We start from the raw sequence: 57,671 nt of genomic DNA on the forward strand, positions 1-57,671 counted from the left end.
TGTATAATAAATTTATGGATGGAATTTGTGATTTAACCCCCAAATTAGCTTCTATAAAATATCCTTTAAATGGTTGTAAGGTTAATCTATTATTGATATAGTATGAGTTGTTAAATTGATTTCCGGTTAGGGCTTCTCCTTGAGAAGTTAAAACGATACCCTTATTCCAATTAAAGGTTAAATTTCCAGCTACTCCAATTCTATCATCCTTAATCTTTTCAGGAATAGTTGTTGTTGCTGGATCCATTAAACGATCAAAATTAAACTCTAAATGCTCATATTTTACTCCCGCTTCTAAATGCAATCGATCGCTTAAATCTAAGACTGCCATCGTTTGATTTGAAAATTTCCTAAATTCTTTAGTGTTATAATGTTCTGCTAGATTACTGCCTCCATACATATTTTCTACTGATGAATAATATGTATTTAATGTTTTTAGTTCTTCATAGGTATAATGCATGGTCTCATATGAAAAAATATTTTTAATTGAGGCCACGTAGGTATTTTCTTTTGACGGCACAAGTCCGAATTGTTGGGCTAAATAAAATCTTCTTTGCTCATATTTAGAGTATGCATCTGTTAAATTCACTTGTAATCGATTTCTACTTGTAAATCTTGAATCTCCATCTTCAAAATTTTTAGGATTTTGTATACCTCCATTTTCTTCGTTATTAGCGTTTGTTATTAAATAATGTGCCCAAAACTTATATCTTAGATTTTTAGTATGATAATTTGTGGTAACTAAAAAAGTATTGTTGGAGGCTAATTGGTCTAAATACTTACCCTCTGACCGAAGTCCTTTATATTGTATGGAATAGTTAAATTGTGAATTTATATTATGTGTAAACATGGTGGATAATGAATGTCCTTGTTTGTACCCGTTGTTATATTGAAATTCTGTCATTGGGGTTTTAACATCGTAATATCTAACCTGGTCAACATCTAATAGATTGTATGATTTCCCTTGGGGTATAAGTGAAATGGAAGAATTAATATTTGTGTTGTATAATAAGGGATTAAATGCTTCTCCTATATTAGAAAAGGGAATGGTTCCAAAATCATCTTTATGATTATACATTCTATTTTTATAATACTTATCTATAGTTAAAACTGTATCAAATATAGATTTAGGAGTATCCTCTGTCCAGTATTGATAGGAATATATAGTTGGGTTTAAATTTTTAAGTGTATCAATTTTCGCTGGATCTGAACTTTTATTTGTTGAAATATCTATTGCCTGTTCTTCTCTTTGAGAATATATTAAACTCGTTATCAGCAAACTTGCTACTAGTAATAATAATTTTATTTTTATCATTTATGGGTATATGCTCTTTGCAAATATAAAAATAAAAAGCTGGCAACTAAGCCAGCTAAAACTATCGATCGTATTTAATTATTAAAAATAAATTTTAGTTCTTTTATTGCACAATTATTTTCTTTGTTTCATTGTTTTTTCCATCGTTTATTCTAACAAAATAAATTCCAGAAGATAAACTCGATGTATCAATTTTATTTTCGCCCTCAATTAAAGTTCCTGTTAAATATAAGTTGCCTGATGTACCGTAAACTTTATACGTTGAATTTTTCATTACATATATGTAAACATAGTCCTTAGATGGTATAGGATAAACCTTAGTTTCTTGCAATTTAAATTCTTCTTCTACTGTTTCAACTGTTTCCATTGATGGCCCGGTGACAATTAATGTATAATCTTGACTATTATTAGTTAAATTTCCTTTATGCGAAATAGTTATTAAGTACTCTCCATTAGGATTTGGAATATCGACTCTTTCAAAATTATCTACATCATTAGTCCCGTCATTTTTTGCAGGTAAATTGGGTTGAAACTTATTAAGCCTCCAAGGATAATAAGTTGCTATTACTTGACCTTCATTATTTATTTGTGTGACTTTTACATCTAAATCATTGACTAAATTTAACTGATCTGGATCTTTTACTCCTGCTATAAATTTCCCTGTGGACAATCCTAAAATATCTCCATTATAATTTTTATTTTCAGGATCAGTCCATGAAATGGAAATTTGTAATGGAATTGCTCCGGAAGCTTTTATTTTTTTTATATATGTCGATCTATTATTTAGTTGGTTTTCTTCTAAAATTGATTTTTTGTTTTTATCGGTTATTATTTGTGCAGCAGCACCTATATCTGCCAATCCCCAACCATAAATATAATCGGGACCATCATAAGATCCTGCTTCTTTAGCACTGTGTTGCAATAGACCCCTTATAGAAGCTGATGTCAAATATTTAGAATTCAATTTATGATTATATTGTTGAAGTAGTAGTATGGAACCTGTAATTGATGGAGTTGCCATTGATGTTCCATTTAAAAAGATGTAACTATTATCGGATAAGTTTCCTGTGGAATAAACGGAAACTCCTTTGGCTACTATATTGGGTTTTATACGTCCATCATCGGTTGGACCAAAATTGCTAAAAGTAGAGATCTTTACATTTTTTGGATCGTTGTAATTGATTATTTCTTCTACTGCACCAATGGTTAACACATTTTTTGCAACTCCGTAATTTAAAATTAGTTCGTATCCATCTTTTTCAGGATTAATTTTTAAATAGTTTTCTCGGTCATTACCAGCTGCAATGACCATTTGATAATATTTGTTTAAATACGCCAACTGATCTAACTTATAACTCGTAAAATCATATGCTCCAAAAACCCAAGAGTTTAATTCAAATACTGGTCTACCCTTAGCATTTAATGCCGAAATTCCGTAGGAATGATTGGATACTAGATAACCTTTTTGTGCAAACTCTGTCATTTCAGACAAATCATTTGAATAATCAAAACTTTTAACGTGCGCATTGGGAGCCATACCTTTGGAATATCCTTGAGGTAAATTATCAGCAGCTGGTGAATACCCTCCGCCTATAATTGTCCCTGTAACATGAGTTGAATGTTTTGAAACTTTTTGGACATTATCGCTTCCCTTTTCAATTCTTACTTCACCCTGTGCATTTTTAAAGTCTTGATGTGTTGTTCTCGGTAAAGCTTCGTCCCACACCCCAGCATACATATTCTTACCATCCACCGCTAATTCACTAATAAGTGTTCTTTCATTAATTGTCTTTGCAGATCCTTCGTTAAATGTTTTTAAATAAATAATTTCTCCATTGTCATTAATAGATATTGGTAACCCAGTTTCTTCTAATGAGTCTGACATCACTCTACGTGAATTTTTGTTTAAATATTTATCTAGTATTTCTTGTCTAATTTGTTCCTTTCTTTTCAGTTCACTTTTAACCTTTTCAATTTCTTTTTGGTCGTAAGAATTAGTTATACTCGACCTATCTTTTTCTGTCTGAGAAAAAGAATATGTATAAACGAAAAGCAATGTAAATAGTAATATGTATTTATTCATGAACTATTTTGGTTAATTAATTATTAAACAAAAGTAATGAAATTCTATTTTATATGATTAATATCCAGGATATTGTTTAATATTAGGGTTCGTTTGAATCTCTATCTGTGGTAAAGGATATACGAATAATTTATCTGAAGCTGAAACTTCACAGTTCAATTTACAATTTGTTTTTTTTACAATTGGTAATCTATTTCTTTTCAAATCAAAAAATTGATGTCCTTCTCCTACAAATTCTAATCTTCTTTCTTTTAAAATATCTTTAAGTAATTGGTTATCTTTACTATTGTATTGGTAATCCCCTCTAGTTGAGACAAAACTATTCAATTGTTTTAAAGCTTCTTCTTGGTTTCCTAAGTGGTAAAGCGCTTCTATTTTGTTTAATTTTGATTCCGACATTCTTAAAATTTTAACATTTGAATCAAGGTTCATTGTTACTGGATATTTTAATGTATAATATCCTTCCTCTCCCGTTGGATTATTTCCTTTGTTAGTAACATCTAGTTTTAATAAATTCTTTCTTATGTCTGAATCTTCGTATAAATTATACAAGTCTTTTCGAAACTCATTTTGAAAATAAGTTCCTGTAATGGAGTAAAAACTTGATAAACTATTGATTCCTATTGAGTTTGATTGATTATAGCTAATCTCGAAAACTGTTTCTGGTGCTGAGTTTAATGAAAAATAATCCACATAATTTTCTTTTTGGATAAAGTCAAAACTCCCTCCTGATTGAGATTCTACTTGTTGTGCATATTCATATGCAAGAGCCCACTTCTGTTGATATAAATAAACCCTTGAAAGCAATAACTTTACTGCTGTAGGGCCTAAGTGCGTTTTTGTTGAGGATTCGCTTTGAAAAAGTTCTAATGATTGTAATAAATCGTTTTCTATTTGAGTATAAACCTCAGGTATTGTGGCTCTAGAGTGCTTTATCTGAGGATTATAGCTTTTATTATATATAGGCATTCCAAACTCTTGATTGTATCCTAAAGCTACACTTGGTGAATAAATATTAACTATAAAAAACATAGCTAAAGCTCTGGCTGCATAAGCTTCTGCCTTGGCTTGTTTAATTTCATCATTTAGTGATATTGGTGCATTTATTACAGTAGATGCTAATGCATAGGCATCGTAAAGCCTATTTAAGGGTGGTCCTTCTCCTTCAATACCATCAAAATTTAATTCTGGGTTGTAGGACATATTGTTTAAATTTAAGAATCGTCCCGTATTTGATGTGTTTACAAATGAATTATCTGAGATAAGATCTCCCAATAAAACAACATTACATCCTAGTCCACCTGGACGCGCTAGATAATAATATATTCCATTTTTAGCATTTATTAATCCTTCTTCCGTTTTTATAATTACATCTAATGGAACTTCAGTGCTAGGTTCTGTATTCAGTTTGTCTTCTGAACAACTCATTAAAACAAGAAAAAAAGAAATAAAGATTATTTTTACCTTCATATTTAAAAATTTACTGATATCCCAAATGAATAAATTCTCAGTATTGGTGATGTGAAATCATAATAACCTCTCCCATAAAAATCTGGGTATCCTTCATTTAACGCATTTGTTGAATAGATATCTGGATCAGATTTAAGCTTTTTATCAAATGCCCAAGTGAATAAATTAGTTCCTCTAATATATAATGTTAAGGATTCAACACCTATGCTTTTTATCATATTTTGTGTAAATGTATAAGATAATTTAACTTCTTTTAACCTTATATGATCTGCTCTTCGTAGAAATCTTGAAGACATTGAATTGGTTGATGTAAGATCACCTATTTGTAAAGGATTTTTAGCATTTGGATTTTGTGGAGTCCAACTATCTAATAAATCACTTTCTTGATTTCTATTTCCTACATAGGCTCCATCGCTCATCCATACATTAGTAAATGCATCCATAACTTTATAATCGAACGAACCTGTTAAAAGAATTGAGAAAGTAAATCCTTTATAAGATAATTGATTATATAATGAGGCTTGCCAAATAGGTAAAGCTGTAGAGCCTTGAAATTCTTTTTTTGCAATAGATTTATCCGTAGTCACTAATTTACCTTTACTATCATAATATAGTTTACCATCATTTACAAAGGCTTGCTCACTAGCTGTCAATTTCCCCTCTTTAAACCTAGTTTCTAATTCTATATCATTCACATACCACATTCCGTATCCTGTGTTTGAATCAACTCCTGCCCATGTCCATGTATAGTATTCACCGGCTTGTTTTCCTACTTTTAATGCTTTTGAATAACCTTCAAGATTTATACCGTCTGAAGTTTCTATATTTAATCTTAAAATTTTAGATTTATTGTATGAAGCTGAAGCTTCAATATTCCAAATGAGTTTATTTTTATTTATTACTTCTGATTTTAAAACTAATTCAAAACCTCTATTTCTAATACTTCCTACATTAGCATAGTAAGCATTTGCTCCTCCTACAGTATACGGCAATGGAACAATGGATATTAAATCATTAGTTTTTTTATTGTAATAATCAAATGAACCTGTTATTTTATTGTTAAAAATTCCAAAATATAAACCTATTCCTAACTGATGAGATTCCTCCCATTTTAAATTATCATTGCCGGCTGATTGAAAATATAAAGCTGATTCTCCTGATCCGTAACTTTCTGCTTTTAATAGAGTTTTATAATAATATAATTTACCCCATTCCGTCATAGGTGTATTACCTGCGATACCATAATTGAATCGAAGTTTTAAATCATTAATTTTAGTTTTTTCAACATTTATAAAATTTTCATTACTTAGATTCCATACAAATCCTGTATCCCAAAAATTACCCCATTTATTATTTTTTCCAAATGTAGAATTCCCGTCTCTTCTTATACCTGCTATAAATGTGTATTTTTTATCAATGGTATAATTAATTCTTCCAATGTAAGAAATTTGTCTCCACGTCTCATCACTACCTAAAGATTGTAGTATATTAGTACCGTTTGACAAATTTGGCTTTGAATATTCAGGATAATCAAACTTTGAAGTATATTGATCATCTCTTTTATGTTCTTCAAAACTAATTCCAATATCTACAGATAAATTGTGTTTATCAAATAGATACTTTTTATAATTCATAAAATTTGTCCAAGAATAATCAATGACTCTATTTTTATTTTGTTGGAATAATCCGTTTCTCGATTTACCATTCCCTGAATTTTGATTCCACCATGATTTTTCTAATAGGTTTTGATATTGCATACCAAAATCTGATGATATTTTAATTTCTTTGTTTAATTTATACATAACACTCATTGAACTTCTCCATGTTGTATTATCACCTTCTAAATAATCTGAATTTAATAATTCTACTGGGTTATACCATTGATTCCCTCCTAGATTTTGTATATTGAATGATCCATCCGGGTTATAAACAGGATAAATTGGAAGCAAAGTCCAACTTGAACTCCAAGGACTCGAGAAAGATCCCCCTTGTGTATAGGTATGGGTATTTAGATTCGTAATACTTCCATTATAATTTAAATTAATTTTCTCTGTCAACCGATAACCCAAACCCAGATTAAATGAATATCTTTGAAATGTGCTACCTTTTACTAAAGGCTCATTGTTATAATATGATCCTCCTAAATAAAATAAAAAATTTTTTTCTCCTCCAGTGATATTAAGTGAGTATTGTTTTACAACAGATTTATTTCTTTGAACTTCTTTCATCCAATTGGTACTTGTTTCTCCATCCCACCCATTTTTTTTCATGTTTTCTATAAATTGTTGTTTATAGCTTGCTAAATTTAAGAATGCGTCTGTTCTACCTCCTATATATTCTTTACCTGCATAAACCATTGCCCCCCAATCCATATATTGTTCAGAGTTCATCCATTGGTGTTTATCAAAAGCAATATCTTGAAAACCTATTTCTGAAATAAAATTAAATTTTGTTTTTTGATTGTACTTTCCTTTTTTTGTTTTTATTAAGATAACTCCATTAGCACCTGCTGCCCCATACATTGATGCAGCTGCAATATCCTTTAAAACAACTATACTTTCTATTGAATTAGGATTTAAATTTGAAATTGGACTAAAAGAAGAATAGTTATCTAACAATGAAGAAGAATCTAATCCTTTTCCTATAGGCACTCCATCAATTACATACAAAGGGTTGGAAGACCCCGTAAACGAGCTCACTCCTCTAATTATTACACTTGTTGCAGATCCGGGTTGCCCTCCACTACCACTATAGCTAACTCCCGGTATTACCCCAAGCTTATCGTCTATAGAAGCTTGAGGCATTGATTCTAATTCATTATCCCTGATTATTGAATAGGCTCCTTTATATGGTGTATTAATAAAACCTAAGACTACTATCTTATCAAGTTTTGTACGCTCTAAACTTATATTTATTAGAGTATCTGTTTCTTGTAAGATAATTTGTTTTATTCCTCTTGCTATGACAAGCGTATCACCTTTATCTGACTTAGTAAAGGAAAAGTAACCATGATTGTCTGTTTGGGTTATTTGATTTTTATTTAATAATTCAACTTCAACATTTTTAGCAAAACTATCATCCTCCCATTTTATAATACCTTTAATTTGCCCAAATACCGATTGATATAATAATAAACACAAAACTAAAATTATCTTATTATAGGCTTTTATCATGCATGAATACAGATTAAATAATTGAGATTAAAACATTATCTATTTTATTTAAAAATAAAGATTATTGACAAATGTAAAATAAAAAAGCTATATGAAAATTCATATAGCCCTTATTTATTTTTAAAATTATTTTAAATTTTTAATTTCTTTTTTACTTCAATTTCCTCAAACACTTCTAACAAATCTCCTATTTGAATATCGTTATAGTTTTTAATATTTAATCCACATTCATATCCTTTTGTAACTTCCTTGACATCATCTTTAAATCTTTTCAAACTTTCTAATTCTCCTGTATGTATAACGATTCCTTCTCTAATTATTCTTATTTTGGATCCTCTGTTTATTTTACCATCCAATACCATACATCCGGCAATTGTACCCACTTTTGATATTTTAAAGGTTTCTCTAATTTCTACATTACCAATAATTTGCTCTTTTATCTCTGGGGAAAGCATTCCTTCCATCGCTTCTTTAATATCATTGATTACATCGTAGATAATCGAGTATGATCTGATTTCAATTTCTTCTTTTTCAGCTAAATCTCTTGCACTAATATTAGGGCGAACATTAAATCCTATCAAAATAGCATCTGAAGCAGCAGCTAGTAGAACATCTGATTCTGTAATTTGTCCAACCGCTTTATGAATTATATTGATTTGAATTTGATCATTAGATAATTTTTGTAATGAGTCTGTCAATGCTTCTACGGATCCATCAACATCTCCTTTTAAAATAACGTTTAATTCTTTAAAATCCCCTAATGCAATTCTTCGACCTATTTCATCTAGAGTTATATGTTTTTGAGTTCTGATCGATTGCTCTCTCATTAACTGTTCACGCTTATTAGCTATTTGTTTCGCTTCTCTCTCATCTTCAAATACTTTAAATTTATCTCCAGCAGTAGGCGCTCCATCCAAACCTAATATCGTCACAGGGGTTGACGGTCCTGCTTCTTTCATAGGTTTTCCTCTTTCGTCAAGCATTGCTCTTACCTTACCATGATTTTTTCCAGCCAATAAATAATCTCCTACACGTAATGTTCCTTTTTGAACTAGAATGGTTGATACATATCCTCTTCCTTTATCTAGAGCTGCCTCTATAACAACACCATTTGCTACTCGATTTGGGTTAGCCTTTAAATCTAATATTTCAGCTTCTAATAAAACTTTTTCTAGTAATACATCTACATTATTTCCAAATTTAGCAGATATTTCCTGAGACTGAATATTACCTCCCCAATCCTCAACTAAGAGATTCATTTGAGATAACTCTTCTTTAATCTTATCTGGATTGGAACTGGGTTTATCTATTTTATTAATAGCAAATATCATAGGAACTCCTGCTGCTTGTGCATGGCTTATGGCTTCTTTAGTTTGAGGCATTACATTATCATCTGCTGCTACAACAATAATTGCTAGATCTGTTACTTGAGCTCCACGAGCCCTCATCGCAGTAAATGCCTCATGCCCTGGTGTATCTAAAAATGTTATTTTTTGTCCGTTGGATAATTTTACATTATAGGCGCCGATATGTTGAGTTATTCCTCCAGATTCACCTGCTATAACATTGGTCTTTCTTATATAATCTAGTAATGATGTTTTCCCATGATCCACATGACCCATTACAGTTACAATAGGTGCTCTTGCCTCTAATGTTTCTTCTAAATCTATATCTTCTTCTACAGCTACAGCGTCAATTTCTGTATCTGTAAATTCAATTTTATAACCAAATTCATCTGCAACTAAAACCAAAGTATCAGCATCCAACCTCTGATTCATAGTTACCATAACCCCTAAAGAAAAGCAAGCGGAAATAACCTCTGTGGGAGATACATTCATTAAACTAGCTAATTCATTAACGGTTATAAACTCCGTAACTTTTAAGGTGTTATCTCTTTGTTCTTTCTCCTGCAATTCTGCTTCATACTCTCTTCTTTGAATTCTTTTATCTCTTCTAAATTTAGAACTTTTAGATTTACCTCCTTTAGATGTTAATTTTTCAAGAGTTTCTTTGATTTGATTTTTAACTTGTTCATCTGTTAATTCAACCGGACGAGTGTTTACATTTCTGTTACCAAACTTTTTATTCTGACCATTATTAACACCAGGTTTTCTATTATTAAAGCTTTTATTTTTATCCTGAGAGGCGGCTTTTTTATCTGTATTAATTGTTTTAGCAACGGCATTAACATCAACCTTTGAGTCTTTAACTATTCTTTTTCTTTTCTTCTTATCTGCATTATTATCCTTAGATACAGGAGCCTTCTTAGGTTTTTGAAATTGACTTAAATCTATAATTTGACCAGTCATCTTAGGCCCGTCTAATTTTTGATATTGTGTTTCTAATTTTTCTGGCTCATCAGTCTCCTCTTTTTTCTCAACTACAACTTCTTCTTTGGGAACTATGATCTCTTTTTTTTCTTCGATTTTATCTACCTTTTCAAGCTTTTCAGCTTTGGCTTCTTTTTCTTTTGCTTTTTTGGCAGGATATGTAGATTCTTGTGCCTTTTTTAAATCGTCAACAGATAGTTTTCCTATTATCTTAATTCCTTTGCTTTTAGCTTTTTCCTCAACTACTTCAGATTCCTGAATTGAACTATCCTGAATATCTTCACGGGTCTCAATTTTTTCACTTGTCTCTTCTACTGGCTTACTATATTTCGTCCTTTGTCCTTCTAAATCTATTTTACCTAAAGTTTTTGGTTTGGATATTTCTTTTGCCTTTGCTTTTACTACTTCAGTAACTACAGGTTTCTCTTCCTTTTTTTTCTCAGGAATTTTATTTATGACCACATCTAAAGAGGCATCTTTTTTAAGCTTATCTTCCGAAAACTCAGTTACTAATAATTGATGCGCTTTTTGATCTAACTTTACATTAGGGTTCCTCTCGATCTCAACACTTTGGGATGATAAATACTCCACTGCTCTGTCAAGAGAGATATTAAGGTCTTTTAATACTTTACTTAATCGAATACCCGACATATTAATATTTTGTTCTTATTCTTTTTTACAAATATGATAATTTAATTGCAAAATCATACTATGATTATTTTGCAAATTCTTCTTTTAAAATGCGAACTACATCTAAAATAGTTTCTTCCTCTAAATCTGTTATTTTTAAAAGATCTTCCAAATCTTTTTCTAATACAGACCTTGCTGTATCTAAACCAATCTTTCTTAGTTCATCAATCACCCACGAATCAATTTCATCTGAAAACTCTACTAATTCAATATCTTCTTCAGGCTCATCTCTGCGTACATCTATTTCATATCCTGTGAGCCAACTTGCTAACTTTATGTTTTGCCCCCCCTTTCCTATTGCTTTTGAAACTTCTTCTGATCTTAAATATACAACAACATTTTTATTTTCTTCATCAATGTCCATAGAAGAAATTTTAGCAGGACTTAATGCTCTTTGTATAAATAACTGCTGATTGGTTGTATAATTTATTACATCTATATTCTCATTTTTCAATTCTCTAACTACGGAGTGTATTCTAGAGCCTTTCATCCCTACACATGCTCCCACCGGATCTATTCTGTCATCGTAAGATTCAACTGCAATTTTTGCTTTTTCTCCTGGTATTCTAACCGTTTTTTTGATGGTTATTAATCCATCATAAATTTCTGGTATTTCAAACTCAAACAATTTTTCCAAAAATTTAGGGGAGGTTCTTGAAAGAACTATTTGTGGCTTTCCTCCTTTCAAACCAACCTCTTGAACTACTGCACGAACAGTTTCTCCTTTTCTAAAAAAGTCAGAAGGAATTTGATTTTCTTTTGGCAAAATCATGTCATTTTGATCTTCATCCATTAAGATAACTTGTCTATGTCGTATATGATGTACTTCTCCACTGACAATTTCTCCCTCTATAGATCTAAACTTTTCATATAAATTGGAATTATCGTATTCGGCTATTTTTGTGTTTAAAACCTGTTTAAAGGCTAAAATATTTCTTCTTCCTAACTCATTTAGCTCTATCTTTTGTGTATATTCCTCACCAACTTCAAAGCTTGGATCTATTTTTCTAACTTCGCTGATTTCGATCTCTAATAAATCATCTTCAGACATTTCATCCTCAACAATTTTCCTATTCAAGTATATCTCTAAATCTCCTTTATCCGGATTTACAATAACATCAAAATGCTCATCAGAACCATACCTTTTTCTTAAAACGGTTTTCATTGATTCTTCAACAATAGCCATTAAAGTAATTCTATCTATATTTTTTTCGTCTTTAAAATCCCCAAACGATTCTATTAACTCTATACTATCCATTAGTCCTACTTATTTAAATTTTTATATTTATTGTTGCTTTTTGTATATTTTGGATCTCTATTTCTTCCTTTAACTCTACTGTTACTTTCCCCTTTCCTTTTTCTTTAGGTATTCTTTCTTTCCAAGTTAAAGTTATTTTATCATCCTTTACTTGTTCTAAAATCCCATTTATTTCTTTACCACCTTCTAAAAATACTTTGAGCTCTCTGCCTAAATTTTTTTTATATTGTCTAGGAAGTATAAGTGGATTAGTTACCCCTGCTGAATAGACAGACAAAGCAAAATCTTCTTCCTCTCTATCTAAATTATTTTCAATTGCTCTACTGCATTGCAAACAATCTTGAATTGAAATCCCTTCATCTCCATCTATTATAACTTCAATCTTATTATCCGCTGATATTTTACATGAAATTAAAAAAATATCCGTTCTTTCCTGCAGGAATTTTTCAATTAATGATTCAACCTTATCTTTTAAGAACATATACTAGCATATTATGACATTCATAAAATTTTAAAAATTTTTTTTAAAAAAAACACAAAAAAAGCCTTATGTAAATAGGCTTTTCTATTTTTTTAAATCCCAAAAACTGTACAAATATACTATTTTTTTTATTTAAATTGTAATTATCCTTACATTCAAAACCTCAAATATTTTATAGTTATTTATTTTAACTACAATTGAATAATAAATTCCACATAAAATAGTATCTTAATAAATGCATCTATATATTAAAGTTAATGAATTACTAAATCTTCTTATATTTGAAAAAGTATATAAAATATTCTCTTTATATGATTAAGCAGCTCCCTAATTTCCTTACTTTATTAAATCTTTTATGCGGAAGCCTTGCATGCATTTTTACTATCACAAATTCTGCTATTGAATATATTCTAATACTGCTATTATTTTCACTTATTTTTGATTTTTTTGATGGCTTTGTAGCTCGCGCTGTTAATGCTTCAGGCTCCTTAGGAAAGGAACTTGATAGTTTGGCTGATGTAATATCCTTTGGATTATTGCCTGGTATTTTAATGTTAAATTTATTAGACGGAGACGTTTTTCTAAGCACAATCAAGGGATTAACAACCTTAGATTTCAACTTTAATTCTTTCTATTTTTTAATAGATTCTCTATTTAAAAATGCCAGTATTATTGGACTTATTATAACTCTAGCTTCCGCTTATCGTTTGGCTAAATTTAATTTAGATGAAGATCAAACCTATTACTTCAAAGGATTACCAACTCCAGCCAATACTTTATTTATTTTTTCCTTGTATTGGCTTATCCATAAAAACCCTGAAAGCTTCTGGAGTAATACTTATTTGCTTATTTTTATTTCAATTTTTAGTAGCATAATTCTCGTAAGCAACCTTCCACTATTTGCATTGAAATTTAAAAATTTAAAATGGAACGATAACTCTTTAGTTTTTTCTTATATAATTACTAGTATTCTTATATTTATTTTCTTAGGTCTGTCATCTATACCTTTTCTTATTTTACTTTACATTCTATTATCAATTTTATTTAGAAAAAAAATAATTTCAAATGAACCTTAAATTACATAAACCTCTTTGTTTTTTTGATCTGGAAACTACAGGTGTAAGTATTAGCAAAGATCGTATAGTTGAAATCAGTATATTAAAAGTAAATCCTAATTACTCAGAAGAGAGTAAAACTTGGAGAATTAATCCTCAAATTCCTATTCCAAGAGCATGTTCTCTTATTCATGGTATATATGATAAAGACGTAGCTGATGCTCCTATATTTAAAGATATTGCCCCTCACATCTTAGAAATGATCAAGGATTCTGATCTGGCTGGATATAATTCTAACCGTTTCGATATACCACTACTTGCAGAAGAATTATTGAGAAATGGATTTGAATTTGATATTCATAAACATAGACCTATTGATGTTCAAGTGATTTTTCATAAAATGGAACAAAGAACTTTATCTGCTGCTTATAAATTTTATTGCAATAAAGAACTTATAAATGCTCATACAGCTGCTGCAGACACTCTTGCTACCTACGAAGTTCTTAAAGCACAAGTTGAAAAATATGACGCTATAGACAATGATGTGAAATTTCTACATACTTTTACGACACAAAATAAATACGCGGATCTTGCTGGTTTTATTGGATTGGACAAAAATGATGAAGAGATATTCAATTTTGGAAAATATAAAGGAAAAAAATTAACTGAAGTATTCTTAACTGATGTAGGTTATTATTCTTGGTTAATGAATGCCGACTTTCCTCTATATTCTAAAAAAATCTTTACAAAGGTTAAATTAAAAAATGCATTATAAAAAAATATGCAGTTATTTTTCTATAACTGCATATTTTTTTTTTAATTATCATCTAATTTAACTTTATGTTCTTTACTCTTAGGTATAATTAAAAATTTTTCTGGGGACCACTGGGCTATAAAGATTTTTTCTATATCATCATACCCTTCTTTTTTTAATGCTTCATTAAGCCATTCCTCATCTTTACCAATTCCATCAAGGTAGGAGAAATTTATTTTACCTTCAATTACTAATAATACAGCATAATTATCAAAATTATTTGTAAATGCAGTTATTGCCCCATTTTTTTCCATCTGAGCAAAATAAACATCTGAAATATCATAGATCCCTATATTTTTTAAAAGATTAGAATAAGTTAAAATATCCAATTTAGCCTTCTTAAACCCTCCTTCATTCATCTTACCTTTCCGCACCAAAGGAATAATTTGACCTTCAAATAGCCTCCTTAACTTTCCGTTTTTCCTACACACATAAGCAACAAATGAAATGATAAAGGTCCAAATAAATAAAACAAAAGCAAATTTTAATATAGAAACATTAGGATTGTAGATGATTCCACCTACTAATCCCCCTAAAATAATATTTTGAACAAGATCAAGCCCAGAAACATGATTTAAAATCGTTCTACCAATTATTTTTATATACATTAAAACTGCAAATAATGCTACGACAAGTTTAAAGCCTATTTGTAAATTTTCCATAAAATTTAAATTTTGCTGCAAATAATTAACATAATACATAATTATTTAATTTTTTATGCTAATGTATATATTTTATTATTTATTTTATGCTTACATTAAAGTGCATTTGTTTGTTAACTATTATTTATAACTTGTGAAAAAAATTATAAAATGAAATTTATTTGTGTTGGAAGAAATTACGCCGATCACGCCAAAGAGCTTAATAATGAAATACCTAAAGATGTAGTTTTGTTTTTAAAGCCTGATACTGCGCTAGTCAAATCTAAAGATGAAGTTTACATACCTGAGTTCACCAATAATCTACATCACGAAGTGGAAATATTAATTAAAATTTGTAAAACTGGAAAATACATCCAACCAGAATTTTCAGAGAATTATTATTCAGAAATAGGCTTAGGAATTGATTTTACCGCTCGTGATATTCAAGAGGAATTAAAAATTAAGGGACTTCCTTGGGAAAAGGCAAAAGCTTTTGATGGATCTGCTTTTATTAGCAATTTTGTTAGTAAAGAAAATTTTGATCTTGAAAATTTAGAATTCTCTTTAATAAAGAATGGAATTTTGCAACAAGCAGGGAATACTTCTAACATGATTTTCTCAATAAACAAATTGATTTCTTATATCTCTCAGTTTTTCACCTTGAAGGTTGGAGACATTATTTTTACTGGAACTCCTGCCGGGGTTTCCAAAGTTGAAGAAAATGATATTTTGGAAGGATATATTAAAAATGACAAATTCTTTGAAATAAAAATTCTTTAGTGCGTATATGCCATTAAATGAATAAATAAATAATTTTTTTCTTTATTTGAAATAATTGTAGTTTTATTTTATTTTTTTTTTAAATTTACAGCAATAAAAATTTAGAAATCATGAAAAACTTACAAAATTTAACAAATCAAGAATTAAAAGAAATCAATGGTGGTGGACTTGCTGAAGATTTAGCAAATAACGTACAAGGAATTGTTAGTAATGCAATTGATAAAAATTGGTCTGATATGGCAAAATCAATTGTTGAGACTTCAACCACTGGTTTAAAATTGGTAGGTTCTTTCTTCGGTAAATTTTTTGGTAGATAGAAGTCAATTCAATTTCTTAAAAAAGAGAGATATAAATATCTCTCTTTTTTATTTATGAAATTTGATCCTTCCAAAGTTTGAAATACTTCCCTTTTAAGCTAAGTAATGAATGATGGTCGCCTTGCTCTACAATTAAGCCATTATCCATAACAAAAATTTCATCTGCATTGGATATGGTACTAAGCCTATGAGCAATTACAATCACCGTTTTATTCTGAGTTTTAAAGTCATTAATTACATTCTGAACTATCCTCTCCGAATGTGTATCTAAAGCAGATGTAGCTTCATCTAATAATAAAATTTGTGGTTCTTTATATAAAGCTCTGGCAATTGCTATTCTTTGTTTCTGACCACCGGAAAGCATCGTTCCATTTTCTCCTACCGGAGATTGAAAACCTTGAGGTAGTTTTTCTACAAAATCTGAAATTCCTAATTTTTGACTTAAATCTATTATTCGATGCATATCTGGCTCATCACATCCTAAGGCTATATTTTCAATAATATCTCCCGAAAAAAGACTTAGTTGTTGAGGTATAACTCCCATTATATTACGCAAACTTTGATAGCTAATATAGTTTAAATCATAGCTTCCTATATAAATTTTACCCTTTTGTATAGGATAGATATTTTGAAGCAGTGATATTAAGGTTGTTTTACCGCTACCGCTTTCTCCAACAACTGCTGTAGTTTTATTTTTTTTAAAGACTGCATTAAAACCCTTAAATACATCTGTCCGTGTGCCATAACTAAAATACACATCTTCAAACCTAATATCCCCTAAATCTTCAGATTTAATTTCAAACCTGTTATCCGTTTTTTCTCTTTCTAAATCCATAATCTCAAACAACCTATCAGAGGCTATTAAAGCATTCTGAATGGTCTTATTCATAGATACAAGTGAAGCTATCGGTGAAGTAAAATACCCTATAAGAGCATAGAATGAAAATAATTCTCCTGGGGTTATCTTATTTTCTATAACAAATAAGCTTCCAATCCATAATAAGATAACGGTAAACAAAGAGGCAATAAACTGTGATGAAGTACCGCTAAAAATCGTGTTTATGCCTGATTTGTAATTTGAAAATAAAAGCTTTATAAATGAATATTCTATTTTTTTATTTGAATAATCTTCTATTCCAAATTCTTTTATTGTCCTAACATTATTTACGCTTTCTACCAATTGAGTTTCTAAATCTGCCCCATCTTCCATTACACGGCGTTCTATTTTTTTATTTAATTTATTTATTATTATATAAATAGTTACATAAAGAGGTATAACTAATGTAACTATTAATGCCAGTTTCCAATAGTATGCAAACATCAGTATAAATGAAAAAACAACAATAAATATGTTTACGATAAAATCAATGGCCACATCATTTATAAAAACTCTTATTTTAAGTGCATCGTTCACTCTTGATATAATTTCCCCAATTCTCATAGTATCAAAAAATCGTTGAGGCAAGCGCAATAGATGTTTGTAATAATTTAGAATTAACTGCGCATCTATTAATTGACCTGTCTTTAATACAAAAAAATTTTTTTGAGTTCCAATGTATACTTGAACGACTAGAATAACAAGCATGCATATTCCTAAGAGATGCAATAGATTTTTATTATGATCGACTAGCACATAATCAGTTATTTTTTCTATAAAAATAGAGGTTGAAAGACCTAATACTGTATAAATGATTGCTCCAAAAAGACACTGTATTAGTATTGAGCGATGAGGCTGAACAAGATTCCAAAAACGCTTAAAATTGGAAATTTTTTCATTGGATTCTTTAAAATTTTCATTTGGTGAAAACAAGACTATCACTCCAGACCAAATCTTCTCAAAATCACTATAAGAATACCTTGTCATTTCTCCATCTAAAGGATCCATAACTTCAATAAAATTTTTCGCGACCTTGTATATAACTACATAATGTAACAATTGTTTTTCTCCTAAAATAACATGAGCAATTGCTGGTAGAGGAATCTGTGATATGGCATCTAAATTCCCTTTTACCCCTTTAGCGGTTAATCCCATTTTTTCTGCCGCTTGAATCAGCCCTAAAACATTAGTCCCCTTTTTATCTGTAGACGCATATTGTCTAATTCTTGCAATCGGTAAATTAATATTATAATAAGCACCAATTGAAGCTAGACAGGCCGCCCCACAATCTCTTAAATCATGCTGTTTTACTTTTAATTTTCGCATTATTATTAATTAATAATTTTAGGATTGAGCCAGTTGTCCACTTTATCATATAGTAAATTCCATAAACTTCTTCGATTTATTATGAATCGACCCGTCAATGTCATTCCTTTTTTAATCTCTCCTTTATAGCCATTTTTCAACGTAAGATAATTCTTATCTAAATTACACCATACCTTAAAATAGGAGCTTCCATCGGATCTTAAAGTTATATTCTGATCTATATCCATAACATTACCTCTCGCCATCCCCCATTGATTATAATTGTATGCATCTATTTGAAAATTTACCATCTGTCCTTTTTGTATTAAACCTATATCATTGGCAGATACATACATTTCAACTTTTAATCCGTCTTGTGCGGAGATTTCTGCTATTATTTGTGAATCATTAAGAAATGATCCTTTTTGGATTCCTATAAAATTCATTATACTCCCATTAATCGGTGAAGTCAAAATATAATTATCTTTACTAGCATTAATTTGATTTATACTGCCTTGATAACTTTTTATTTGCTGTAATATTTCTCTTCTATGCGTTTGCCACAAAGCATATTGTTGTTGCTCTAAATTTTTTAAATAAGTTTCTGCTGACTTTAGTTCATATTCATATTTCTCAAATTCTGAGGCTGAAATAACGCCTTCTTGATATAATTTTTCATTCCTTGCATAGGATTTTTTAGCTAATACTAAATTGGCTGTGGCTTCTTGTTTTTTTTGTAAATAAGACTGATACTCTTTTTGAATTTCAGAAGTTTTTAGTGAACCTACATGTCCTTTACATAGATTATCTAAATCTTCTAAAACTAAATTGAGATCTCCTTGAATTGAAATATTACTTTGTCTTTCAGCTTCTAAGGTCGATGCTTGTAAAACTAGTAACGTATCCCCTATTTTAACATTTTTATTATTACTAATGTTAATAAACAATATTCTACCACTAACAACACTTGAGATTGGAACATTTTCAGACTCCGTGCGTACTAGCCCCCTACTCTGCGTAGATATATCTATTTTTATTATAGGTAATAATATAAAAAAAACTAGTAGAACTACGATTACCAAAGTATAAATATTGAAATTTTTAACTTTATTTTTATAATAGAGATTCTCTATGGTATATTTAATATTAGAATACTTCGACATATTTGCAAATGGCAAACTTAAAATAAAATTTTAAATTTATTATTTTATTTAATTAATATTAAATGTAAAATTATGCTATTACATTATATTTATAATAAAATATACACGAATTATAAATATGTTATTGAATGAAAAGTAGATGTATAAGGCATAAAACTTATTGTACATTAGAATAAATTCTATGATTTAAATTCATATATGAGTGGGTATAAATGCTATATATAAAAAAATATCATAAAAAAAGGGAGCTAAAATTTAGCTCCCTTTTTTGACCTTATTATTTAAACTTCTTGCCTCATTTGCAATGCTGCTGCAACCATGTATTCTAATGCTTTTTTCGTTTCATCCCATCCACGGGTTTTTAATCCACAATCTGGGTTAACCCACAACTGCTCTACAGGGATGCTTTCCTTTGCTTTTTTCAATAAGAATACCATTTCTTCTTGGGTAGGTACTCTTGGAGAATGTATGTCGTAAACACCTGGCCCTATATCATTCGGGTATTTAAACTTAGAAAATACTTCTAATAAATCCATGTTAGACCTTGAACATTCAATTGTAATAACATCGGCATCCATATCAGCAATTTCCTGAATCATGTCATTGAACTCTGAATAACACATATGGGTATGTATTTGAGTTTCGTCTTTAACTCCACAAGAAGATATTCTGAAAGCTTTTATAGCCCATTGCAAATAATCCTGCCAATCATTTTTTCTTAAAGGTAAACCTTCACGAATGGCTGGTTCATCAATTTGTATTAAATTAATGCCCGCTTCCTCTAAATCATGAACTTCATCCCGGATAGCTAAAGCAATTTGATAACAAGTATCTCTTCTAGGCTGATCGTCTCTTACAAAACTCCATTGTAAAATAGTTACCGGTCCTGTTAACATACCTTTTACAGGTTTATCTGTTAAGGATTGAGCATAAGACGTCCATTCTACAGTCATAGGTTCTGGACGATAAACATCTCCAAAGATAATTGGTGGTTTTACGCAACGGCTTCCGTAGCTTTGAACCCATCCTTTTTTAGAAAAAGTAATTCCTTCTAATTGTTCACCAAAATATTCAACCATATCATTACGTTCAAATTCTCCGTGAACTAATACATCTAAGCCTATTTCTTCTTGTATTCTTATTGCTCTCTGAGTTTCTTCTTCTAATAATTTTTGATATTCTGAATCTGAAATTATTCCTTTCTTATTTTTTGATCTCCAGCTACGAACCTCTTTAGTTTGAGGAAATGAACCTATCGTAGTTGTTGCGTATAGCGGTAGCTGTAACGCTTCTAATTGTTTTTTCTTTCTTTCTGAGAAGGCACTTATTCGTTTGTCAGAAATGGATTGTAATTGCTCCATTCTTTGTCTTACTTCTTTATTATGTGTAAGTGCGGATTCTTTTCTATTTTTTATTGAATTAGAATTCCTTTCCTTCTTATCTAAAATTTCTGAATCATTACTTCCAATAGCAAGCGCTTTAATTGTTGCTATTTCTTCTACTTTTTGTTTAGCAAATGATAACCAATCCTTAATTTCAGGCGTTAACGTTTTTTCATCCGTTTCCAAATCCAAATCAACGGGCGTATGAATCAATGAACAAGAGGGAGCAATAAAGATTTTATCTTCCCCTATTTTCGTTACTGCTTTTTGTATAACATCTAAAGATTTATCAAAATCATTTTTCCATATATTTCTTCCATCTACAACCCCTAAAGATAATATCATCTCTTTAGGTGCTAATTCTAAAGCACTATCCAATTGTTTAAAGCCGTGAACACAATCTATATGCAAGGCTTGAACAGGAAGTGAATATGCCAATTCCAAGTTATCTCCTATACTACCAAAATAAGTAGCAATCATTTTTTTTATGGATGGAAATTGCTTATCAATCTCATTATATACATGGCGCAAAGCCTCTTTCGCTTTGGGCTCTAAATCCATAACTAAAAAGGGTTCATCAAACTGAATCCATTCAACTCCAGCCTCTTTTAGTTTATTTAAAATTTCAATATAAACTGGTAAAAGGTTCTTTATTAAATCTAGCTTGTTAAAAGATTTGTCAACTTCTTTCCCTAACAATAGATAAGATACTGGGCCAATAATAACAGGCTTCGCATTAATTCCTGAATTTTTAGCTTCTAAAAACTCATCTACAATTTTAGTAGAAAAAAAAGAGAATTTTTGATTTTCTTCAAACTCTGGTACAATGTAATGGTAGTTAGTATTGAACCACTTTGTCATTTCCATGGCACGTACATCTATTCCGTCTTTTTGTACTCCACGAGCCATTGCAAAATATAAATCTAATTCAGAATTAGATTTATTTTCTAAAATTTTATTATATCGTTTGGGTATAGCTCCTAACATTAAGGATGTATCCAACACATGGTCATAAAAAGAGAAATCATTGGAAGGAATCCAATCCATACCTAGATTTTTTTGTGTCTCCCAATTCTGATTACGAATAGTCTTTCCAACTTTTACTAAATCATTTATTGAGATCTTTCCAGCCCAATAGCTTTCACAGGCTTTTTTCAATTCTCTGTCGCTACCTATACGAGGATAGCCAAGATTGTGCGTTTGCATTTTTTAAAAATTTTTTAACTGATTAAACCATAAAAAAATTCTTATTGCTAAACTTCACAATGTTTCATATAAAAATAGATAAGGAATTTTACTTATATTTAAATACCTTGAAAGGAATTTCAATTCAAGTATTTTTATAAATAATTATCCTAACATATGTTTTTATAAATCGCGAAAACATTGTCAATTAAAAATAGGCAGGTCTCCTGGCTTATAACATTTTATCTACCTTCTCATCCAATTTGCATTAGATAATGGCTTATCTTGATAAAACATAAATATTAATTACAGTTGCGCGTCAGCTCATGATTTGCACATGATTCCCTATTCATCTGCTTTACACAGAACCATATTTTTTTTGATAAAGAAATTAAGAAAAGAACTTGTAAACAAAGATATAAAAAAAAAACCTTTATTAACCAAGTCATTTTTTTAAGAATTTATTATAGATCAATTTATTCCAAATTTTTCATAAATTTTATTATATTCTTAATTAAATCATCCATTTTTTTCTATAAAAAACCTATGATTAATCCATAGATTATAAGCGATATCCAGACTTATATCTAAATTTTATAAAAGTTATTTCAAGCCGTAACAATCTATAAAACAAAAATGGGACTTGAAGATATCTTCAAGTCCCATTTTTGTTTTATCACTAATTATTATAGTGTATTTATATTATTTAAATCTTCAAAAGCTTTTTCTAACCTTTTTGAGAATGATTCTTCACTTTTGCGAACCCATACTCTAGGATCGTAGTATTTTTTATTTGGAGAATCTTCTCCGGTAGGATTTCCTACTTGAGATTTTAAATATTCAATGTTATTCTCAACATAATCTCTAACGCCTTCTAAATATGCAAATTGCAAATCTGTATCAATATTCATTTTAATTACTCCGTAGCTGATAGCTTCTCTAATTTCAAGTAATGATGATCCTGATCCTCCATGAAATACAAAATTAATAGGCTTTTCTGATCCTCCTATCTGTTTTTGTACATATTCCTGAGAATTGTGCAATATTTTTGGCTCTAATTTAACATTTCCTGGTTTATACACTCCATGTACATTCCCAAAAGCAGCTGCAATGGTGAAATTTGGACTTATAGCATTCAATGCTTGATAAGTTTTATAAACATCTTCCGGCTGTGTATATAATTTAGAACTATCAACATCGGAATTATCTACTCCATCTTCTTCTCCCCCAGTAATACCTATTTCAACCTCCAAAGTCATTCCTATTTTAGCCATTCTTTCAAAATATTTTGAAGATATAGCTAAATTTTCTTCCAAAGATTCTTCTGATAAATCTAACATATGTGAAGAATACAAAGTCTTCCCTTCTTTTTTATAAAAATCTTCATTGGCTTCAAGCAATCCATCGATCCATGGCAATAATTTTTTTGCACAATGATCGGTATGAAGAATAACTGTAGCTCCATAAGCCTCTGCTAAAGTATGAATGTGTTTAGCTCCTGCAATAGCACCTAAAACATCCGATCTTAAATTTGAATTTTTATAACCTTTCCCCGCATTAAATTGTGCTCCTCCATTTGAAAATTGAATAATAATTGGTGCATTTACTCTTACTGCTGTTTCTAATGCTGCATTTATATTACTTGAACCTATTACATTGCAAGCAGGTAATGCAAATTGCTTTTCTTTAGCATAATCAAATATTTCTTTCACTAAAGAACCTGTTGCAACTCCTGCAGGAAATTTTCTACTCATGATATATTTATTTATTGTTTTAGTATTTTAAATGTAAATATAGGTAACTATTTATAGTAAACCATACTTATCTATCAATTTTATCATGATATAAGTTGGGATTTGAATTTTTTCAATTTTAAATTTAAAATTATATTCTTTGATTTATTTAAAGCTTTAACAATGGATTTAATTTGTTTTTAGTTATTAATATTCCTTTAAAACTTGAATTTCTAAAGTATTTCTTAAATTATATTTTAATTTTGTTTGTAGAAAATAAGTTTTATTTATGAGATTGTTTATTGGAAATATCACCCCCGAGCATGTAACCTTAAACCAAGAGGAAGAACACCACATCATTAAAGTATTACGAATGAACGATGGTGAGGAGATATATGTGACTGATGGTTTAGGAAGCTTAGTTCGTGGAGAAATTTCTATTATGGGCAAAAAAATTTCCATAAATGTTTTGGAAATTGTAAAAACAAAACCAACGGAAATTGATAATAAAGGATTGCACATAGCTATTGCTCCCACTAAGAATATAGACCGATTTGATTTTTTTTTAGAAAAGTCTATTGAATTAGGCATATCAACTATAACCCCTGTTTTATGCGCTAATTCTGAAAGAAAACATTTAAATTATGGAAAGGTTTTAAAACAAGCCTATGGTGCTTGTAAACAATGCTTAAGAACAGTTTTTCCTATCATAAATCCGTTGACCAACCTTCAAGATTTTTTAAAAAATAGTGCTGAAAACATTTATGTTGCACACTGTTACAATGAATTTGAAAAAAAATCTATTAATCAAGTAATTAAGAATCGGAAAGATCTTACAATCCTTATTGGACCTGAGGGAGATTTTTCAAAAAAGGAGATAGAACATTTGTATAGCTACGGTGCTACGGGTATAAGTCTAGGAGAAAATCGATTGCGTACTGAAACAGCCGGCATTTTTGTGACCTCCTGTTACTATTATTCTAATTTTGATTAATTCTTTTAAAAGAGTGTTGGATTATCCAACACTTCCTTCCAAAGAAATTTCAAGTAATTTTTTGGCTTCAACCGCAAATTCCATAGGCAATTTATCTAAAACCTCTCTACCAAATCCATTTACAATTAAGGCTATAGCTGTCTCAGTATCTAACCCCCTTTGATTGCAATAAAATATTTGATCTTCACCAATTTTAGATGTGGTAGCTTCATGCTCTAGCTGAGCAGTTTCATTTTTTATTTCTATATAAGGAAAAGTATGCGCTCCGCATTGATTTCCCATAAGCAAGGAATCACACTGCGAAAAATTACGCGCATTGTTTGCTCCTGGCATAACCTTTACTAATCCTCTATAACTATTTTGCGATTTACCTGCAGATATCCCTTTAGAAATTATCGTTGATTTGGTATTCTTACCAATATGAATCATTTTAGTACCTGTGTCTGCTTGCTGATAATTATTGGTTACTGCTATAGAATAAAACTCGCCTACGGAGTTGTCTCCCTTTAAAATACAAGAAGGATATTTCCATGTAATTGATGAGCCCGTTTCAACCTGTGTCCAGGATACTTTAGCGTCTTTTTCACAAACTGCTCTTTTGGTTACAAAATTGTAAACACCTCCTTTCCCTTCTTTATCTCCTGGATACCAGTTTTGAACTGTTGAATATTTTATTTCAGCTCCATCTAAAGCTATTAATTCAACAACCGCAGCATGCAATTGATTTTCATCTCTTTGTGGCGCAGTACAACCTTCTAAATAGGAAACATAGCTTCCTTCATCAGCAATTAATAATGTTCTCTCAAACTGTCCTGTTCCTGATTGATTGATACGAAAATAGGTGGATAATTCCATAGGACAGCGAATTCCTTTAGGAATATAGCAAAATGATCCGTCTGAAAACACTGCAGAATTTAGTGCCGCATAAAAATTATCCGTTCTAGGAACTACTTTACCTAAATATTTTTTTACTAAATCTGGATGTTTTTGAATTGCTTCGCTAATGGAACAGAATATAATTCCCTTTTCTGCTAAAGTTTCTGAAAAAGTTGTTTTAACTGATATACTATCTATAACTGCATCTACGGCTACACCTGTTAATCGTTTTTGTTCATTCAATGAAATGCCTAACTTTTCAAAAGTTTTTAATAACTCAGGATCCACTTCATCCAAACTACTAATTTCTTTCTTATTTTTAGGTGCTGCATAGTATTTAATTGCATTAAAATCAGGCTCTTCAAATGAAACATTTGCCCAATTAACTATTGACATTTGTTTCCAAATTTTAAATGATTCCAGCCTCCACTCAAGCATCCATTCCGGCTCATTTTTTCTTTTAGAAATTTCTTTGATAATATCTTCATTTAAACCTGTAGGGAAATCTTCATATTCTAAATTAGTTTCCCAACCGTGCTGATATTCCTTTGTTTCTAAATCTATTCTTAATTCCTCCTCTGTATATTTATCTCTACTCATTTCTTTAAATTTATTTTCAATAATTCAATTGAACAATTATGACAAAAATAGATAGAATATATTTAGTTCAAAATACTGAATGATAGATTTTTTCAATAATAAAATTACGCACAAAAATTTATCTGAAAAAAATTTAAAAGTAATCTGAAAAATAGGGTTGTTCTTCAGGTATAATATCTTCTAAAATTCTTAATGTATCTAAAGTTGTTTTTAAACGTTCAATTTTATAAAAATATGAGGGGCTTCTATAACTCATTAACATGGCTGTCAAAGTTCTAATATCAACCTCTACTGAATCTCCAATAGGATCATTTAAAACTTGAAATTTATCTTTATTGACCCATCGTATACCGAAAATCCCATTGTTCCATTCTGCCAATGGATCGGTTATTTTAAAATGAAAAGGTTGAGTAGAGCTATATTGAAAAGGATATTTTAGTAAAAATGCTTTTACATCTACAATTCTTGCCATAAAATAGGGTCTTATGGTCTGAGTAATCTGGCTATCTTCCATTAAGAATGCTAAAGGATCATTCTTATATATATTCCCTTTTACGGTATTTACCATGGAGTAATGGGCAGAAATGAAATTCCAGAGTCCTTTTTGTGATTCCATATTCAAGTATATCATTTCTTTTATATTAAAAACATCTCCACTAATCCAATACAATACATATCCTTTGGGTTGACTTTGTTGATCGTAATAAACGGCTGCATGCCTTTCTTCTTCATTCTCCCATCTCCAATATTCTTCCCACTCAAAAGAACCTCTAATAAGAGCTCCATGATTGGTTTTAGCGAATTGGTTATATGTTATAATAATATCTTTGTGGTTAACAGGCAGTCGTTCTACGTATCCGGGAAGATCTACAGGTTTAGGCAACTGAGAATCTTTAATCACATAGGTTAAATGATCAGACATAATTTCCCATCCTTTTCTTTTATAATAAGGCACAGAATATGGATACAAATAGGAAATAGTCTGACCTTTGCTTTTCATATTTTCTAGTCCTACTTTAATAAGATCATTCATTAACCCTAAGTTTGCATATTCTGGATAGGTTCCTACTCCGGTTAACCCACCCATTTTATATGTCTTTCCATGAATATTGACTTTACATGGATAAATAGAAATTTGTGAAATCAATTGGTCTTTATTAAACCATCCGATAACATCCGCTCTCTCTAATATTGGTCTTTTGGTTCTTATAATTTCTCCTTCTTCATATCCGCTATCTTCTAAGATTTTATTGGTAACTTGAAAAACATACCTAAGCAATTCATTGTGTTGATCTAAAAACTCAACCCCTACAGTCTTGATTATTAATGAATTTCTTAATTTATGATTAACCATGGTTATTTTTTTAACACTTAATCAAATTTATAAAGTAAATATATGAAATAAAATCAGTTACATTCTACTTTATCAAATCATCTAAATTTAGAGGTAATTTTTTGTTTTTTTATTATAATTTTTACAAAAAATAATTACATTTGCCGAAAATTAAAATTTTTATTATGAAAAAAATATTATTATCTCTTTCTTTAGTTGGATTGATAGCTTTCAACTCTTGTAAAGACGAAAAAACAACTACTACAACACCAGAAACTGTAGACACGATTAAAAATAACACGGAAGATACTCAAACATCACCAGATAGTGTTACAACTAATGCTGAACTTCCTAAATTTGAAGATAAAGAAGTACAAGAATTTGTTGATTCTTATTCAAAATTTATAAAAGAAAACGAAGCATTACTTAAAGACTCTACTAAAATTGCTGAAATGAAACCTAAATTAGAGGAATGGGCTCAAAAAAGTCTTCCTATATTTACTAAACTAGCAAACAATCCAGAAGAACTTAAAAAATTCACTGAATATTTTGAAAAAACTTCTAAGTAAAAAATAAAAAAAGGTGGTTATTTATAACCACCTTTTTTATTTACCCTACAAAAGGTTTATACCTTTACTTACTCTATTTAAGCAATAGATAAATTATTAATAACAATAAATCTCAACCAAATTTATTGTTAATTTATATCAATATTAGTATATAAAATTTTATATTATTTAAAATTTATAATACAATAATATTGTAACTTTGCATAATCTTCGCTAAGTGGAAAGATGCAACAATTATGAAAAACTCTTTGTTTTATGCTAAAATATTGCTTTTTGGAGAATATGGGATCATTGAAAACTCTAGAGGTTTAACTTTGCCATATAATGCCTATAAAGGAACCTTACAATTTTCCTCCTCTCTTAGTGAATCTCAATTAAAATCAAACAAATCATTATATAATTTTTTGATTTATTTGAAAAAAATTGAACTACCTTCTAGGTTTAAATTAAATCTGAAATCTTTAGAAAAAGATATTGAAAATGGAATGTTTTTTGACTCCAATATCCCTCAAGGATATGGTGTTGGTAGCTCTGGTGCTTTGGTCGCTGCTATTTTTGATAAATATTCGGGACATAAGGTATCTCCAGATACAATTTCTAAAAATGATTTGAAGGATTTAAAAATTATCTTTGGAAAAATGGAATCTTTTTTTCATGGTAAAAGCTCTGGGATTGATCCTTTAATTTGTTACATGAATATTCCTTTGCTTATTCAACCGGATGCGGAAGTTGATAAAGCTAAAATTTCTGAAAATAATGAAGGCAAAGGAGCAGTCTTTCTTATTAATTCTGGAATTCCTGGAGAAACTGAACCCATGGTAAAAATTTTTTTTGAAAAGTTGAAAAATGATGGTTTTAGAAAAACTTTAAAAGAAGAATTTATCAAGTACAATAATGAGTGTATTGATTCCTTTTTAAATAAAGATATGAAGTCTTTTTTTAAAAGTCTTAAACACCTTTCTTCATGGGCACTTAATAATTTCACACCTATGATTCCTTCAGATTTTTTGAAGATATGGGAGAAGGGAATTAGTTCAAATACCTACTATTTAAAGTTATGTGGATCTGGCGGGGGAGGTTATATCTTAGGTTTTACAGAAGATTACGAAACTACACAGGAATTACTTAAAGACTATAATAAAGAAATCGTATATCGTTTTTGATATTTCTTCTTTTTTTTAGTTGCTATATTTTTTGAAAAAATAAATGAATTATTTAGATAAGAATATATGGTTATTTAATTTATCCTTGTTGCTAAGAGTTAGAATAGTCAACATAGTAATGCTTTTTTGTTCTATGTATATTTCTGCTATATTCTTATTTGGTGAAAATAAAGGTGTTATAGAAAATTTAAAAAGTATAAAACTCCATGGGATCATTTTCTCATCTATTTTAAGTGCCATGGCGGGCTATATCATTAATTTCTTTTATGATCAAGATAAAGATAAGATTTATCGACCTATTACTACAAAATTGCAAAGATTCATTAAACAAAGTACAGCTTTAAGAATTTATATTTTATTAAATTCTATTTCATTGATTATTGCTGCCCTGTTATCATATCGAATTTTTATATTTTTTCTTTTTTATCAATTTATAATATGGTTATACAGCCATAAATTTAGTAAGGTTATTTTTATAAATAATTTTATAAATTCAATATTAATGCTTTTTCCTTTTCTAGCTTTATTTCTTTTTTATGAAAATTTTTCTAAACATATATTATACTTAGCTTTTTTTTTATTTCTGTTAATGCTAATAAAAGATATTTGCAAGGATTTAGATTCTTATAAATTTGACAACATTTTTAATTATCATACACTTCCAAATACTATAGGAGTTGTTTATACTAAAGCTATTTTAGATGTTTTGTTAGTGTTTTTATCGCTTACCTCTATTTTTTTAGCTTTTCAAAAACATTTATATGAAATAAGGCTTTATTATCTTCTCACGGCATTTTTATGTTTGAATTCTGGCATATTTATTTGGTTTATAAAGACTTCTAAAATAAATTCACTAATTTTAATGATAAAATTTTGGATTTTTTTAGGAACTATATCTTTGCTTTTTATTAATGGTAATCCATTACCTTTGCATATACTTGAGTAGCATTCAGAAAAATCTATTCAATTTTTCTTTAAAATAAAAAATAGTAAATGAATAATAAATCACCAAATCGAAGGGGGGCTGGAAGAAATGAAAAAAGTTTTAAAAAATCTTTTCAGAATGAATCTAATAAAAAGTCTTCTCCTTCAAAATTTAACAAAGATCTAAAAGATAAAAAGAAATTTAATACTAGTCCATCCTTTCTTAGGAAAAAGAATGCTAAGCCGATAGAAAAAAAGGAAGGAATTAGACTAAACAAATACATTGCTAATTCGGGTATATGTAGCCGAAGAGAAGCTGATCTATTTATTCAAAATGGAGTAGTAAAGGTGAATGGTAAAATAATTACAGAATTTGGATACCAAGTAATGCCTGGGGATGAGGTTTTCTTTGATGGAAGATATATTCGTCCGGAAAAAAATGTTTATGTTCTTTTAAACAAACCTAAAAGCTATATTTCAACTACAAAAGATGAAAAAGCTCGTAAAACCGTGATGGATTTAGTTGCTAACGCTTCCCCTTACCGCTTATACCCTGTAGGAAGATTAGATCGACAAACGACCGGAGTTTTACTATTAACAAACGATGGTGATTTAACTAAAAAACTAACCCATCCATCTCACGAAGTTAAAAAAATCTATCATGTAACTCTGAATAAAAAAGTAAGTGTTAGCGATTTTGATCAATTGCTTGAAGGTATTCGCTTTGAGGAGGGTATTGCTAAAGTTGATAAAGTATCATATATTGAAGGTTCTCCTAAAAATGAAGTAGGTGTAGAAATACATATCGGTTGGAACCGAATTGTAAGAAGAATGTTTGAAAAGCTTGGTTATGAAGTAGAAAAACTGGATAGAGTTATGTTTGCCGGACTTACGAAAAAAAACCTAAAAAGAGGATATTGGCGAATACTTACCGAACTTGAGATTAATAATTTAAAAATGCTATAAGCAAACTATAAAGTTTGCTTATTTTTTTTCAACATATATTTTTCAATAATTTTATCAACCATTTTTTGCCAATAATATGCTAAAATAATTGTTAATATAAAAGCAATTATATCGCTGAAAATTGACTTAGTAAAAAGACTGCATAAAAATAAGATTTTCTCATGGAAAATGAATAAAGTAAGGCTATGACTTCCTAAAAAAGTTAAAATGGGAAATTTATAATTTGGAAATAAAGAGAAATTATAACATAAAAACATACACAACGGCAACGTTATAAAAATAAATGGAAGTAAATAATTCCCGTATATTGAAAAAACACTTGTGAAATAGTATAGATAACATAACAATATAACCCCAAAAATAAAACTTACAATGATCAAAGAAATCATGGTTTTAGATAATTTATAATCTTTATGGTTTTTTAAAAAATCTGCCAACCAAAAACCCATTATATAAAGTGGTATTCTAAAGGTGAAATTGTATAGATAATCAAAGATCCCTTCTGATAAATAACTAAAAATATATGCTCCTAAAATAACTATTAATGTAGAAATAGTTTTATTTATTTTAAAAAATTTATAAAATAGTGGAGTAAATAAATAGATAGATATGAGTGCCGGTATGAACCAATCATAAATATTCATCAAACCTACGTTTAACCAAAAGCCTAGAGTAGTTAAGTTATAAAAAAATGCTATCGGATTCCAAAACCCTACTATATTAGCAATTATTGTAACAATTAAAACTACGGGAAGATAGTATGGCAATATTCGTATAGCCCTTCTGATATAAAAATTTTTCGTTGAACCATCTTTTGAGATTGAGTAGTAAACACCAAAACCTGAAACTAACATAAAAATATCGACTCCCCCGTAACCCATCTTTTTTAAAAAATCTAAGATTCCAGAAAATTCTGTAGGTAAATGTGAGTGAAAAAACATAACCCACAAAATTGCAACACCCATTAATTGAGTTCTGTATCTGCTAAGTAAATTTAATTTCATCTTATACTATTTTATTTATTTAACCCCTATTGAATCCAGCCATTGTCTATATTTTTTTGCATTTTGTATATGTTCTTTATCGTCTGCAGTAAATGCGTGCTTACCTGTATTTTTAATTGCACACATAAACAAGTAATTAGTATTAGCTGGATTAAGCACAGCATCAACTACGAAATCGTTAGGTATACAAATGGGTAAAGGTGGCAATCCTTTGTATTTATATGTATTATAGGGAGAATCTATAGAAATATTTTTCACTCTTTTCATCATTACTTTAAAACCTTGCTTTTTTCTTTCTGCATATATAACTGTTGGATCTGACTGTAATTTCATTCCTTTATTTAGCCTATTGAGATATAAACTTGAAATAATAGGAAGTTCTTCTTTTTTCATATATTCTCTTTGAACAATGGACGCTAAAGTATAAACTTCTAATTTTGAAAGATTTAATTGTTGGGCTTTATTCAATCTTTCTTCTGTCCAAAAATTGTTATGAATTTTTTCGAAGCGGGCAAATAATTTTTCTGGAGAAGTATTCCAGTTTACAAAATAGGTTTCTGGAGTAAAATATATTTTTAACTCTTCTACCTCTGAATAACCTTTTTCTAATGCTACTTTTTTAAAATAATTTAAAAATATAATTGAATCTGCTTCTAAATTTTTACCAAGATCTGACGCTAACTCATAAATATCATCATAATTTCTAATTCTTAGATGCACCTCTTCTTGCTTACCTAATAATAAGCGATTAATTACTTCTTTATTAGTTTCTCCTTTCTTAATTTTAAATCTACCTGCCTTAATTTTATTTGGATAGTCCGATGAAATTGCTTTATCTTCAAAAGATTGAATGTTTTTAAGATATGGATTTATTAGTACTTTTACATCTTCAAAAGTTGCATTCGTTGGAATATATAATAAAGCATCATTCTTCACATTTGAAGAATACGAATTTTTATAATAAGTTTTTCCAATTAAAAAAGCTATAATAATTAATATAAGATAAAATAGTGAAATATTTTTTTTTTTATTCATATTTGTTTTTAATATTATTTTGTTACACAAAACAATTTGATAAATTTAGATTATTTTTTTATAAAATTCAAAAATAAGTATTTTTTATAAATTTGTTAAATATAGTATTCAAATTATGAAATTAGGGTTACTGGGTAAAAATATTTCCTATTCATTTTCACAGAAATATTTTAATGATAAATTTAAAGTTTTAGGTTTAAAAGATTATTCCTATGAGATCTTCGATATTCAGGATAAAGATAGTTTAGAACAATTATTTACCATTCCTAAACTTAATGGATTTAATGTTACCATCCCTTACAAGCAAGATATTGTTGAATATTTAGATGAATTAAGCCCAGAAGCCCATAAAATTGGTGCTGTAAATACTGTATTAATTGCACAGGGAAAAAAAATAGGATTTAATACTGATGCTATCGGATTTAAAAACTCATTATCTCCACTGTTAGAACCCCATCACCACTCAGCGTTAATACTAGGAAGCGGGGGTGCATCAAAGGCAGTATCCTATGTTTTAAATCAATTAGGAATAAAAAGTAAAATTATTTCAAGAAATGGTGAAAATAATTATTTCAAATTGAATGAGAACATGGTTTTTTCTCATCCATTAATAATTAATACTACTCCACTTGGTACCTTTCCTAATATTGATCATATTCCTTCTTTTCCTACTGAATTCTTAACTCCCAATCATTTGGTCTATGATTTAATCTATAATCCTGAAGAAACTAAATTACTTCAATTAGCCAAGGAAAAAGGTGCAAAAACTAAAAATGGATTGGAAATGCTCCATTTACAAGCTGAAGCTGCTTGGGATATTTGGAATTCAATGTTTTAAATAAAAATTTATTTTTTGTTAAATACAGTCCCAGAAGCTTGCGCTCTAGGTAAAATGGTCATATCTGCAATCTGAACATGATCTGGACGCGATATAGCGTAATAAATTGCATCTGCAATATCATCCGCAACTAAAGGTTCAAAACCAGTGTAAACAGCATCTGCCTTATTCTTATCACCTTTAAATCTAACTAAAGAGAATTCTGTTTCAACAGCACCTGGTGCTATATTGGTTACTTTTATGCCTAGTGGTAATAGATCCATTCTCATCCCTTTGCTTATAGATTCTACAGCATGTTTAGTCGCGCAATATACCGATCCTTTTGGATAAGTTTCTTTACCTGCTATAGAACTTAAATTTACAATATGACCAGATTTATTTTTTATTAAATATGGAAGAAGAGCTTTTGTTACATTTAAAATTCCTTTAATATTTGAATTAATCATAGAATCGAAATCATCTAAAGATGCATCTTGAAAAGTATCCAAACCATGTGCATTCCCCGCATTATTTACCAATATATTTATATTTTGTTTACATTCTTCTGTAAGACTTTCAATGGCAGTAAAAACTTCTTTTCTATTGCTAACGTCAAAAGAAAGTAAAGTTACCTCAACTTTTTCCTTTAATTCTTTTTTTAACTCTTCTAACTTTTCTTTCCTTCTTCCACATAGAACCAGATTAATTCCACATTCAGCAAATTTTTTAGCTGTTGCTAAACCTATCCCTGAAGATGCTCCCGTAATTAAAGCTGTTTGAATCATAAGTATTTTTATTTTTAAATTTAGGCATTTTTCATCTTAATAAAAATCCAATTAATATAATTTAACATTTAGTAAATCCTAAATTCATCCATAAAAATATTATAAGAGGCTAATTTACCTACCTTCAATCCAAAGAAATTATTGGATGGCTGATTTAAATTTAAATCTGATAGCCCTGAAATGTCTAGAGTAATTAATGCCCATTGTCCATTAGTATCAATAATTCCAGAATAAGAATTATTGGATGAAGCTGTTATAACTTTATCTTCTGAAACATCTCCTAGATTGAATGCATAGTAAGAAATTTGATCTGTTTTAAAAAGTGATATCGATATAGTTTTATTAGATTTACCTTTTATATAGAATTGTATTTTTTTTGGTTGTTGCAGTAATTTCTTTTGTGCAAGAATAGTAAATACATATTCGTTGGCTGATGTCCCATCGGTTTTTAAATGTAAAGAATTTGAGTTGTTTATTCCTGTTTGGTTACTTAGGTTTGCATACGGTTTTATACCAAAACTATTTAATGAACTTATAAAAGCGTTATAATCTTCAAAATCCCCTCCTGGAAAAACAAGTGTATTTGTGGTCTGAGAGTTTTCTTCTCCATCCTCAGGCAGTGTGTTAGAAGAATTATCTTCTTTTCCTAATACATAATCTGAGGTGTTTTTCATACCAGCTTGATTAAAATAAGTAGTTAAGTCTCCATAAACCATAACCTCTCGTTTAAAATTAACAGGATTTGTCGCCAAATTTAAATTGGGTCTTACGGTATTAACTCCCGTTGCATCATAAGGCAATTGAACCGGGATACACTTGGTATAATCTGTTTCGTTTGGAGAAGCTGCTATTAATATATTTGATTGTGTTGTAAATGGAGCATTGAATTGAGCTCCTTCTACAATTGATTGTCCTGTTACAGAACCCACTATATACCCTTTTACCCATTTTCCAGTTTGACCTTGGTTATTCATTGCCTGAGATATAGTAAATGGATTTTCTTTTGTTCCTTCCGTATCTCCTTTTTCTTCTTCTTTATTCCATCTGCTTTGATCCAAATTTACATCTTGGATGGTTCTTAACATGAGTTGCCAAGTTGATTTATATTTAGTCAATATACCTTTTATTCTACCACTTCCTGAGGGCAATATATTATTTGCGAATTTTGCGTAAGAACTAACTCTTACATTTAAAATATTGCCCTGTTTATCTTCTATGTAACTTCCAGAAGTATTATCTGAATCATAATACGTTTTATTTAAATATTTTTCTTGAAATTGTACAGAATCTAGCTCTATCAAGGTAGCTAAGTTTTCATTTTTAATTGCATTCTCAATATTAGTGTAATGTTGTACCAACGTTTCTTCATTTACTTTATCTTCTGCTAAAAGAATCATATTTTTGACTAAATTCCATTCTGCCTGACCTACGGTTGAAGAACCATATTTTTCACCACCTAACTGAGCTATATCATATTGCTTGGCTAAATATAATCCTTTCAGTTTAACATAAACTTTTCTACCTGCGGGATAGTAATTATATATGTTGGATTGATTTATATTGAGTTGTATCCCACTTTTCCCGTCTGAAGTTGTTATATAAAGATTTTTATAAATATTTCCTCCTTCATCACTTGATACTACAAAACCTTCTATTATGGAATCTTTATGCAATAAAGTTGAATTTTCCGTCGCTTCGGCTTTTAACTGTGGAATGGTATAATTGGTTGTAAGGTTGGGATAATTTAAAATCGGTGATTGATAATCATCATCATGAATACAGCTCAATGGAATAAAAAGTAGGGCAAAAGTTACAATTAGCATTATAATCTTTTTCATTTTATAAGTTTTGCTCATATTAAAATTTTTAAAAGTTAAATATTTAAAAATGTATTTATAATTTAAAAGAGATGTTTGCAAAATAAGACCTTCCTCTATCGTAGAACAGTTTATCTCCAAACAATGGAGTAGTTAGTGAACGATCAAAGCTAAGTTGTTCGTAGTTTGCATATCTACCCTGCTCAAATGAACCCGATACTAATCCTCTATCATTAAAAATATTATTTACAGATAAACTAACTCCCATATAATATTTACCAATTCTAAAGGACTTTCCGATGTTAGCATTAAATACCCATGCGTCCTCATATCTTTTTTGTTTTAAAAGAGATTTTACACTTTGATTGGTAACATTCGAGTAAGGTTGCTGAGATTCTGGATTAATAATAAAATTCTCTGTTCTAGATAGTGCGGATATGTCTGAATATATATCCTGTAATAAATTACCCGATACTCCTACCCACCAATATTTAGGTGAATTATATCTAAATCCTAGTGAATATCCTTTCTGTGGTGATCCTGCAATTTTATAGTTCTTAATCTTAGCACTTCCTAAATCGGGCATCCCTTCATAACTATCTGTTAGAATCTTTAAATTTGGATTATTTTTATAAACGTATTGACCTATTGAAGCTACCGCAAATGTTGTAATTGTTGGCGATATTTTCAGCTCTAATCCTAATTCGGTTCCCATATACTCCTTATCAACTCCGGTTAATATTTCAGATAAAAAAACGTTGGAAGAGGTTGCATCCTGAGAAACACTTCCTTGTGAAGGTAAGTATTGCGATAAATCTAAACCTTGTGCATAAAAACGTGAGATTTCAACTGCATCTTTTATTCTTGTATAATAAGCAGTCGCTCTTAACTTTATTTTGGGTGATCGAAGGGTATACGTAATATCACTAGTACCTACTTTTTGATTGGTTAAATCTGGAGTAACCATATTATTCAGTCTCGGATTAACAAAAATTTCGTTTAATGTAGGTGAAACCAAGAAATACCCTGAATTTAATGTTATAAAATTTCTCCCATCAATTTTATAAGTTATTCCACCTCTTAATCCTACATCAATAAAATTTTCCTTGCTACTTCTTCCATAGGAATTATCAGCATATAATCCATTTTGAAACATTCCATTTCTATAAGATTCATTCCATCCCAATAAAAGTGATACAGCCAAATTCCAATGGTCTACATATAATCTTGTAGTTGCATTTGCTGTAATAGCCTGTTTATTTAGTTTATAATTATATTCTAACCTATCTCCTACTTTCGCAATACTATTGGGTTTTAGGATATTATAATCCCCAGCATCGCCTTGCAAAAAAGAACTTCTATTCAAAGCAAATTCAGCCCCTAACAAATCTTCTACTTCTCTGTAATTGTCGGACACTAAATTTTGATAATTTAAGTTTATATAAAATTTCCAATGATCTGCAAACTGAGTTTGTAAATGTGCGGATGCATTAAAGGTTCGATCTTTAATTACATCATCTACCAGAAAGTAAGAAGCTCTTCTTCCTTGCTCTCCAGAGTATAAATCTGTTACAAAGGGGGCATTGTAGTTTGCCTCATATAAACTCCCCCAATTTATTTGAGTTATTGAGGTATCATTTTCCTGCCAACGGTTTAAAATTTCTTGATACGCTGCTTCTAAAGACTCTGTAGGAGAGCCATTGGCTTTTGCTATTAAATATTGAATATAACTAGGTAAATTTCTGTAGTAGGTGGGTGATGGGTTGGTAGAATTATACCAATTTAAACGTGAGCTTTTATGGTAACCTGTTTGGTAAGAAGCTGTTGTTGTGATTTTTGTATTCTTATTTATTTTCCAATAATGTGTAAGCATAAATACAGGTTCAAACATTTTTTTTATGCGTTCATTTCTTCTTTGCCCCTCTTGCCAACCCCAGTAAGCATTATAATTTTTACCTCTTAAATCATAAACTTCCTGAGTGTTTGGGCTAGCTCCTGATCTTCTTGTTGGTGTACCAAATGTTGTGAAATTTAAGGTGTGATTTTCTGATATTTTTTTTTCAGCCGAAACAAAATAGGCATAGGAATCGTTAAAAGTTCCGTCTATTACACCTTCGTCCATCCATCTTCGAGATGCATTAAAAGCAAACGCCCAGCCTGAAGGTAACATTCCTGTAGCATAACTGAGCATCAATCGGTGTTGATAAGTTTTATTGGTTAGTGAATATGAAAGATTTAATCCCTTTCTGTAGCTGGAGGCTCTAGTGTCATAGTAGTATGTTCCTCCTAAATTACTAAAGGAATAGTCAGAAACGTTGTTAGTTTCTGCTAATTCATAGGTATATCTAAAAGAATTATTTAAGCCCCCCCAATTACTGAAATCAGGTCTACCACTATGGTTTTTAGCCATAGGAACCCCATCTATCATTACATTATTATAACGATTATCTGTACCTCTAATATTAAACCAATAAGCCCCTAGTTCATAAGCGGCTACTTTTGAAAACACATCTCTTGAAGATTGTAAAAGCCCAATTCCAACTTGCCCTAATGCCCCACCATCATCTGTTGTTAATTCCTCATCCGTCAAGGAAATTAAATTTTCAGCTTCTAAAGGCTGATATTCCAAAGTTATATCTCCTAAATTTTTAATATCCTCTGATGGTATTAATGAAAGGTTGATTACTTGAGATATAAAACCTTCTTTGCTTATAACAATAGTAAATTCTCCCTGGGCAATATTTTGAAACTCAAAATATCCTTTTGTATCTGTGGTGATCGTTTTATTTAAATCTTTCTCTAAACTTACTGTTGCCCAATCAATTGGATTTTGATTAGTATCTTTAATAAAACCAGAAATTGTTGTTTGTGAAAGCAGATGTTGTCCTATAATTATTGTAAATAAGAATTTTAAAGTTAGTTTCATTACAAGAATTTTTTCAATTTTTGAAAATAGAATTTTAACATTTACTAAAGTTTATATTTATACAATTGATTAATATTAAACACCATCAATTATATGATATATGTAAATTTATTTAAAAATTACACTATTTGCCAACATATAATTAAAAATACAGTATTAAATTAAAATAAATCAGACTAATAATTATTTTTGTAAATAAAAAAATTCATAATATGAAATTTCATACTTTCTATATTTTTATAATACTATTGGTATTTATTCCTAAAAGAATAAATGCTCAAAACAATTATAAAAGCGCAACCATAATGTTTTATAACGTTGAAAATTTGTACGACACCATTAAGTCTGCAGATGTTATAAATGGCAAGTTATCTCCAGAAGATTCTCTTTACCAAATTAGTATACCCGAAGATAGTGCATTAGCTTCTGGGTTAAAAATATACCGTGGCGAATTATCTTTTAAGAAACTTAAAGGGAAACATGTGATTAGAAAGCACATACTAACAAATGAATTTTATTATAAAGGAACTAAAGTATGGAATTCCAAAAAGTACAACGAAAAAATTGGAAACTTAACAAAAGTAATATCAGAAACCGGAAGGGAAGAGACTAAATCAATGCCATCTATTATTGGGCTAGCTGAAATTGAAAATGAACATGTTCTTCAAGACTTATGCGAAAGCTTAGGAAAAAAGGGTAAACAATACAATTATGCTCATTTTAACTCTTTTGATGCTCGTGGAGTTGATGTGGGATTATTGTACAATGAAAAAAGATTTACCTTGATTCATAAAAAAAGGATAGTTATTGATCTCCCTCCCGAAAACGGGTATAAAAATTATACAAGAGATATTTTACTAGTTGAGGGTTTATTGGATGAAGAAAAAGTTTATTTTTTAGTTAATCATTGGCCTTCACGCAGAGGTGGAGAACAAAGAAGCTTACCTAAAAGAATACGCGCCGCAGAAGTATTGAAAACAGCTATGGATAGTATAATAAATATTTATCCAAATGCTAAAATCTTAGCTATGGGTGATTTTAATGATGATCCTACAAGCCCTAGTATAAAAAAAATACTAAATACAGTATATAAAAAAGATCAAGTAAAATCTGGCACTTTTTTTAATCCTGCTGAAAAGCTATTTAAAAAAGGAATGGGTACCTTAGCCTATAATGACTCTTTTAACTTTTTTGATCAACAAATAATGTCTCCCGGATTTATAAATAATACTTCGGAGGGGTATACTTATTACAAAACAATGGTATTTTCACCTTTCTATTTAATATCACAGGAAGGAACATGGAAAGGATATCCTTTTCGATCCTTTTCTGGTGATAACTATACTGGAGGATACAGCGATCACTTCCCAATTTATACCATTCTTGTAAAGAAAATTAAAACTAATGATTAATACTTATATTTAACAAATAGTCTTGATATAAGTTTTTCTTTTCTTATGAGTAATTGGGTTATAATCACTCCAAAGTAGCTGAACATTTAAATTATCTACCAATTGAGGATTTGTTTCTACAAACCGAATGTTATATTTTTTTAATGTATGAAATATTTCTGTAAAGATAATGGCTGTAATTCCTTTCTTTTGATATTTAGGATGCACTCCTATTAATATATATTCTGCCGTATCAAAATTTTTAGATGCTTTTAATAAATGATACCAGCCCCATGGAAATAGCTTACCCCTAGATTTTTGTAATCCTTTAGCATAAGAGGGAGAAGTGACAGCAAAAGCACATATTTCTTGGTTTTCATCTAATATACATGTTACAAAATTTGGGTTAAGAATTTGTAGGTATTTTTGAGTATAAAAATTGATTTGCTTTTCTGAGAAAGGAACAAAGGACTCTAAAGCATTATAGGTTTCTATTAAAAGATTAAACATTGGTCTTACATAAGGCTCCATTTCCTTTTTATTTGAAAATCTTAAGGCTTTAAAATTTTTCTTTTCTTGAAGAAGTTTAGAAAAACGTGTGACTTTTTCAGGCAATTCCTCCGGTACTTTAAAAAAATTTTCAACCCATACTTTCTCTTCTTTAAAACCTAAAGATTCTAAATGATCTTTATAATAGGAATGATTGTATAATGTTATCATGGTGGACAATCTATCAAATCCTTCCGTTAATAAACCCGCTTTTTCCATATTGGAAAAACCTACCGGCCCTTCTATATAATGCAAATTATTATCAAGCCCAACAGCTTTAACTTTTTCAATAAGTGCCTGGGTTACTGCTATGTCATCAATAACATCAAACCAGCCGAATCTAACCTTTTTCTTATGCAATTTTTCAACTTCGTAGGTATTAATAATTGCAGCAATTCTCCCAACAATTTTTCCTTCCTTATAAGCTAAATAGTAAGTTGCCTGAGCATGCTCAAAAACTGGATTTTTATTTTTATCTAAAACTTCTAATTCTTCCTTTATTAAGGATGGAACATAATTAGGACAATTTTTATAGAGAAGTATTGGGAAATTAATAAATTTTTTTAAGTCTTTTATACTAGCTACTTCTTTAATCTGAATTTTCATAATACGGCAAAGATAAGAGGTAATTGCTCTGTTAGCTATTATTTCGTACTAGTTTTTATATATTAAACCTATCAATTTATAATTTCTCCATCTGAAAATTCAATTATTCTATTACACTTGGCAGCAAACTCATCGTCATGGGTAACTGTAATTATCGTTTGTCCTTTACTCGCTAATTTTTGAAAAATATCAAATACAATTTCTGTATTTTTAGAGTCTAAATTCCCTGTTGGCTCATCTCCCATAATTATTGTTGGCTCATTAATAAGTGCCCTTGCAATAGCTACTCTCTGTTGTTGACCTCCAGATAATTTTGAGGCTAACTTTGTTTCATTTTCTTTGATGTCTAACATTTGTAGCAACTCTATAGCTCTTTCCTTTATTTCTTCTTTAGATTTTAGGTTTAACTTTAATGCTGGTATCATAACATTATCTAACACTGAAAATTCAGGCAATAGATAATGAAATTGAAAAACAAAACCTATGTGCTTATTTCTAAAATCAGAAAGTTTATTTTGGCTAAGCCCTGTAACTTTAGTTTCATTAATATAAATTTCTCCTTCATATTCCGTATCCATCGTGGATAATAGATACAGCAAGGTAGATTTTCCAGATCCTGACTTTCCTATAATCGATAAAAATTCTCCCTTTTCAACTTCAAGATTTACATTTTTTAATACCTGAAATTTTTTAGGTTCATAGAAGTATTTATTTATATTTTTAACCAACAATGCTTTCATCTTATTCTATTTAAAAACTTAACTTCTCAAAATTGAAACCGGATCTACCTTCGCCGCTTTACGAGCCGGCATATATCCTGCAATGGCGCTTACCAATAATCCAAAGACAAATCCTTTGATATAAGTTATGAGACTAAAATCTACCGGTAGTGTATCGTAAGTCGCGATTTTAAATGGAATGCTATGTACAATTATGGAGATTGTATACCCTAAAATCATTCCTAAAATACCTCCTATCATACCTATAGCTATAGACTGAGTTAAAAATATTTGTACTATATCTTTCCCATTAAATCCTATTGCTTTTAGTATAGCTATTTCTTTAATCTTTTCGTTAACAGTCATATTCATAATATTATAAATACCAAAACCTGCTACAATTAAAATGGTTAAAGACATAGCTGTTCCTATAGAACCTCTTACTTTGTTCGCAGATTCTAGTTGCGGATTGCTTTCTTGCCAAGATTCTACTTTGTACTGTGTATAGTTTTTTATTTTTTCAGAAAGTTTGGTTGCCTGATTATAATCTTTAAGGTTAATATAAACATCTGTGGCATAATTCTTATTTTTTGAGAACAACTGCCTTGTTTGATTGATTGAAACTATTGCTCTTGTTTTGTCGGCATTCGAAGAACCTGTCTCTATAATTCCAATTACTTTAAAAGCCTTAGAAACACCCCCTGAAGTTATAACAGTTACATTATTTCCGGTTCTAACTCCTAAATTTTGTGCAAGCTTACTTCCTAAGATTATTCCATCGGAGCGTTTATTTAAATCATAGAAATCTCCTGAAATCATATAATGAGAGGTTTTAAAAAGAAGATCTTCATTCTGAACTTCAACTCCGGAAAGATTTGCATTATTCTGTGTTACTCCATTTTTTATGAAAACATTCTCATTGATTTGTTGGGTCACTCCCGCTACTTCTTGAATCTTTGAGATATTTTCAATTATTGGCACAGCATTTTTTATACCTTCGGTATAACTAATATTCTTGTTATTACTAACCATTACAATCTGGTGATCCTCTTTCTCAGGAAGTAATACGGGCAAATCCGGTGAAATATCGTTATAAACACGTATATGGGGTATAGAAGAAAATGTTATTTCGGATTGAGAATCATTAACCCCCGTCATAAAACCATTCATAAAAATATAAACAGAAATTCCAAAAGTAACGCTTAGAGTAGCCACTAGCAACTGCCTTATTTTAGAAGTTAAATGTACCCAAGAGATTTTTTTATTAACACCCATTTTCTATTTCTTTTTGGTAATAATGTCTTTTTCTGTTATCCCTGAGAGGATTTCAGTCCAATCTTTATTCTGCTTTCCTATTACCACAGCTTTTTCAGTTCCATCTTTTAAAGTCACAAAACGACCTTTAACTAAATAATCGGTAGGAATCACCAATACATTTTTGCGTTCTCCAACTTTAATGTTTGCTTGCAATTGGGTTCCTGAAAATAATTTTTCAGGCAATTTATCAAATTCTGCTTCTACAATATACGATTGCTCATCTTTATTAAATCCTGGATATATTTTACTAATACTTGCTGAAAATCCATGATTCGGATAGGTATTTAAATTCACAACAAGTTTTTGCCCTACTTCAATTTGAGTAATGTCATCTTCAGAAATATACAGTCTTATAAGATATTTTCCACTTCCAATTTTCGCTATTGGATCCCCTATTTTGACTAGTTCTCCTTTCTTTTTATATACTTCAATAACCTGCCCTTCTTTCTCTCCAATTACATTGTAATCTTCCAATTGAGCTTTTTGATTCTCAATTTGAATTTTACTTCTTTGTACGGCAAGATTTAACTGATTCTTAATTTGAGCTAAACTTTCTTCAAGTGCTCTCAAATTTTCCTTGGAAGCTATATACTGAGATTCTGCTTTTTCTAAATCTAATTGTGAAACCGAATTGGTTTGCTTTAATTTTTTATATCTGTCATAATTGTTCTGATCTAAAATAAGTTGTTGTCTAGCCTGATTGATTTGTGCCTGAATTTGTAAAATTTGTGGGGAATTATTGGCTGTATTTCTAATAGCATCGTTATTTACCACATAAGCATCTTGCAATTGAACATTAGGAACATCACTCTTTATTCTCACTAATAAATTCTGTGGAGTTATTAAGTCTCCTTCCTTTATATTAACTTCTGTAATTAATCCGTTAATTGTGGATGATATTGTATATTCATCCTCTTGTTTAATGTATCCATTCCCAAACACCGCTTCTTGAAGGTTTTTTCGTTCCGGAGCTGTCGTTTCTCTCTTGGAACAAGCTAAAAATAATAAGCAAGAAATTACTACGATTTTGTAATTAATTATAAACTTCATGGTTCTATATTATTAAAATCTAAGAGTTGGTAATTCATTTGGCGTATAAACACTTGGTATTGTGCGATTGAATAATCCGCTAAACTGTTAAGATAATTGAATTGAGCTGTTAGTAGATCGTTATATTTATCTAATCGGTCGTCTAAACTAATAATTCCATTTTCATATCTTCTTTCGTAATGCAAGTCATTTTTTTCTTGTAAATCTAAAATTTCTTTATCCCTATTAAGATTATTTAAAGCTTGTTCATATTGAAGCTTAAAGTTTTCATCTTCTTTACTTTTTACCAATTGTAGATTATCCAATTTCATTTTTTGTTGCTGCAGTTGCAACTTCATTTCATTTAAACTTTGTTTGTTGTTAAAACCTGTAAAAAGTGGCACACTTAATTTGAATCCTAATACTTGAGAAGGTAAGTGGCTGACATTAGAAAAATTTAAAAACCCATCTGTTGCCCAGTTATATGTATATTGATATTGTAAACTCAACAAGGGGTAGTACAAGGCTTTCCCCTGTTTTACATTATATTCAAAAGCTTTAATCTGAGTTTTTTGCCAAAGGATTTCTGGATTTTCCGTGGTGATATCCGTATTATTGATTAATGCTTCTTCAATATCTCCGTTAATATCTATATCCTCACCTAAATTCAGTTGACTTTGAAGTTGAACTTGCAGCTGCTGTAAATTATCTTTAGCATTTTGTAAATTTTTAAAATTTTGCAATTGTTGAATTTTTGCCTTGTTTAATTCCAATTCACTTATCAATCCTTTATTAAACTTTTCTTTTGCATTGCCTAAAAGTTTTGTTGAAACCTCAACATTCTTATTATAAATATCAATTGATTTTTGCGCCAATAGTATGGAATAATATGTGGAAGCTAATTGATTATACAAATTATATCGAATTTTTTCTGTTTGAATTAAACTAGATTCTTCTTGTATGCCCGCTGCTTTGGCCGCAAATATTTTTTGAAAATTTAAAATATCCCATTGTGCTTGAAGCCCTATGTTATAGGTATGCTGCTTTCCGAAAGTCATTTTCTCAAAGGTGCCTTCTGAAGCATTGGGGTTAAATATTTTAGCGGGTATAAGAGTTGACATTAAAGTGAGGTTGTCATTGTAACCAGATCCGAAAGAAATATTTGGATATAAAGAAGATTGAGATTGTATTTTTTTAGATTTAGTTATATTTTGTTGGATTTCTGCATCTTTAATTTCATAGGCATTAGCATCTGCATAATTAAAAACTTCTTTAAGTGATTTAAATTGTACTTGGCCTATGGTATGTATTCCTAAAAATATGCATATAGGAAGGAAAAATATTCGCTTTTTCATTATTTAGAAATAATTTTAAATTTAAAAATCTTTATCGATTTAATTAAATTGTGAAAAAATAAGCTCACATAGTTTTTAAATATGTATTCTTTGCGAAATTAGTTAAATTACTCTTTTTGAAACCTTATTGTTAATTTAATATTCTTATTGAACCATAAGTAATATTATAATCTTTGTATTCTTTTATTCTCTTAAAGATTTTTCCTAAAAATTCATTCTTTGAATTCTAATTGCATTAGCTATTGCAAGAAGAGCAACGCCAACATCTGCAAAAATAGCTTCCCACATATTGGCAAATCCTCCAGCTCCTAATATTAAGACCGCTATTTTAATTGTAAATGCTAAAATTATATTTTGCCAAACGATTTGCTTGGTTTTTTTTCCTATTTTTAAAGCTACTGGTATTTTACTAGGCTTATCGTCTTGGATTACAACATCTGCAATTTCAATGGCTGCATCACTTCCTAAACCTCCCATAGCTATTCCAACATCACTTAGTGCTAATGCTGGAGCATCGTTTACTCCATCACCTACAAAAGCAACACTTTCTTTAAAGTTTATAATTTCTTCTAATTTCTTTACTTTTTCTTCGGGATATAAGTTACCATAAGCTTCTTCTATATTTAATGCATTTGCAACTTCTTTTACTACTGAAGATTTATCTCCACTTAACATGGTGACTTTAATCCCCAAATGCATTAACTCTTTAATCGTCTGTGCAGCATCTGCTTTTATTTGGTCTGAGATGCTTATATATCCTACAAATTCATTTTTATAGGCAATGGCAATAATAGTATTTCTCAAATTTAAATTTTCAGCATCGTAGTAAATATTAAATTTATCTAACAATTTGAAATTTCCTACTAATATTTCTGCTTCCTCAATTTCTGCTTTAATGCCCATCCCTGGAAATTCTTCAACCTTTTGCACAGAAATTCCCATATTTACTTCTCCTGCGTATTCTTTAATTGCAGTTGCTATAGGGTGGGTACTTAAATTTTCAATTGCATTTACGTATTGAATAATCTTAGACAAATTAAATTTGGGATTTATATTTACTTCCTGTACTTTAAATGAACCTTCTGTTATAGTTCCTGTTTTGTCTAAAACAATATTTTGAATTCCTGCAATTTTATCTAAATAACTGCTTCCTTTAAACAAAATTCCATGTCGACTAGCTGCACCAATCCCCCCAAAATATCCTAATGGTATAGAGATTACTAAAGCACATGGACAAGAGATCACTAAAAAAATAAGGGCTTTGTACAACCATTCTTTAAATTGATAATCGCTAGTAAAAAAAATAGGCAGAAAACAAATACTGATTGCTAGGAAAACTACCATAGGAGTATAAATCTTAGCAAATTTTCTTATAAATAATTCTGTTGGAGCTTTTTTAGAAGTAGCACTTTGCACTAATTCTAATATCTTGCTGAGTTTCGTATGATCGTAAGTAGAAGTGACACAAACTTGGATTACAGTGTTTAAATTTATCATACCTGCAAAAACTGAATCTGATTTATATTTTATTTGAGGGGCACTTTCTCCAGTTAAAGAGGAGGTATCCAATAAGGCTTTCTCTGAAAGCAATTGTCCGTCCAAAGCTAATTTCTCTCCCGGTTTTAACTGAATGATAGATCCTGCTTTAACTTCTTTTGCAGGTATTACATGTAAGTTTTCTTTTTCTACAACCGTAACGCTGTCCGGTCTTTGATCTAATAAGCTTTTAATGTTATTTTTAGCCTTTGAAACTGCTAAATCTTGAAGTGCCTCTCCAACGGAATAAAACAACATTACGGTTACTCCTTCTGGGTATTCACCTATAGCAAATGCTCCAAGAGTAGCTATAGACATTAACAAAAATTCTGAGAAAAATTGACCTTTTTTAATACTCTCCCAAGCTTCTTTAATTACTGGAAATCCAACCGGTATATAGGCTACTATATAGTAGGCGAATTTAATCCAACCTTTGAACCATGATTGATCTGAACTATTTAGAATACTACCTACTATTAGTATTAATAATGAGACAATAGCCGGAAGAAAACTTTTTAAGAATTTTAATTGTGTTTTATGGGAATATATCTGAGTGTTGCAACATGCTTTAGACATAATATTAATTTATATGATGCAAATGTATATGAAGATCCTATGCAATACTATTGCAATTCTTGTAAGCACCTTTCGCAGATTCCCTTCGCTGAGAAATTAATTTCTTCAATTCTAAACTTTACATTTAAAATTTCAGGAATTACAACTTCTTCTCTACAAGTTGTCTCTCCACATATTTTACAACTTAAATGTAGGTGCCAATCGTTGTGAAGTTGTTCGTCACAATCTTCTTTACACAGAATATATTTAGAAGTATTGTTTTCTTGTATACTATGTACTAGTCCTTTTTCTTCAAAGGTCTTTAGGGTTCTATAAATGGTAATACGATCTGCATATTCAAAGTAATTTTCAATTTCAGTTAGAGATAAGGCTACTTTTTTATTTTTTAAAAAATTATAAACCAAAATTCGCATATTGGTGGGTTTCACATTTTTATAATTAAGCTTATCTTCTATTTTTACCTTATCCATATGCTGAAATTACAATTTTATTTATGTTTTGCAATAAATAAAAAAGCTTAACTAGTATGTTATACCAATTAAGCTTAAAAAGTAGCGAGGAGCAGACTTGAACTGCCGACCTCTGGGTTATGAATCCAGTGCTCTAACCAGCTGAGCTACCTCGCCATATTTAGAGGTGCAAATATAACGGAGATTTTATGAATCTCCAAAATTATTTTAAGCAAAAAACTTACAATCTTTATCTATAGCTTTAGGTAAAAATATTTCTGCCAACATACAACGAACGCCACCCCCTCCATATTTTTCAATAGTTGGAATATTACAGACTATAATTTCAGTATAATTTTTTATTTTTTTTAACTGTTCTTGGGTAATTGATTGATATGCAGTTTGAGATACTACTAAATATCTAGTTCCATCAATTTTAGATTTTAATTGTAAATGATTCCCTAAAAATTGTTTCATCTGATGGATCGATATTGGAATAATTTCTTTTCCTGTTGATTTTAAAGAATTAACCACTTTTCGTTTTTCTTCTTCATTATGTATGGTTTCTAAACAAATTAAGCAAAAGCCTTTACATACCCCCATCATTACGTTGGTATGATAAATAGGGAATTTTTTGTCTCCAATTTCTTGAAGTGCATGGAAGGTAATAGGAGTATAACCCATTTCTTCACAAAATTCTAGAAATATAAATTCATTGGTTCTCTCGGATAGGGAGGCATAAGCAATTTTATTTTCTCTATCAAGAACCATACTTCCCGTACCTTCCAAATATAAGTTTTCTTTCTCTGCTTGAGTATAATCAATAATTTGATTGATATAGAATCCTTTATTTTCAATGGATTTCAAAATATCTTCTCTTCTTTCATCTCTTCTATTTTCAGCATACATAGGATACAATACAACAGTACCATCAGAATGGAAACTTACCCAGTTATTAGGAAATATGGAATCTGGCGTATGTGGCTCATGAGTATCCTTAATTTGAATTACTTCTATTCCTGATTTAATGAGTTCGTTTACCATGCAATTAAATTCTTTACTTGCATGCTCTTGGATTATTTTTGGAGAAACTGAATCATTTTCTTGAAAAAGGTTATCCATTGCTGTTTGTTTATTGAAACCAAATGCAATGGGCTCAATCATCAAAACGGTATCTGCAATTATATTTTCTTTCATTTTTTTCTAATTAATGGCAATGTGGAACATCTTAATAATCCTCCCATTTTAGATATTTCGTAGTATGGAATTTTTTCAACTTTAAAGTTCCATTCATTTTCTAAAAATTGATTTAAACGTATAAATTTCTCTTCTGAAATTACTACTTCCGGGGATATGGAAAAAACATTACTGTTTATATGGAATACTTCATCTTCTGTTAATTCAAAAATATTTTCAATTCCAAAATAATCAACTAAAAAATGGTAATCTTCTTCATTAGCAAAACTTTCTTTATATAAAATTGCTTTATTTTTCCCTATAGGCATAAAGGTGCAATCTAAATGAAGAACGCCTTTTCTGGGATCTTTATCATTTTTTTTTAGTTGTAATTCTTTAAAAATTTTATTTGGATATAATTCTTTGAGGTATTCAATAGCGTATGCATTTGTTCTGGCGGTTTTAATCTGGAAAAAATCAGAACCTTTATAAACCCCACAAAAAACAACCTCATCAGTTAGGACTATATCTCCTCCTTCTACATTAGCTTTTTTAGGTAAATTGTAAATGTTTTTAAAATTTATCGATTTAAAAATTTCTTCGTAGGCTTCTTGTTCTTCTTCTCGGTCTGCAATCATATTGGAAATTATAATTTTATCATCGATAACAAAGGCTACATCTCTTGCAAATACTTGATTATATTCTTTTAATATTTTAGGCTGTAAGACCTCAACTCCGTATTTTTTTAAAATTTTTTCCAAGCATAGCATTTCATTAACAATTTTACTTTCACTAGGATAAATCTTATCTTTTATGCTTTGGTAAGATTTAGCATCGTATGCTTCGTCTAATTTCGGTTGCTTACCTATAGAATAAGGCTGACCTATTACTACTGTTTGTAACAATGAAGTTTCATTCGTTATATTAAGTTGCATAAATGTGAAATTACGTTTCAAAGTTAATTGAAAATTATATTCTGCTATTTGTTTTATTCAATGAATTTGAACACAAAAGATTTTTCATTTAAATGTATTGTTTAATATAACTAAGCCCTGTACTAATTACAGGGCTTAATGATGAATTTAAAATATTGTTTTAAATTTTTCTGATATATTATTTATTACAATTAGCCTATCTCTCTATCTTGTTTGAATTTCTCAAATTCTTCCATACTATATTCTGGACAAGCTCCTTGATGGTTCGTTATAAAAGCTCCTAAGTAAACGGCTTCCTTCATGGCTTCTTCTACCGTTGCTCCTTTGGCTCTTTTAGATAGGAATCCTGCTAAAAAAGAGTCTCCACTACCTACGGTGTCTTTGATTTCAACTTCCACAGCTTTTAAAAATAAGTATTCTTTATGATCGCAATAAACAGCTCCTTTACTTCCTTTAGTAACAATTAATCCATCTAAATTAAAGTGATTTCTAATGTATTTTATTGCTGATTCTTCTGAAGTATATTCTTCGCCTAACCATTGTAAAACTTGTCTCAACTCAGATTTATTCATTTTTACTAAATCTGATTTTTCTAAAAGTTTTAAGATATTATCTTGGAATATGAATGGCGGGCGCAAGTTTACATCAAAAACCTTATAAGGTGCAATCTCTATTAATTTATGAAGTGTTTCCTTAGAAGTTGAATTTCTTGAGCCTAAACTACCAAACACTAAAGCTTGAGAGTTTCTTAATAATTCTTTATAACTATCCTCCCACTGAATGAAGTCCCAAGCAACCGGCTCTTTAATTGTATAATGAGCTTCATTGTTCTCGTCAATTTCAGCTAAAACTGTTCCTGTTTCTTGTTCTTGTGTAACTTGGCAATAATCTGTTGATATATTTGCTTCTTTTACTTTTCCTAACAACTCAGCCCCTAGTTCATCTTTACCAACACAACTAATCATTTTACCCGTAGCTCCCATTTTATTAATATGATAAGCTACATTAAAAGGAGCTCCTCCTATTTTTTTTCCGGATTCAAATATATCCCATAGTATCTCCCCAAAGCTAACAATGGGTCTTGTATCTATTTCTCTTTCCATAAATTGTAATTTCTTTTACGTTGATTGTCTAATCATTAATTTAGAATTGAAAACTCTTGGTTTATGATTAAGATTTTTATTTTCTATGATTTGCATTAATATTTCTACTGACTCTTTGGATATCTCCTGCAAGGGTTGTTTTATATAGGTTAATGGCGGATTAAATACTTCAAATGCTTCTGATTCATCAAAAGTAAGAATTGCTATTTCTTGAGGGATTTTTATATCTCTTTTTACAATATTTTTTAAACCTGCTATAGCGAGCTTATTAGTTGTAAAAAAAATTGCATCTATCGAATTATTATTATTCTTAAGTAATTCATCCATTGCTTTTTCAACTTCAGCTTGAATGTTTTTTTCATTAATAAACTTTATATTCTCATCCCTAAAGGGTAATCCGCGATCCTCTAAAGCTCTTCTATATCCTTTAATTCTTTCTTTTAGATGTGCCAATTCAACATCGTAAACTAATATTCCTATATTTTTTTTTCCTGTCTTAATTAAATACTCGATGGATTGATAAGAGATTCCATAATTATTCGTGGTTATTACTGGAACTTGTACATCATTAAAATATCGATCAATTAATACCACAGGTATTTTGGTTTTAATAAGTTCTTTTATTGAATTCTCAGAATTTATAACTGGTATAATAATAAATCCATCTACTTGTCTATTTAAAAAAACTTCTATTAATTGTTGCAACTTTTCAGGGTTTTCATCTGAACTGCCAATTAATACTGCATATCCTCTTTTACTAGTTTCATCTTCAATAATTCTAGCAATTTGAGAGGCAAATGGGTTAGATATATCTGCAACTAATAAAGCTATGGTATTAGTTTTATTAGATTTAAGACTTTGAGCTATTTTATTAGGTCTATAGTTAAGTTCTTTAGCTGCTTGTCTAACTCTTTCCGCAGTTTCTTTACTTATCCTATTTATGTGTTTATTATTCATTACATAGGACACCAAAGCTGTTGAAACCTCTGCTTTTAAAGCTACATCCTTAATAGATGCTTTTTTCATGATAGATTATTTTAATCCTAGCTCTTTTTCTATTTGTTCTAATGATTTACCTTTGGTCTCAGGTATATAGAATTTAACAAATATATAGGCTACTATTGAGAAAAAACCAAAAATTGCAAATAGAAAGCTATTACCAAAATTCTGCCTTATGATAGGTGTAAAGTATACAGTTAAAAATGTACATCCCCAACTTACTGCCGTTGAAAAAGACATGGCTACTCCTTTAATTCTATTGGAATAAATTTCAGATATAATTACCCACATTACAGGAGCAAAGGAAGCTGCAAAAAAGGAGATATATCCTAACAAAGCAAGCAAAACTGCAATTGCACTTTTTTCTTCTTTAGAAAAAGCATAGGTTAGATATGCTAAACATGCGGTCATCCCTAATGCACCCCACAAAAGAAGTGTTTTTCTCCCTTTACTATCTACCAATTTAAGTGCTACTATAGTCATTAAAACATTTACTAATCCTACAATCATCGATTGTAATAGTGCTTGATCTGCCCCAACTCCTGCTGATTTAAAGATATCCGGAGCAAAAACTAAAACTGCATTAATTCCTGTAATTTGTTGAAAAGCGGCAATTAAGGTTCCTATCAATACTACTTTACCTGTCTTACCCTTAAACAATTCACTAAACTTAATCTTCTCTTTAGATGTCTCTTGCTTAATGGATTCTTCAATTTCTCTTAATTCGTTCTCTAAATCACTACTCTCACTAGTCTTTCTTAAAATTTTAATAGCCTTGTCTTTGTAGTTATTTGCTAATAACCAACGGGGACTTTCAGGAAAGTTACCTAATAAATATATAAAATAAATTACTCCAAATAATGCAGGGATAGCTAGCATATATCTCCAGCTATTGTCTCCTAAATTAATTAAAAAATAATCAAATACATAGGCTAAGAAAATACCTATTGTTATTGCAAATTGATTAAAAGAAACTAAAGTACCTCTTTTTTTTGCCGGAGATATTTCTGCAATATACATGGGTCCTACTACTGAGGTAGCTCCAACGGCAAATCCAGAAAGAACTCTAAAAAAGGTTAAACTATAAAAACCTGTAGAAAATGCACACCCTAGAGATGAAATGATAAAAAGTAGGGCTGTACCGATCATTACTTTTCTTCTACCATAGGTATCTGTAAATTTCCCTGTAAATAATGCTCCAATTAGACAGCCTAACATCAAGAAACTAGCAATAGTACCTAAACCACTATCGCTGAGATTAAAATCTTTTTTTATTAATTCGTTAGCTCCGGCAATACCTGCCATATTAAGACCAAATAGTAAGCCTCCATTTACTGCTACGAATGTTATCCAATACAAATATTTGTTATTCCCTTGACTCATAAATTTTGATTTTTGCGGTTTTTCAAAAATAAAAAATTTAATCGTTTAAACGATAATTGTGTAGGATTTTTTCCATATGTTATTTATCATCTATGGTTTTTAAAGTAAAAAGGCAACTATATAGTTGCCTTTTTATACTTGAATTGATTTTATTAATTATAATAATTCTTTTTCATCTGCTTTTTCGTCTTCCTTACTTTTGGAGGAAATTTTTTAAATAAAGATTCTATTGACGATTTAAAAAATCTAGATTTTGTTTCTGGTTTTGATCCGTAGGGAAGGTTTTCAATGGTTTGTCCTGTCCAAATTAAATTATTCGTATTTGCATCATCCATGGAGACTTGTATAAAGTATGCAGTTACCTTATTTCTGATAGGGATACCTATGTTGGTTCCTAAACCAAACCAGGTACCTCCCCCTCCAACACCTAAATTCACGACATTACTTACTTGAGTTTCATCTCTCTTGCTAACTTGCAATGCTATATAGACATCTGGATTTTGAGTGTTTCTAGTTAAACCTTTAGTTTCTAATACATAATTCAAATTTTTCATGATGCTGGCACTGTCTATAGAATTAGACTGAACCACGTTATCTATGTAATAATCGTAAGTTTTTATTTTAGAAAAATTATACTGGGTATCATAATCTATTGCTCCATTTTGAGTTTGACAGGAAGTTAACAATATAAACATTAAAAATGGGATGATATATTTTTTCATGTGTCTTTTTTAATTTACAAATATATTAATAATTGATGAAAGCTTTTTATAGCTAATTTCTAATTTACTGATTGATGTCATATATAAAGCATTTGTTTACAGAGTATTAATTGTTGTTCACTATTTTTGTGTAACATTAGTTCCATTTTTATGCCAGATTCTCCCAATCATATAAAGTCTGTAAGTTTATTGCTTTCTGACCTAGCGATTACTCTAATTATGAATGGAGCAAATACCTCTAGGACTTTAAAAAACACTCTAAGAATATCAAACCAATTGGGTTTTAAAACTGATTTTTTCTTTTCTCTCTCAAGTGTTATCTTAACTGTTTCTGATATTAAAGGGAATGAGTCTCACACCATTGTTCGTTCCATTCCTCACATAAGTGTGAATTTTGATATAATCTCAGAAATAAGCCTACTTTCTTGGCGAGTGGTTGATGAAAATTTAAATGTGCATGATATTGAAAAAAGTTTACGAGAAATAAAAGAAATCAAACAATATTCTAAAATTTATATCTGTATTTTTGTTGGACTTGCGGGAGCAGGATTATGCCGAATATTAGGAGGTTCATGGTTGGAATTTATTTTCTGCTTTTTTGCTACTGTTATAGGGCTGTTAACAAGAATACTATTAACTAAAAAAGGATTTAATATATTCATTGTATTTAGCGCTTCCTCCTTTGCCGCAGTCTCTATCATCTGTGCTTTTCGCTTAATTTTTAATGACAGTTTAAACAGTGCGCTAGCTTCCTGCGTACTTTTTTTAATCCCAGGAGTTCCCCTTATTAACTCATTTATAGACATTTTAGAAGGATATATTTCCCAAGGCATTGCAAGGGGAATTTTGGGCACTATGCTTATACTTTCTATCGCAATAGGTTTATTTTTATCATTATTTATTTTTGGTTATGGATTTAATTAGTTTATTTACAAATTTAGATATATCTACATCTGAAAAAATTTTTTGGTCGATGTGGGTTTCCATAGGATTTGCTGTGCTTTTCACAACACCTAAAAGATCGATGTGGGTGGTTGCAATTCTAGGAGGGTTAGGTTTTAGTTGCAGAACCTTTCTTTTATATATTTGGGAAAATCAGATTGTATTTGCAAGTTTTATGTCCGCCTGTTTAGTTGGTATATTAGGTATATACTGTGCGCATAAAGTACACACTCCTCCTATTGTATTTACAATTCCAGCGATCATAAATATTATCCCTGGAAAATCAGGTTATGAATTTATGGTTTCTTTAATTCAAGCTATTACACTGAAAGAAGGAGAAGTTTTGCAAATTAATTTTTTAATGGGAATGCTAGATAAGGGGATAAAAACTGGATTCACTTTACTCTCATTAGCGTTTGGGGTGGTATTCCCTATTTTAATTTTTAAAGCTAGATCTGTAAAGAAAACTACATTGCATTCTTTATTGGCTAAAAGTAAAAAATAGTGTAATGGTTAGTATTCTATTTACTCTTATCTATGGATTAGAAACAGATAGCAATACAAAAACTGGCCCACGTTTATTTTTTTTTAAACTAATTATAAAATACACATTAATTTTATTTTAAAAAACATTTATTTCATAAAATATTGTTAATCAATAAAATATTTTATACTTTTATTAAACATATTTTAACAAAATGTAAAATTATTTTAATTATAAATTGGCATCATGGTTGTATTAAATAAACAAAATCACTAAAAAATAATATCATGAGACACGGAGACATTTCATCAAGTCCAGACACAGTAGGTATCGCAGTAGTTAATTATAAAATGCCTAGATTACACGACAAGGAAGAAATTAAACAAAATTGTGAATTTATCTCCCAATTTATTGCAGGAGTAAAACAAGGAATACCAGGATTAGACATTATTGTTTTCCCTGAGTATAGCACACATGGAATCATGTATGATCGTGATGAAATGATGAACAATGCAACAACAGTTCCTGGTTTTGAAACT

47 protein-coding genes, 1 tRNA gene and 1 riboswitch (2 of these 49 only partly in view) are annotated in these 57,671 nt (G+C 29.8%); of the genes, 14 read left to right on the forward strand and 34 right to left on the reverse strand.

What is annotated here, in order from left to right:
- The 7 genes from ETU10_RS02125 to rimP all read right to left on the reverse strand — a co-directional run.
- Window positions 1-1,315, reverse strand: the 5' portion of a protein-coding gene (locus tag ETU10_RS02125; protein WP_146309547.1) for a putative porin. It extends 641 nt beyond the left edge of the window; only the first 1,315 of its 1,956 coding nucleotides appear in the window; the start codon lies at window positions 1,313-1,315; the stop codon falls past the left edge of the window.
- Between the two features lie 103 nt (window positions 1,316-1,418).
- Window positions 1,419-3,398: a S8 family serine peptidase gene (locus tag ETU10_RS02130; RefSeq protein ID WP_146309548.1), complete on the reverse strand. Its 1,980-nt coding sequence runs from the start codon at window positions 3,396-3,398 to the stop codon at window positions 1,419-1,421.
- A 57-nt stretch (window positions 3,399-3,455) separates the two neighbouring features.
- Window positions 3,456-4,868 (reverse strand): RagB/SusD family nutrient uptake outer membrane protein, encoded by a 1,413-nt coding sequence (locus tag ETU10_RS02135; RefSeq protein WP_146309549.1) that lies wholly within the window; start codon window positions 4,866-4,868, stop codon window positions 3,456-3,458.
- Window positions 4,869-4,870: 2 nt separating this feature from the next.
- Complete coding sequence (locus ETU10_RS02140) at window positions 4,871-8,041, reverse strand: SusC/RagA family TonB-linked outer membrane protein (protein WP_146309550.1); 3,171 nt, start codon at window positions 8,039-8,041, stop codon at window positions 4,871-4,873.
- Window positions 8,042-8,172: 131 nt separating this feature from the next.
- Window positions 8,173-11,022 (reverse strand): translation initiation factor IF-2, encoded by a 2,850-nt coding sequence (infB, locus tag ETU10_RS02145; protein WP_146309551.1) that lies wholly within the window; start codon window positions 11,020-11,022, stop codon window positions 8,173-8,175.
- A gap of 64 nt (window positions 11,023-11,086) precedes the next feature.
- The gene (gene nusA, locus ETU10_RS02150) at window positions 11,087-12,319 is read right to left on the reverse strand and encodes a transcription termination factor NusA (RefSeq protein WP_146261527.1); all 1,233 of its coding nucleotides are present in this window, start codon (window positions 12,317-12,319) and stop codon (window positions 11,087-11,089) included.
- Between the two features lie 13 nt (window positions 12,320-12,332).
- Window positions 12,333-12,800, reverse strand: a complete 468-nt coding sequence (rimP, locus tag ETU10_RS02155) for a ribosome assembly cofactor RimP (protein ID WP_146309552.1) — start codon at window positions 12,798-12,800, stop codon at window positions 12,333-12,335.
- Window positions 12,801-13,111: 311 nt separating this feature from the next.
- Here rimP and ETU10_RS02160 point away from each other — a divergent pair, with 311 nt between their 5' ends.
- Complete coding sequence (locus tag ETU10_RS02160) at window positions 13,112-13,876, forward strand: CDP-alcohol phosphatidyltransferase family protein (RefSeq protein ID WP_146309553.1); 765 nt, start codon at window positions 13,112-13,114, stop codon at window positions 13,874-13,876.
- Window positions 13,866-14,630 carry a 3'-5' exonuclease gene (locus tag ETU10_RS02165; RefSeq protein ID WP_146309554.1) on the forward strand — a complete coding sequence of 255 codons (765 nt, stop codon included), beginning with the start codon at window positions 13,866-13,868 and terminating at the stop codon, window positions 14,628-14,630. Before ETU10_RS02160 ends, ETU10_RS02165 begins: the two co-directional genes overlap by 11 nt.
- A 41-nt stretch (window positions 14,631-14,671) precedes the next feature.
- Here the strand turns inward: ETU10_RS02165 and ETU10_RS02170 are convergent, their stop codons facing one another.
- Complete coding sequence (locus tag ETU10_RS02170; RefSeq protein ID WP_185145038.1) at window positions 14,672-15,331, reverse strand: DUF421 domain-containing protein; 660 nt, start codon at window positions 15,329-15,331, stop codon at window positions 14,672-14,674.
- A gap of 150 nt (window positions 15,332-15,481) precedes the next feature.
- Here ETU10_RS02170 and ETU10_RS02175 point away from each other — a divergent pair, with 150 nt between their 5' ends.
- Window positions 15,482-16,090, forward strand: a complete 609-nt coding sequence (locus ETU10_RS02175) for a fumarylacetoacetate hydrolase family protein (RefSeq protein ID WP_146309556.1) — start codon at window positions 15,482-15,484, stop codon at window positions 16,088-16,090.
- Between the two features lie 110 nt (window positions 16,091-16,200).
- Window positions 16,201-16,407: a beta-class phenol-soluble modulin gene (locus tag ETU10_RS02180; RefSeq protein WP_146309557.1), complete on the forward strand. Its 207-nt coding sequence runs from the start codon at window positions 16,201-16,203 to the stop codon at window positions 16,405-16,407.
- A 52-nt stretch (window positions 16,408-16,459) separates the two neighbouring features.
- Here ETU10_RS02180 and ETU10_RS02185 read toward each other — a convergent pair whose 3' ends face one another.
- From ETU10_RS02185 to fbaA, 4 genes are all read right to left on the reverse strand, one after another.
- A complete protein-coding gene (locus tag ETU10_RS02185; protein ID WP_146309558.1) occupies window positions 16,460-18,610 on the reverse strand; it encodes a peptidase domain-containing ABC transporter in 2,151 nt (716 codons plus the stop codon).
- A 5-nt stretch (window positions 18,611-18,615) separates the two neighbouring features.
- On the reverse strand, window positions 18,616-19,752 hold the full coding sequence (locus ETU10_RS02190) for an HlyD family secretion protein (protein ID WP_146309559.1): 1,137 nt from the start codon (window positions 19,750-19,752) through the stop codon (window positions 18,616-18,618).
- Between the two features lie 281 nt (window positions 19,753-20,033).
- Entirely contained in the window at window positions 20,034-22,340 is a 2,307-nt protein-coding gene (metE, locus tag ETU10_RS02195) for a 5-methyltetrahydropteroyltriglutamate--homocysteine S-methyltransferase (protein ID WP_146309560.1), read from the reverse strand.
- A gap of 179 nt (window positions 22,341-22,519) precedes the next feature.
- A riboswitch (cobalamin riboswitch) is annotated at window positions 22,520-22,708 on the reverse strand.
- A 297-nt stretch (window positions 22,709-23,005) separates the two neighbouring features.
- On the reverse strand, window positions 23,006-24,073 hold the full coding sequence (gene fbaA, locus ETU10_RS02200; RefSeq protein WP_146309561.1) for a class II fructose-bisphosphate aldolase: 1,068 nt from the start codon (window positions 24,071-24,073) through the stop codon (window positions 23,006-23,008).
- Between the two features lie 268 nt (window positions 24,074-24,341).
- Between fbaA and ETU10_RS02205 the strand changes: the two genes are divergently transcribed.
- Entirely contained in the window at window positions 24,342-25,046 is a 705-nt protein-coding gene (locus ETU10_RS02205; RefSeq protein WP_146309562.1) for an RsmE family RNA methyltransferase, read from the forward strand.
- Window positions 25,047-25,067: 21 nt separating this feature from the next.
- Here the strand turns inward: ETU10_RS02205 and sufB are convergent, their stop codons facing one another.
- Both sufB and ETU10_RS02215 read right to left on the reverse strand, forming a co-directional pair.
- Window positions 25,068-26,522, reverse strand: a complete 1,455-nt coding sequence (gene sufB / locus ETU10_RS02210) for a Fe-S cluster assembly protein SufB (protein WP_146261540.1) — start codon at window positions 26,520-26,522, stop codon at window positions 25,068-25,070.
- Window positions 26,523-26,655: 133 nt separating this feature from the next.
- Window positions 26,656-27,876, reverse strand: a complete 1,221-nt coding sequence (locus tag ETU10_RS02215; protein ID WP_146261541.1) for a GNAT family N-acetyltransferase — start codon at window positions 27,874-27,876, stop codon at window positions 26,656-26,658.
- Between the two features lie 164 nt (window positions 27,877-28,040).
- On the opposite strand from ETU10_RS02215, the gene ETU10_RS02220 reads away from it, so the two are divergent.
- Entirely contained in the window at window positions 28,041-28,424 is a 384-nt protein-coding gene (locus ETU10_RS02220) for a hypothetical protein (protein WP_146309563.1), read from the forward strand.
- A 236-nt stretch (window positions 28,425-28,660) separates the two neighbouring features.
- A complete protein-coding gene (locus ETU10_RS02225; protein WP_146309564.1) occupies window positions 28,661-29,587 on the forward strand; it encodes a mevalonate kinase family protein in 927 nt (308 codons plus the stop codon).
- Between the two features lie 48 nt (window positions 29,588-29,635).
- On the opposite strand, the gene ETU10_RS11290 is transcribed toward ETU10_RS02225, so the two are convergent.
- Entirely contained in the window at window positions 29,636-29,827 is a 192-nt protein-coding gene (locus tag ETU10_RS11290) for a hypothetical protein (protein WP_246118408.1), read from the reverse strand.
- On the opposite strand from ETU10_RS11290, the gene ETU10_RS11410 reads away from it, so the two are divergent.
- Window positions 29,826-30,533: a UbiA family prenyltransferase gene (locus tag ETU10_RS11410; RefSeq protein ID WP_375762806.1), complete on the forward strand. Its 708-nt coding sequence runs from the start codon at window positions 29,826-29,828 to the stop codon at window positions 30,531-30,533. The genes ETU10_RS11290 and ETU10_RS11410 overlap by 2 nt on opposite strands.
- A gap of 47 nt (window positions 30,534-30,580) precedes the next feature.
- Entirely contained in the window at window positions 30,581-31,477 is an 897-nt protein-coding gene (locus tag ETU10_RS02235) for a pseudouridine synthase (RefSeq protein WP_146309565.1), read from the forward strand.
- Between the two features lie 5 nt (window positions 31,478-31,482).
- Here ETU10_RS02235 and ETU10_RS02240 read toward each other — a convergent pair whose 3' ends face one another.
- Window positions 31,483-32,481, reverse strand: coding sequence for an acyltransferase family protein (locus tag ETU10_RS02240; protein WP_146309566.1), 999 nt, complete (start codon window positions 32,479-32,481; stop codon window positions 31,483-31,485).
- A 15-nt stretch (window positions 32,482-32,496) separates the two neighbouring features.
- Window positions 32,497-33,516, reverse strand: a complete 1,020-nt coding sequence (mltG, locus tag ETU10_RS02245) for an endolytic transglycosylase MltG (protein WP_146309567.1) — start codon at window positions 33,514-33,516, stop codon at window positions 32,497-32,499.
- A gap of 115 nt (window positions 33,517-33,631) precedes the next feature.
- On the opposite strand from mltG, the gene ETU10_RS02250 reads away from it, so the two are divergent.
- Window positions 33,632-34,354: a shikimate dehydrogenase family protein gene (locus tag ETU10_RS02250; RefSeq protein WP_146309568.1), complete on the forward strand. Its 723-nt coding sequence runs from the start codon at window positions 33,632-33,634 to the stop codon at window positions 34,352-34,354.
- Between the two features lie 8 nt (window positions 34,355-34,362).
- On the opposite strand, the gene ETU10_RS02255 is transcribed toward ETU10_RS02250, so the two are convergent.
- The 3 genes from ETU10_RS02255 to ETU10_RS02265 all read right to left on the reverse strand — a co-directional run bounded on the left by ETU10_RS02255 (window position 34,363) and on the right by ETU10_RS02265 (window position 39,861).
- The gene (locus ETU10_RS02255) at window positions 34,363-35,118 is read right to left on the reverse strand and encodes an SDR family NAD(P)-dependent oxidoreductase (protein WP_185145039.1); all 756 of its coding nucleotides are present in this window, start codon (window positions 35,116-35,118) and stop codon (window positions 34,363-34,365) included.
- 68 nt (window positions 35,119-35,186) lie between these two features.
- Window positions 35,187-36,956 carry a DUF5689 domain-containing protein gene (locus tag ETU10_RS02260; RefSeq protein ID WP_146309569.1) on the reverse strand — a complete coding sequence of 590 codons (1,770 nt, stop codon included), beginning with the start codon at window positions 36,954-36,956 and terminating at the stop codon, window positions 35,187-35,189.
- A gap of 55 nt (window positions 36,957-37,011) precedes the next feature.
- Window positions 37,012-39,861 (reverse strand): TonB-dependent receptor, encoded by a 2,850-nt coding sequence (locus tag ETU10_RS02265; RefSeq protein WP_146309570.1) that lies wholly within the window; start codon window positions 39,859-39,861, stop codon window positions 37,012-37,014.
- A 212-nt stretch (window positions 39,862-40,073) separates the two neighbouring features.
- On the opposite strand from ETU10_RS02265, the gene ETU10_RS02270 reads away from it, so the two are divergent.
- Complete coding sequence (locus ETU10_RS02270; protein ID WP_146309571.1) at window positions 40,074-41,273, forward strand: endonuclease/exonuclease/phosphatase family protein; 1,200 nt, start codon at window positions 40,074-40,076, stop codon at window positions 41,271-41,273.
- Window positions 41,274-41,282: 9 nt separating this feature from the next.
- Here ETU10_RS02270 and ETU10_RS02275 read toward each other — a convergent pair whose 3' ends face one another.
- The 14 genes from ETU10_RS02275 to ETU10_RS02340 all read right to left on the reverse strand — a co-directional run bounded on the left by ETU10_RS02275 (window position 41,283) and on the right by ETU10_RS02340 (window position 55,706).
- The gene (locus ETU10_RS02275) at window positions 41,283-42,407 is read right to left on the reverse strand and encodes a GTP cyclohydrolase (protein ID WP_317129692.1); all 1,125 of its coding nucleotides are present in this window, start codon (window positions 42,405-42,407) and stop codon (window positions 41,283-41,285) included.
- Window positions 42,408-42,478: 71 nt separating this feature from the next.
- On the reverse strand, window positions 42,479-43,147 hold the full coding sequence (locus tag ETU10_RS02280; RefSeq protein WP_146309573.1) for an ABC transporter ATP-binding protein: 669 nt from the start codon (window positions 43,145-43,147) through the stop codon (window positions 42,479-42,481).
- Between the two features lie 18 nt (window positions 43,148-43,165).
- Window positions 43,166-44,401 carry an ABC transporter permease gene (locus tag ETU10_RS02285; protein WP_146261554.1) on the reverse strand — a complete coding sequence of 412 codons (1,236 nt, stop codon included), beginning with the start codon at window positions 44,399-44,401 and terminating at the stop codon, window positions 43,166-43,168.
- A 3-nt stretch (window positions 44,402-44,404) separates the two neighbouring features.
- A complete protein-coding gene (locus ETU10_RS02290) occupies window positions 44,405-45,493 on the reverse strand; it encodes an efflux RND transporter periplasmic adaptor subunit (protein ID WP_146309574.1) in 1,089 nt (362 codons plus the stop codon).
- Window positions 45,490-46,827 carry a TolC family protein gene (locus ETU10_RS02295; RefSeq protein ID WP_146261556.1) on the reverse strand — a complete coding sequence of 446 codons (1,338 nt, stop codon included), beginning with the start codon at window positions 46,825-46,827 and terminating at the stop codon, window positions 45,490-45,492. Before ETU10_RS02295 ends, ETU10_RS02290 begins: the two co-directional genes overlap by 4 nt.
- A gap of 204 nt (window positions 46,828-47,031) precedes the next feature.
- A complete protein-coding gene (locus ETU10_RS02300; protein ID WP_146291667.1) occupies window positions 47,032-48,939 on the reverse strand; it encodes a heavy metal translocating P-type ATPase in 1,908 nt (635 codons plus the stop codon).
- A 47-nt stretch (window positions 48,940-48,986) separates the two neighbouring features.
- Window positions 48,987-49,409: a Fur family transcriptional regulator gene (locus ETU10_RS02305; RefSeq protein WP_146309575.1), complete on the reverse strand. Its 423-nt coding sequence runs from the start codon at window positions 49,407-49,409 to the stop codon at window positions 48,987-48,989.
- A gap of 82 nt (window positions 49,410-49,491) precedes the next feature.
- Window positions 49,492-49,565 (reverse strand) — tRNA-Met (locus tag ETU10_RS02310).
- Window positions 49,566-49,616: 51 nt separating this feature from the next.
- Window positions 49,617-50,585 carry a citrulline utilization hydrolase CtlX gene (gene ctlX, locus ETU10_RS02315; RefSeq protein ID WP_146309576.1) on the reverse strand — a complete coding sequence of 323 codons (969 nt, stop codon included), beginning with the start codon at window positions 50,583-50,585 and terminating at the stop codon, window positions 49,617-49,619.
- On the reverse strand, window positions 50,582-51,499 hold the full coding sequence (locus ETU10_RS02320; RefSeq protein ID WP_146309577.1) for a dimethylarginine dimethylaminohydrolase family protein: 918 nt from the start codon (window positions 51,497-51,499) through the stop codon (window positions 50,582-50,584). The genes ctlX and ETU10_RS02320 overlap by 4 nt, the downstream gene beginning before the upstream one ends.
- Before the next feature lie 191 nt (window positions 51,500-51,690).
- Window positions 51,691-52,602, reverse strand: coding sequence for a carbohydrate kinase family protein (locus ETU10_RS02325; RefSeq protein WP_146309578.1), 912 nt, complete (start codon window positions 52,600-52,602; stop codon window positions 51,691-51,693).
- Between the two features lie 15 nt (window positions 52,603-52,617).
- On the reverse strand, window positions 52,618-53,628 hold the full coding sequence (locus ETU10_RS02330) for a LacI family DNA-binding transcriptional regulator (protein WP_146309579.1): 1,011 nt from the start codon (window positions 53,626-53,628) through the stop codon (window positions 52,618-52,620).
- A gap of 6 nt (window positions 53,629-53,634) precedes the next feature.
- On the reverse strand, window positions 53,635-54,984 hold the full coding sequence (locus tag ETU10_RS02335; protein ID WP_146309581.1) for a sugar porter family MFS transporter: 1,350 nt from the start codon (window positions 54,982-54,984) through the stop codon (window positions 53,635-53,637).
- A gap of 152 nt (window positions 54,985-55,136) precedes the next feature.
- Window positions 55,137-55,706 carry a DUF4136 domain-containing protein gene (locus ETU10_RS02340; RefSeq protein ID WP_146309583.1) on the reverse strand — a complete coding sequence of 190 codons (570 nt, stop codon included), beginning with the start codon at window positions 55,704-55,706 and terminating at the stop codon, window positions 55,137-55,139.
- A 150-nt stretch (window positions 55,707-55,856) separates the two neighbouring features.
- On the opposite strand from ETU10_RS02340, the gene ETU10_RS02345 reads away from it, so the two are divergent.
- The 3 genes from ETU10_RS02345 to ETU10_RS02355 form a co-directional block, all read left to right on the forward strand.
- Window positions 55,857-56,630 carry a threonine/serine exporter family protein gene (locus ETU10_RS02345; RefSeq protein ID WP_146309585.1) on the forward strand — a complete coding sequence of 258 codons (774 nt, stop codon included), beginning with the start codon at window positions 55,857-55,859 and terminating at the stop codon, window positions 56,628-56,630.
- Complete coding sequence (locus ETU10_RS02350) at window positions 56,617-57,153, forward strand: threonine/serine exporter family protein (RefSeq protein WP_146309587.1); 537 nt, start codon at window positions 56,617-56,619, stop codon at window positions 57,151-57,153. The genes ETU10_RS02345 and ETU10_RS02350 overlap by 14 nt, the downstream gene beginning before the upstream one ends.
- A gap of 266 nt (window positions 57,154-57,419) precedes the next feature.
- Window positions 57,420-57,671 carry the 5' portion of an aliphatic amidase gene (locus ETU10_RS02355; protein WP_146261567.1) on the forward strand. 771 nt of this gene lie beyond the right edge of the window, so only the first 252 of its 1,023 coding nucleotides appear in the window; it begins with the start codon at window positions 57,420-57,422; the stop codon falls past the right edge of the window.

This window comes from Apibacter muscae, from assembly GCF_007845595.1.
Lineage (GTDB): Bacteria > Bacteroidota > Bacteroidia > Flavobacteriales > Weeksellaceae > Apibacter > Apibacter muscae.

Bases quoted from the DNA above. Each gene is read 5' to 3' on its own strand.
- ETU10_RS02130 (WP_146309548.1), bottom strand. From the start codon at position 3,398: ATGAATAAATACATATTACTATTTACATTGCTTTTCGTTTATACATAT.
- ETU10_RS02135 (WP_146309549.1), bottom strand. From the start codon at position 4,868: ATGAAGGTAAAAATAATCTTTATTTCTTTTTTTCTTGTTTTAATGAGT.
- ETU10_RS02140 (WP_146309550.1), bottom strand. From the start codon at position 8,041: ATGATAAAAGCCTATAATAAGATAATTTTAGTTTTGTGTTTATTATTA.
- infB (WP_146309551.1), bottom strand. From the start codon at position 11,022: ATGTCGGGTATTCGATTAAGTAAAGTATTAAAAGACCTTAATATCTCT.
- nusA (WP_146261527.1), bottom strand. From the start codon at position 12,319: ATGGATAGTATAGAGTTAATAGAATCGTTTGGGGATTTTAAAGACGAA.
- rimP (WP_146309552.1), bottom strand. From the start codon at position 12,800: ATGTTCTTAAAAGATAAGGTTGAATCATTAATTGAAAAATTCCTGCAG.
- ETU10_RS02160 (WP_146309553.1), top strand. From the start codon at position 13,112: ATGATTAAGCAGCTCCCTAATTTCCTTACTTTATTAAATCTTTTATGC.
- ETU10_RS02165 (WP_146309554.1), top strand. From the start codon at position 13,866: ATGAACCTTAAATTACATAAACCTCTTTGTTTTTTTGATCTGGAAACT.
- ETU10_RS02170 (WP_185145038.1), bottom strand. From the start codon at position 15,331: ATGGAAAATTTACAAATAGGCTTTAAACTTGTCGTAGCATTATTTGCA.
- ETU10_RS02175 (WP_146309556.1), top strand. From the start codon at position 15,482: ATGAAATTTATTTGTGTTGGAAGAAATTACGCCGATCACGCCAAAGAG.
- ETU10_RS02180 (WP_146309557.1), top strand. From the start codon at position 16,201: ATGAAAAACTTACAAAATTTAACAAATCAAGAATTAAAAGAAATCAAT.
- ETU10_RS02185 (WP_146309558.1), bottom strand. From the start codon at position 18,610: ATGCGAAAATTAAAAGTAAAACAGCATGATTTAAGAGATTGTGGGGCG.
- ETU10_RS02190 (WP_146309559.1), bottom strand. From the start codon at position 19,752: ATGTCGAAGTATTCTAATATTAAATATACCATAGAGAATCTCTATTAT.
- metE (WP_146309560.1), bottom strand. From the start codon at position 22,340: ATGCAAACGCACAATCTTGGCTATCCTCGTATAGGTAGCGACAGAGAA.
- fbaA (WP_146309561.1), bottom strand. From the start codon at position 24,073: ATGAGTAGAAAATTTCCTGCAGGAGTTGCAACAGGTTCTTTAGTGAAA.
- ETU10_RS02205 (WP_146309562.1), top strand. From the start codon at position 24,342: ATGAGATTGTTTATTGGAAATATCACCCCCGAGCATGTAACCTTAAAC.
- sufB (WP_146261540.1), bottom strand. From the start codon at position 26,522: ATGAGTAGAGATAAATATACAGAGGAGGAATTAAGAATAGATTTAGAA.
- ETU10_RS02215 (WP_146261541.1), bottom strand. From the start codon at position 27,876: ATGGTTAATCATAAATTAAGAAATTCATTAATAATCAAGACTGTAGGG.
- ETU10_RS02220 (WP_146309563.1), top strand. From the start codon at position 28,041: ATGAAAAAAATATTATTATCTCTTTCTTTAGTTGGATTGATAGCTTTC.
- ETU10_RS02225 (WP_146309564.1), top strand. From the start codon at position 28,661: ATGAAAAACTCTTTGTTTTATGCTAAAATATTGCTTTTTGGAGAATAT.
- ETU10_RS11410 (WP_375762806.1), top strand. From the start codon at position 29,826: ATGGCGGGCTATATCATTAATTTCTTTTATGATCAAGATAAAGATAAG.
- ETU10_RS11290 (WP_246118408.1), bottom strand. From the start codon at position 29,827: ATGGCACTTAAAATAGATGAGAAAATGATCCCATGGAGTTTTATACTT.
- ETU10_RS02235 (WP_146309565.1), top strand. From the start codon at position 30,581: ATGAATAATAAATCACCAAATCGAAGGGGGGCTGGAAGAAATGAAAAA.
- ETU10_RS02240 (WP_146309566.1), bottom strand. From the start codon at position 32,481: ATGAAATTAAATTTACTTAGCAGATACAGAACTCAATTAATGGGTGTT.
- mltG (WP_146309567.1), bottom strand. From the start codon at position 33,516: ATGAATAAAAAAAAAAATATTTCACTATTTTATCTTATATTAATTATT.
- ETU10_RS02250 (WP_146309568.1), top strand. From the start codon at position 33,632: ATGAAATTAGGGTTACTGGGTAAAAATATTTCCTATTCATTTTCACAG.
- ETU10_RS02255 (WP_185145039.1), bottom strand. From the start codon at position 35,118: ATGATTCAAACAGCTTTAATTACGGGAGCATCTTCAGGGATAGGTTTA.
- ETU10_RS02260 (WP_146309569.1), bottom strand. From the start codon at position 36,956: ATGAAAAAGATTATAATGCTAATTGTAACTTTTGCCCTACTTTTTATT.
- ETU10_RS02265 (WP_146309570.1), bottom strand. From the start codon at position 39,861: ATGAAACTAACTTTAAAATTCTTATTTACAATAATTATAGGACAACAT.
- ETU10_RS02270 (WP_146309571.1), top strand. From the start codon at position 40,074: ATGAAATTTCATACTTTCTATATTTTTATAATACTATTGGTATTTATT.
- ETU10_RS02275 (WP_317129692.1), bottom strand. From the start codon at position 42,407: ATGAAAATTCAGATTAAAGAAGTAGCTAGTATAAAAGACTTAAAAAAA.
- ETU10_RS02280 (WP_146309573.1), bottom strand. From the start codon at position 43,147: ATGAAAGCATTGTTGGTTAAAAATATAAATAAATACTTCTATGAACCT.
- ETU10_RS02285 (WP_146261554.1), bottom strand. From the start codon at position 44,401: ATGGGTGTTAATAAAAAAATCTCTTGGGTACATTTAACTTCTAAAATA.
- ETU10_RS02290 (WP_146309574.1), bottom strand. From the start codon at position 45,493: ATGAAGTTTATAATTAATTACAAAATCGTAGTAATTTCTTGCTTATTA.
- ETU10_RS02295 (WP_146261556.1), bottom strand. From the start codon at position 46,827: ATGAAAAAGCGAATATTTTTCCTTCCTATATGCATATTTTTAGGAATA.
- ETU10_RS02300 (WP_146291667.1), bottom strand. From the start codon at position 48,939: ATGTCTAAAGCATGTTGCAACACTCAGATATATTCCCATAAAACACAA.
- ETU10_RS02305 (WP_146309575.1), bottom strand. From the start codon at position 49,409: ATGGATAAGGTAAAAATAGAAGATAAGCTTAATTATAAAAATGTGAAA.
- ctlX (WP_146309576.1), bottom strand. From the start codon at position 50,585: ATGAAAGAAAATATAATTGCAGATACCGTTTTGATGATTGAGCCCATT.
- ETU10_RS02320 (WP_146309577.1), bottom strand. From the start codon at position 51,499: ATGCAACTTAATATAACGAATGAAACTTCATTGTTACAAACAGTAGTA.
- ETU10_RS02325 (WP_146309578.1), bottom strand. From the start codon at position 52,602: ATGGAAAGAGAAATAGATACAAGACCCATTGTTAGCTTTGGGGAGATA.
- ETU10_RS02330 (WP_146309579.1), bottom strand. From the start codon at position 53,628: ATGAAAAAAGCATCTATTAAGGATGTAGCTTTAAAAGCAGAGGTTTCA.
- ETU10_RS02335 (WP_146309581.1), bottom strand. From the start codon at position 54,984: ATGAGTCAAGGGAATAACAAATATTTGTATTGGATAACATTCGTAGCA.
- ETU10_RS02340 (WP_146309583.1), bottom strand. From the start codon at position 55,706: ATGAAAAAATATATCATCCCATTTTTAATGTTTATATTGTTAACTTCC.
- ETU10_RS02345 (WP_146309585.1), top strand. From the start codon at position 55,857: ATGCCAGATTCTCCCAATCATATAAAGTCTGTAAGTTTATTGCTTTCT.
- ETU10_RS02350 (WP_146309587.1), top strand. From the start codon at position 56,617: ATGGATTTAATTAGTTTATTTACAAATTTAGATATATCTACATCTGAA.